This is a genomic window from Bradyrhizobium sp. USDA 336 (genome assembly GCF_044908355.1).
GTDB lineage: Bacteria > Pseudomonadota > Alphaproteobacteria > Rhizobiales > Xanthobacteraceae > Bradyrhizobium > Bradyrhizobium yuanmingense.
Genome location: NZ_JBIYDC010000002.1, coordinates 3,890,203 through 3,947,873, shown reverse-complemented (window position 1 = coordinate 3,947,873; position 57,671 = coordinate 3,890,203). Strand labels below are relative to the sequence as shown.

Below are 57,671 nucleotides of genomic sequence, written 5' to 3'. Positions count from 1 at the left end.
TAATCGCCCCCGAAAGGCCAGCTCTGAAAAATATGGAGAGCTGCGCCATGAGTGATCCCGAGCTGAATGTGAAGTTCTGGCCGCCGAGCGTGACGGCCAAGGGGAATAAAGCCATCGACGCCATCCGCCGACCCCTGGCATTTGCGGTCTATGCCCGGCCTGTGGTGGCCGTCATTCTCGGCCTGGCCGTTGTTTTCGGCGGGCACGAATTGCTCCCGCTGGCGCTTCGTCTGTTGAAGTTTTGGTAGGTCGAGAGCGTCTGAATCGCGGACTGCTCCCACGAAAAATGGGAGGCCGCGGGTTCGGCGGAGGTTCGTCCAGAGAAATCGAATTCAGCTAAGCCTATTGGTAATACGAGCGAGCAGCGTGGTAGGTGCGTATGGTACGATTCCCGACCCGCCCCCTTGCGCTCCCAAAAATAACCGGCGACAAATCTGAACCCCAACACCGCTGGAGAGCGATCCAATGAGGAGAGCTTTGCCATGTGCGGTTTCATCCACGTTTTTCATGAAGAGTGCATAGAGCGGGCGCGCTGCGTTGCGCCGTTCCCGAATCCATGCCTCCATACCTTTGCTGATTCGAGAGTTCTCCGTGGTTTGGAGGGGAGGACTCTGTAATGAGCGCACCCTCCGAACTCACCGGTAAGCTCTGGCCGTTTACGATAACCGCCAAGGGCACCAAAGCCGTCGAGACGATCGGACCTGCCGTAAAGTTCGCGGTCTACGCACGGGCGGTTGCGGGGATTATTCTCGCCCTGGCTTTTCTCGTGGGCGGGCACGATTGCTCCCTTGGGCGTTGAAGCTAGGTAGGTTTTTGTAGCGTTTGTGAGTTTGGTGATTTGAGTAGGCGTCCGACATCCCGCATGCGTGCCGCGAAAGCGGAGATGCCGGGATTCATCAAGCCCCATTTGGCGACGCTGAAGATGAAGGCCCCATCGGGGCACTGGATTCACGAGATTAAGTACGACGGCTACCGCGTCCAATTTCACATCGACTGTGATTCCCAGAAGGCCTTCACGCGGAACGGGCACAACTGGATCGGCAAGTTCTCGACCATTGCCGGCGCCCTGGATATTCCTCCGGCCATCATCGACGGCGAGGTCGTGGTCGTCCATGGAGGCCGGACCAACTTCTCGGAGCTGCAGGCAGAGCTCGCAGGACGGCGCCAGGATCGCTTGCTCTACTACGCCTTCGACAATCTCTGGCTGGACGGCAAAGATCTCCGTAAAGCGCCGCAGGTTGGGCGCAAGGCCATCCTGAAGGATCTGTTCGACACCCACGGCATCGAGGCGCCGGCTCTCTACAGCGAACATCACGACGGGAATGGGCAGGAGCTATTCGAAGCCGCCGCCCGACTGAACTACGAAGGCATCGTGTCTGAGCGTGCTGATGCTCCTTACCGATCGGAGCGCATGGAAGCCTGGCAGAAAATCAAAACCGTCTAGAAGGGCAAGTTTCCCGTCGTCGGGTCGTCAAGGACCCGTCAGGTGTGGCCGCGCTCTACCTCGGGCAAAAGGAAGGGAAGGACCTCGTCTACAAGGGCAAGGTGGGGATCGGCTGGAGCAGAACGACCTCGGCGAAGATCCGCAAAGCTTTGGATACTGTGGTGAGCCCGAAACAGAAGCTCACCAAGCAAATCAGGAAACCCAAGGCGACGTGGGTTGAGCCGACGTTCTATGCGGATGTGGAGTATCGGGACATCACGTCTGAAGGTCGTCCCGAGAGCCAGCTCGTTCAAGGGCCTGACCAAGCGTTAACGGCGGGCTTTTGGCTTTTTGGGCTGTCTTGTTAGCACGTCGATAGCCTTGGAAAACATCTCCGGCCCCTGCCAAAAGGCCAAAGTCAGGCCGTAGATGGTGAGCGCCGAATATCCTGCGCCCCCCAGCACAAGCGAGATAATTCCCGCAACGATGATACGTGAGCCCCTGACGGTCGCGAGTTGGTCGGCTACGCGCGAGATGATCTTGAGAAGCTTTTCGCCAGCTTCCTTCATTGCTGAAGGAGTTTGCTTGTCGTCTACCCGGTCAAGGTCCTTGGCGATCTGTTCGAGAGAGGCGACGACGTCACTGGTAGAGTTAATGCGTAAGGCCTGGATGGCTTCAGCAGCTTCTTGCACGCGTGCAGATAATTCGTCCAGCATCTCGCGAGATGATTTCGACGGAAGATCTGGAGTGGGCTCACCATTTAAAGCGCCTCTGACAGCTTCTATAAGTGCCTCTCGCGTTCGTTGCTCCAATTCGTCGTCAGTTGCCCGATACGAATAGGTGACGAACCGAAAGTCTTTCTGATCGAAAGGGATCGCATGACCGGTCTGGGCAAGCAGAACAGTCGGGAGGGCTGTCGCATGTCGAACTCCCAACTCGTAAAAGCCGTTAGGGGAAAGTTCTGTCAGGTCTGCGACAACCAAATCTGCGGTCAGAACGTCTTGCAAAATGTGCTCGTTGATCGAGCCATGTATCACGTCGGAATTGTAGCGGATTATCTCGAATTCCGGGAAGTCGATACGGAAAACCGGGGCGACAAGCACATTGAAAACGGCCTCGGCGGCGTTGTTGTGCGGAGCGCTCTTTGGACCAAAGGTCGAAATGTAGAGGCAGCGCTTCGTGGCCATAAATCACCTAAAAAATCGTCTACTCGCGGTAATCAGCATAATTTAGACGGATTGCTTCTATTCGCGAAACCAACCCCTGCAAATCATATCCGCTCGTTCTTCGATTGCCTTTAGAGTACCTGAGTTGCCTGGAAAGGTAGCCCTTTGCCTCAAGCTGCGCAAAAGCTCGCTGAACCGTTCGATTATTCTTCCTCATTCGGGACGCGATTAGAGTCTTTGACGGATAGGGCAGTCGTTCTTTTTCCCACCAAAATGACATCAGATGAAGCAGGACGTTGAATTCGTTTGGCGTCAGCTTTAGGCGGTCCTGATTGTAAAGGAAGGAATTCGGCACGATCGTAAACCCGCTGCGCATGACGTGCTCACCCCAACGAGCGATGGCTTTGGAATCGGCGGGATGACGCTTGGCAGCCCGACGGCGGATGGTTCGTTTCTTTTTCGCCATTGCAATACTGAAAAATGAATTCGAGGAAGCACCCGAGGGTGTGGGCGGGTTGGTAAGGGAGGGAGGGAGGCGGGCTTCCCTAATCCCTCTCTTGCATTCGTGGTCTATTTAGCACTGTTCGTATAATTTAGAAGACGCGGGTGTCGCGAAAATGTCCTGGATAGCCCCCTGGATAGCCCCACTTTTGGGTGACAATCCTGTCACCCAAGGGCGCATGGTTCTACCTTATGGAGAGTGCGATTCCGGCGTATAAAATCTCCAAGTTCGCGAACGACACCCTGCCTGAAATCAAGCATAGGAGACAGGTCATGAGCCTGTATGCCGCGGTCGCAGCCCTTCACTTGGGCTTGGTCGTAGTGTACGCGGCCTTGGCAATTAGCCATACCGCATAGCACTCAGCCCTAAGAAGTCGAGAAACCCTCGGACGACGAGTTCGGGGGGTTTTGTTGCCCGAGTGTTTGCCCTTGGCGAGGTTGCTTTGCTTTATAGATCCCCGCAAGAGAAGATGCCGTTCGGTGACCGATTGTAGAAACTCAGCCCACCATGCCTTGACCCTGGTGGGGAGGCGCATCTCGAACGTCTCGGTATCGCCCCAGCGGCCCCAGCCTTTCTTCCGGCCAGCGCCTGGCCTTGCTCCACTCCGCCTCACCGCGCTCCATTTTAGTCAGCGCTTTGCGATATCGCTCTTTCGCGACATCAACCTTGGCCTTTAGTCGCAGGTAGTCGGCGTAAGCTTCCATTGCGGTCTGTTCCGCTTTAATTCAGGCGTCCAGCTCGTCCACTAAAAGTCCTCACGATCGGGGCGCTGGTCGTGTTCGTCCTTTTTCGACTTATTGTCGAAGATGCTGACGTTGATGCGATCTTTCCCTTGCTGCATGTAGGGGCGAGATTCACGCCAGGGTCTAAGAAGGTACGGGCCGTTCTCGCCGTCAATCATCACGCCGAAATTGATGTAGCGGGTTTTTCCTGGCCCTGGGCATTTTTGTACTTGCCAGCGGCGATCTTGAGTTCCTTCACGTCTCCTATGCTTTCGTTGGGTTGATAACCGGCGCGAGGATCTCCACCGCGCCTGGGTAGGTGAGGGCACGCTTCGGCGTCGTCGCATTGTCTTGTGCCCAAATGGTTGCTCTGGCCTCGGGGGGCTTCGCGAAAAATTGAGCCGGTTTGTCATTCGATAAGAAAATGGCGTGCGCGGGAGCCACTTCGGTAACTGATAAGGTTTGGTCGCAAAGCTTGAGAAGAGCGGAATGGCTGGTTCGAGGTGCAGCAAATCACTGGAGCGCGATTGGTTCGGCCGCCGTGGGCGCCGCCCCTCATCAAGAAATTTGAACGGGAGATCTCGCCTCTCGACTTAGGAGCGAAGAAAGTCAATACTGCACGCTTTGAGACGGGGGTATTTATGAAGAAGGCTGAGGCAGAGCAAATTCTCGATAAGCGGAATAGCGATGAACTTTACGATGTGTATGGTCCAAGCAAGCTCGGCGAACGGGTTATCTGGGAAGGAATTGTGAAAGATGCAGATGATGAATGGCAAGGGCGGTACATCCTCACCGAGCCGGACAAGAAATCATATGAGATATACGAAGACTTTCAAGCTTTGATGCTTGAAGTAGGCGCGCTCTACAACGCCGCTACGCAAAACAGATTACGTGAGAGAATGATGACTGTGATGCCGGCGGTAACGCTCGGCGTCGCCATCCTTGTGTGTGCGTACTTGGTCATGTTCAAGGACAGCTACAGCGCATGGGCGGCAGCGTTCATGTTCTTTTGCATTATCGCCTCGGCCTGCGTGCTGTACTTCGGCGCCTTCAGGGCTCCGAGGATTCCCGGCACTCCGATCTGACGTAAAGTAGCTCCCTGAGAGGCCTTGGCGCGAAAGCACATCCGGACGGCTCCGATGATCAGAACGCTTTCGAAAATAGGGGTAACTTCCAATCCTGCCAAGAAAGACTATTCTTGGGATAGACAGAGAAGACGATAAAATGAAGGACGCTCCCGAACAGAGATACGTCTTCGCGGTTGGTACTTCAGGAAATCTAGATTCCTATCTTCAAGACTACGTGGACCTTCTCGAAGAGATCAACAAGGAGTCAGCTCGTGGTGGTGTTCTCACCGCAGCCTCGTTCATCGACGATCTCTTGCAAAAGTCCATCTCGGCCTTCCTGGTGGATGAGGCCTCCGCGAAGAAGCTTTGCCAAGGGTTTAATGCGCCGATCGGAACTCTTTCAGCAAAAATCGCCGTCGCTTATGGCTTGGGTCTGATCTCTTCAGACGAACGAGCAGAGTGCGATACAATTCGCGCAATTCGAAACAAGTTCGCACATACTGTGAGGGTTAGTTTTATGGATCATGGTGTCGCGAACCTTTGCTCAAAGCTCAAGTTTGCCTCCGACGAGCCTGGCATAAACTCTCACATGAAATTCACGTCGGCGGCAGTCACGCTAGTTGCGAGACTCGTCAACAGGCCCAAGTTCGTAGCGAAGGAAAAGCGCGAAACAAAGGAATGGCCGACCGCGACAGAGAAGCGGACTGTTATCCGTTGAGTAGATGCTAACCGTTTCCTTCGGTGAGCGCCATTCGGGTTTGCCTATTGAGGCAGGGCTTATAGCCAGTCTTCGTACAGGTTGCCCGGTGATTGCCGTAGCTGACGCTTGCAATCAGGAATGTCTCGGAATAGAGCCGAAATCGATCAAAAAAGGAGTAGCTTCAGGCGAACAAGAGCGCGCTACCAAGAAGCCGGGCAAGCCGATTAGCTTGGCCGCACTGGAGTCAGTCGGCATCCTGATAAGGAAATGGCAAAATGCTTATCATTTACGCGGCTCAGCAGGCGAGCATCGTTGAAATGAGCGTTATGGGAAAGCAGGATGTCTGGTCTCAAGAGCGGGCAAACCATGAGGATGTAACGTAATGTTTCGTTTGGCGCGTGTTAGTAGATTGCGTAGCCGTCCACGCACCCAGCCGTGGCATTGTCAAACTCCAGTGCAACTAACCGACATCCTCATGTTCGCGGCGCACAACAATCGGTGCTTCCGCGACGCTAAGATTGTCCTGGTGCGACAGTCCGACGATGTTGCAACTCGAGTCGGTGGCATTGCTTGTGCCATAAGCGTCTAATTGGAACGCTGCACTAGCAGAAATCTATGCCACCTGAGCCGCCGGCTACAACCACGAGTGGCGGTTGTAAAAAAATACACCTACCCCCTTTATTCGTGACGTTCGTTGTGTAAGCATGAGTTATTATTTCCTGGGGGCAGGAAAAATGACTAGAGAGAATTTTAATCCGCACGCCCAACGGTGTGTGGAGTGTCCATTTGTGCGTCGCTCGCTGACTAGGTTGAATTCTCAGCGGATACTGGGACTTCTTAAGGAGTCTTTGGTTCTCCTTTGCGCTGTGCTCATCGGTTTGGAGCCGGCTGGGGCGTTTGCCACGAAGCAGGCGCCGGCACAGCCAACATCAACATCGGAATCTGCCATCGGACTGGGCATTCGCTCCCAGTTTGCCAAGATACATCCAGGCGAGAAGGCGATCGCTCTCTTCGGGCTTTCGGTCGCCCGCTCAAGCGGTGCTCACGTGGCGTCCGTCGATGCTGCGATCGATGTGCTCGTGGCCTGTGAGCAGAAATCAAGCATTGATGCGCGCATACTGAACCTGACAGTAGGGTGCGCTGCATTCAGGCTATTGTCCAATGCGCCAGTGAGGATCGGCGTACCCTACGATACATCATTGCTGCCAGATGGCTTCGGCGAAAGTGATGTGCGCCTGTTCAAGGAGGCTGGTGCCAAGCTGGCCGACGCCATGACGCCGATCGATGCGTATCTGGACCGGGACAATAAGACGACCGTTACGACCTTGTCGGAACAATCGGGTCGTTTCATCGCCGGCGTGCTCAGGCCGGGCGAGCGCCCGGAGAAGGCGCCGAGCGCGGTTTCCACAGACAGATTGAAGGCCTTTCGCCGTGCAGATCCCCTGCGGGGTGTTCCGAGGCTGGCCCAGCCGCAGGTCAATAGCAGCGGTGATCTGCGATTGAACTACCCACTCGATCTGCCTGGCGTGCGCGAGACGCTGCAGCCGCGAATTTCGATCGACTACAGTGCTCAATCGGGATCTGGCAATATCGCCAATGGCTGGAGTCTGACCGTTCCGACGATCACCGTTGAGACCCGCTGGGGCGTTCCGATCTACGATGTCCGGCACGAAACTGAAACCTACCTGTTTAATGGCGAGCAGATGGTCCCGGAGGCGGGCGATGCGTTCGTTGACGCGCAGGCTGGTTCGGCTGTCGTCGGCGAAGGCATTCCGTCGCGCGAGCACGATGCGCTGGATCGCCGTGCGGCCGGCCTCAATCTCGTTCCGCAGCCGCATCGCACAACGCATCTCAGGCCGCGCAAGACAGGAAAATCCCATTTTGTGTTGAGGCGTGACGAGGGTCTCTGGCGGTTCGTTCGTCACGGCGATGGACCGTCCCACTATTGGTGGGAGGCGTGGCAGGAGAACCCGGCGGGCGACGTGGCGAGGGTAATGTATTTTGGTCGCGCGCCGGGACGGATTGCCGGCGCGATCGACGACGTCGACCTCAGGCAGGATTTGATGCAGGGAGTCGTGCGAGCCCATCTGGACCTCGGCCCCAAGGTCGGCCTCGCAGCCGCGGGCAGGGCGATCTCGAAGTGGGGGTTGACGCGCGAGAAGGACGCTTTTGGCAACATCGTTGACTACGATTGGGTAGCGACGTGCCTTATCGTGAACAATCAAAATTGTCTGCCAAACACGCCCGGCGCTTCAATCGACATGCTGGCGGATCGCGACCTGTATCTGAAGCGCGTGATCTATACGGGGCATCAGGATCTCGAGGAAACGACGCTGCGTTGCCGTGAGCGCCCATCGGCTGAGGGATGTCTGCGCAAGCAGGGCCTCTACGAGTTGAATGTCTATTGGTCGTCTGACGCGGAAATTGATCAGTTGCCGCTGCGATCCGATGCCAGGTCCGGCGGACTTATCGTGCCGAGGCGTCTGGTTAAAAGGGTCGAGATCAGATTCAGGCACAGGGTGCCGTCCCGGGCTTTGTATCCTGCGGGGACGAAGGACAGTCGCCAACCCGTTCCACTACATCGGACGGAATGGCAGTGCTCGACACCGTTCCTGTCATATGCCTTCAGCAGAAAGGGTGATCCGCTCTATAACGGGGCCGCGCAGGCACGGCAGTGGCTGATGTCGATCACCAAGCGCGCCGTGATCGACGTGACAGACCGGCTTGCCGCCGAGGATGCGATATTCCCGGCGGGCCTCGGTACGCAGGAATGTAAGGACGCAAATCCGTTGGACGAGTCTCAGGTTCGCGCGTCGAGCCATGAGATGCGTTTCGACTACCGCGATCTGAGGGGCAAAGCATTCCACAAGAATGTGGAAGCCAAATTCCCGACCGCCTCAACCGATCACGGAACGCTCATTGATTCGATCCGAGATATCGTAAAACCGATTGCCGGCCTTGGTGACAACGAGGGGCCATTCGTCGCTTCGAAGATGGGGGCCGTCGAGACCGAGAGTTTCAACTCCGGCATCTATGTCGGAGCAGGCCCCATTGCGCTGAAGGGTCTGAGCGGTGGAGCGAAGTTTACCTGGTCGCGGCGAACCTCGCATCGGGAGTCGACACTGCTCCTCGACGTCAACGGCGACGGTATCCTCGATAGCCTCATCCTCGAAGACGGCGCGTGGTACGCCTATGCGGGGCAAATCAATCCGAGCGGCCACCTCTCGTTTGGTGACCGCACATCTATGGCTTTGGCGCCTGGTTTCCGCTTCCAGCACGAACCGGTCATGGAGACGACCAATTTCGGCGGCGAAGGCCACATTTTTGGTGCGATTGCCGGCGGCCTCGATGGGCGCTCGCACGCCGTACAGACGGTTCAACTTGCGGACATGGACGGGGATGGCAGGGCCGACGTCGTCACCCCGGGCGGCGTGTTCTACAACACCACGAATTCGGTGGCCAAATACCAGTTTGGTGGCAACACGCCTTTCATCCTCAATGGTACGGGCGATCAGGCTGCGGCAACGCCGATCCTAAGGCCGATTGAAATGCCCGGTCCGGGGTCATTCCCGACCTCAGAGAAACATCCACGCTACGACCTGGTACGTACCTGGAAGGCCCCGTTCTCCGGTCTGGTGCGCGTAACCGGAGAAGCCGCGAGCGTTGCAACGCACGATGATGCCGATGAGGTATGGGGCGTCGCCGGATCAACAATGAATCCAGAAAGGGCTCCGCTTGCCGACAGATTGGTGCCTGCGCCTCATCGCGACGGCGTCATCGTAGCCGTCGAGCGTTCTCGCGGGCAGGAGGTAAAGAGTTGTGCTGCCGGGCATCTCGGTCCGAAGGTTCTCGACCGCTTGTCGCCACCAGAGCCCGCCGGCCCCGGGAGTTGGTCAATACTCGGCACAAGGCTTGTACCAAGCAACTTTGCAGGCACTACTCTTGACTATCGCATTTCTGTATCGGGACGCGAGGCGCTTGGCGCCGAGATACCGACCGAATGGGCTAGCTCAATTCGAATCCGGTCGTTCGGGCCGAATGCGATTTCACGAGATGCGCTCTCGGCTGCGATCAAAGCAGCGATTTCTTCTTGGAATGCGGCGCACGGCAAGGACGCAAACGGCCTTGTCGTCGGTAACTTGAGTTCCGCACCTATGGGCGACGGTGACGGAGTGAGGCTCTCGTTTTCGGGACAAATGCGGTCAGTTCCTCCTCTCCGGCTTCCGATTACTGTCGTGGCCGGCACGGGGACCGAGCGAGCAGGGCTTGAACTCGACACGATCGTTCCGGTGAATGTTACCAAAGCCAAGGATCAGGACGGTAGTCCCGACGACGGCCACGCACGTGTCGAAACTAGAATCGTGCCGCCTCGTTTCGATCCGGAAAATACCGAATGTGCGGCCGGTGCAGCCGATCTCGACGGTGTAATTGGGTTTCTTGCGGCCAGCGGACTTGATCAAAAGTTGCTCGTCCAGGTCGACAAGGGCGACGTGCTGTATTTCCGGGTTCATGCGATCGACAACGGCGACGACGATGCCGTCAATTGGGCGCCGCGGATCCAGTACCTTTCCGCGGAAGAGCAGGTTCTGCAGGTTGGCGCGGGACCGGTTGCAACAAGAAAGATTATGGGCCCTGGTCAATCCGATTCGCCCGATGCATTGATCCTCGCTCACTTGCGTGCGGTCGATCCGCTTTGCCTGGAGGGCGAACGGCAAGCGTTTTGCGACCCACATGGTCGAAGCGTACTACGCTACGTACTTACGGACTCATCCGGCGGAGCTGCAGGCGATCTTGCGCCGATGGCGCAACTCAACCAGGGAACGCTGGCGCCGATGACGGGCGCGATGGAATTTTCCGGGACGATTGAAAAGCCGGCGACGATAGGCGCAGCATACCTTGAGTACGTGGTTGTTCCGATTGAAATCCTCGCAACGCGCAAGGCGACACATCTTGACGGTGTAGCCTTCACGGGCAGCACCGACGAAGAACGGAACGCGGGTGCCAACCGCATCAGAGCCTGCGACGCCGATGCAACGCGGATTGGTCGGAGTGTGACCGTTGCCGGTGCGGCTGCTCCGTTTCCGCTTCGCGGCGGTGTGCTGAATCTCGAACACCTCGCCCAAGCGGGACCAGGAACGAGACTCACCGAAATGTCGTCCGAAGCCGGCAGTTACAGGATCCTGAAGAGCGGTTGGATCAACCGCGATGCGCTGAAACCTGCGTGCAGTACGCGCGAGAGCCGGCGTGCCAACGCCGGTACTTGTGCGTCGTATGGCAACGAGTTCGATGTCAGGGCCGGCGAAAAGGTTTGCCTGTTCGTCCGCAGCAGGCCTCTGGCGGACACTGGCGAAGCTGATGGTGCGACGCTCGGTTATTGGCCGATCGACGCGGCAGGGTTTCGTATCCTCCCTGATGCTCCAATCGCGCTGAGCTATAACACAGAGCTCGCCCCGTTGCCGAAGAACGCAGAGAATCCGGCCCCGGCATTGGCAAATGCCGAATGCCTCGGTCCCTTGGGCGACCGGCCAGCGCTGGGGGATAACGAGAAGTCGGAGCCCACGACCGATCCGAACGAAACAGACAAACAGTGTCAACGGGGATTTCGCCGGCTGTTTGCTGTGCCTCATATCCAGCACGGCCCGTCCAGTGTCCTCAGGCTAGGTCACACAAGCGGGAGCTCGCCCGTACGTCTGGCGGCGACAAGGATAGACAATCCGCGCCGTGCAGCGTTTCGTCCACGACTTGTCGTTCCGGCCGGGGTGCCGGTGCCCGACCAGGCATGTACGTGGGGCCAAAGCCAGAACGAGGCTGGCCAGAGACTATATGAGCGCCGGTTTGCGCTCGAGATCAGGGGCATCGGGCCGATTCCGCTGGGGGCAATCGATCAAGCATTGCTTGACGATGGGCAGATCGATCCGTCGAGACTCCCGTCAATGCTCGGGGACCGGGTGGCGAAGCTTCGAACGCGGGTGCTTGCCTGGAAAGATGGAAAATCTCGCGAGCTGCCGATCAAGAGGTTTGCCGTGTTCGAACCTCTGCCTGCCAACGCTCCGGGTGGCGGCAACGGATTGTTTAAGACACGGACCCGCGCACTTTCTCCCGGAGCGCTGATAAAGACCCCGGATCCCGTCCCCGCTACTAGCGTCGAATTGCTGTTTGACCATCGCCAACCGCAACCGGTGGTTACGCAGGATATACGATTTACACGTGGTGTGACCGGCACGAAGACGTTTTCCAGCTTTAGGGAGGAGCGCGCGGACGGGGCGGGCAACAAGCAGCAGCGGGCCCATCTGCTGCCGTCGAGCCACGCTGGGTTTGCCATTTGCGCTGCGGAAGACGAGCAGATTGTCGTTGAGTCAGCGATCGATGACGGCGCTGCCAACGGTCTGTCGCCTTCTTACTTGAACGAACCGCTCGACAAGCTGTTCGGAACGAACCCTTGTGCCCCATTGCCTCTGGACAGCAATGATCAGCCGTTTCCGTCCGAAAATCCCAACTCCAATGAGCCGTTCACCAGAACCGACCGGCACATCTGTCCGCTCGGCTTAGCGAGAGTCCTGCTTGGTGAACTGAATCCACAGGGATCTACGATGTTTACGCCGGAAGCGCTTGCGGTCGATCATCGGCTCGGCGTTTCCCTAGCGGACGCGTTGCGCTGGCGCTTGCCGTTCGAAGCCGTGACCAGTCGCTTGGTCGCAGTGCCGGCAATACGCCATCGGGCGGACGCAACGACCGGAGCCACACCATGGGATATCAAAGACCCGGTGCTTCCAGATTCGTTCCCCAATTTTCCAAAGAACCCGGCCGAGCCGCCGATCGACAACGCCGATAAGCTCGCGTTGCTCGAGGCCTATTCGCAGTTGCTCGGTTTGGTGAGAAATCTCCCATACGAGCGAGACTACTCCAACACAGATAAGGCAAGGGCCAACGGTGAACAACATGCCCGAGCGCCGGCCTTTGCGCTTGTGCCCGAATTCCGGGCGCCACGCGAAAGCTCAAGTGAGCGTGCGGAAAACGTCAAGCCGCTCGCCAAATCGGGCGCGGACGGTCCGCCTGCGGTCGCAGCGCCGGACGCGGCGCGCTTCTGTCACTGGCCGCCGGCGCAGACGGTCGCGCAAACGACCAATGACGCGCAGAGCGCGGCGGATGAGGTCGTGAGGACCGCTAATACCAACGGTCCTGCTCTGGAGGCAAAGAGCACGTGGGCCCGCAACGATGCGAAACTGGTCGCAGCTGCCGGAACATTCCGCGGCAATCCCGTTCTTTGTATGATGGGGCGCGATCAGGCGATCTGGTCGGCTGGCGATCTTCTTTCGGCGAGTAGGTTGGGCGAGAAGGACCTGCACTTTGGATCGAAGCTTGTTGCCTACAACGCGTCGCGCAATCGATCGAACCTTCGTATCCTGTCGACGCCGAACCGGGGTGTTGGGCTCGTTGCACCTGTGCGGCGGTCCGACACGGACATGAAACACGCCTTTGGCGGAGCCTTTGGCTTCACGGGATCAGAATCCAAAAGCGACACCCGCAGCGATCAGGAGGTCATCGATCTCAATGGTGATGGGTTCGCCGATGTCATCGTCGGCGGCGGTGTAGTTGCCTCCGATGCTCGGGGCGGTAACCGGTGTGCGCCGGAAAGCCCGTGGTCCATCACGCATGCGTGTCTTAACCTGATCGAGATGTTGAGATATCCGGCGTCGCCGGTGAAGACATCGCTCAACACGACTCATGGAACATCGTTCGGCTTTCCAGCGGCAAAGAAGTCGGCTGAGATCGCGGTGGCTTCGGCACGTGCGGCTTTCAATCCGTCCAGCGGCGGTACCGGCTCCGGCGACAAGGGGCAACGCACACAGGAATCGTATTTCACGCTCAATCTGAACATCGATAAGAGCAAGGCTGACGGCGAACGAACAACTGACGTGATCGACGTTAACGGCGACGGCCTACCGGATGTCGTCAAATGCACGAACGTTACAAGCGGAAGAAAGTGCGACTCATTTCAGGTTACGCTGAACCTCGGTAACGGCTTTGACAGCAAATCGCTGACCGTCGCGAACCTGAACCTGTTCGGCGAACAGTCGCGCAATCTCGGTCTCGGCTTGGCGTTGGGCTGGGCTTATCCACTGAATGACAATTCGTTCGAAGGCGGTCTAGCGGCCAACGCTGCGACGGGTGATCAAACCCGAACCTTGGCCGACGTCAATGGCGACGGGCTTGTCGATATCCTGGACATTGAGGAAAACTCGGAAGTAAGGGCGCGGTTGAATACTGGCTGGGGTTTCGCGCACCCGGTAAGCCTTGGCGAAGTGGATGGCATGAAGCTTGGCACATTCGGCCGATCGGAGTCTGACGGTGCGGCTGCAGGTGGCTCCTATACTTACTCCGGCTGTATATTTATCATTGCGATCTGTTTTCACGTCAATCCAAATGTCGGCCTGAGCGGTACGCTGACGCGACAAAGCGTCGTCTTTCGTGATGCCGACGGCGACGGTCTTGCGGACTTCATCATCGGCGAAAGTCTGCTGCGCGACTTGGCCGACGTAAAGCTCAAGTTCTCGCGGGAGAAGGCGACCGTTGTTGCCAACGGACTGGGCCAGCATGGTCTGCTCGAGCGCGTCCAATGCGTCCACTTCGCCGGCAGAGGCGAACCTCGAATTCAGCTATTCGCGAACGCCGAGGACGGTCAAGGACCCATACAATCGCTGGGTGATGGCGAGGGTAACGGTACGCGACGGTGTGCGAGAAGATGATGCGCCGAGCGCCGTCGGTGCGAACGGTGTGACAGACAACAGCCGTCACACCTGCTTCTCTTATGACGGTGGCCGCTACGACCGTTTCGAGCGGCAGTTCGTCGGCTATGCGCGTGTCGATATGGTGGAGGGATGCGAGCTGGGAGCACGTACACCGATCGAGACGGCTGGGCCGTCCTGGGGCACTGCGACAAAAGGCTTGCGGAGGACGGAACGCCACTATGCGAACGGCAGCATCTACGAGGCCGGCCTGTTAGTCCAGGAACTTGTTTTCGACATTACGGATGGTGCGCAAGCGACAGCGCCGCAGCGGGCGCTGCGCCAAAATTACGTTCTGATTGATACGGCCGTCTCCAACGATATGCGGATGGTTTGTCATCATTTGCGCCACGAACAGCCGCTCGATCTCGACAGAGAACTTTTCGGTCTTGGATTTGTCAGGAATGTGTATCTGAGTTCAAGTGACGGAGCCGGCGACAGCGTACAGATCGGTTGTAGAAAAACGTTTGCTTCGGACGAGGTTAGCCTGGTCGATCCGGTATTCGACAGCCGGCCGCGCCGGCTAACGCCTGCGCTGGTTCAGATAATCCGCGAAACGAGCGAAGCGAGGTCTTCAGCCGCCGCGAGCCGCTTGAGAACAGCAATCCAGTTCAACCATGACCGCTTTGCACGGCCGACCCGCGTCTGCGACCTCGGGGAAGTCCTCAAGTCCGGCGCTGCCCAGACCCGCGGTGCAATCTGCTCAGACATGATCTACGACGACAGCGTGCGCCCGCAATTTACCCACGGTGCGACCGGCGGCGGGACGATCCTTCTCGAGCAGCGCAACCGCGTAAAGGAAATCCGTGTCAGCGATAGCGCCGGAAAGGAGACCAGCGAAAATGTGACGGCGGCGTTCGACACAGCGCCGGACGAAGTCGGCAACAAGAGCCGGTTGCTCCGGCGTCGAACCGCCACGCACGATCCACAAACTGGCATGGTCTTGACTTTGTGCCATTTCGTAGATCTCACCTCGACCAATCCATGTGCCAGTGATGGCCGTTTCCCAGACCAGGCGTTTCGCCTCGAACAGGCGGCCCGGATGGGCATTGTCATGCGCGCCTACCGATATGACCAGTTCGGCAATCTCGAGAGATTTCTTGGCCCAGTCGGTTCAGGCAGAACCTATGTTGCCAAGGCCTACAGTTTCGATCCCCTGATCTCGCTGGTTGAGACCGCTGAGCGAACCGAACATTGCGCGCCATCGGCGGTTCACAACGGCACGACCATTTGCGTGTCGGGCAGCACTCACACACTTGGAAGCCTGCGTTCGTTCGCGTCGGCGGTGGATTACCGTCATGGGGTGGCTACGGTGGCGATCGACGTCAACCGCAACGCCACCTATGTGCCACTGGATGAACTCGGACGCCCGGTGCGCGCTCTGGTGAGTTGGCCTACGACCGGACAGGCCTGCACCGACTGTTCGGGCCTCAATACTAGTCATACCACCGGCTTGATATTCACAAAAATCGCGAGGTACACATACGAAGAGAAAAACGCGACGCTCAAGGCACCGTCTGCGACGGTGCAACGCTTCGTCGACGACCAGGCGTATGGCGATCTCCCCAACAAGTCGCTGTTGTCAAAGTCGTTCGTCGACCAACTTGGCGAGCAGGTGCAGACCATTGAGGAGGCGTTAGTATGTCGGCGCAGCCTCGCCGGATTCTCCGATGCACGTTGCGATGAAACCCACAACTATGTTGCGAGCGGCCTGATCGCAAAAGATCGACTGAACCGTGCGGTCAGTGATGACTACCCGGCTTCGCTGAAGATCGCACCTGACTCAGGGGCGGGCGCGACTGACGTGAAGACCGAACAAAATCTCGCGAAACAGCCGATCGTTGTTGCCGCGGGCGCTCGAAATAAGGTCACGTTCGATGGACTCGATCGGCCTATCAAGGTCGAACTTCGAGACGGCAACCACTATGACTTCCAGTATCGGATCGAGACATCGCTCAACACGGAAATCCCGCTGCTGCGACATCGAACTGACATGCGAAACGCCTTCTGCGTACCGTCAGCAATCGAACGCGACGTACGTGGTGCGATCCGATCGGTGATCGAAAGCTATGAAACGACCACTATCCGGGGCATAACGACCGCCGCCGAAGGAGCGAACCCTCAAGGGAAGTTGCCCGCCGATCGTAAACTGGTGAAAACAGTCGCCGCGGCGACTCCCACGCAGCAGACGTACACCTGCAATCCGGATCGTGGGCAGAAGTTCGAGCTGGCGGATAGCCGTTCGGTCGCTAGCTATGATCAGGATACCCTCGGGCAGCTCGTGCAGGTGAATTTGCCGCGACGGACTGCGGGCGAAAAGGTTGATGCGATCCGGGTCGGCTACGACCCTTTGGGGCGGCGGGTGCTGGTCGATGACCCCGATCGTGGGTTCGAGCGGATCGTGATGGACGGCATCGGTAATGCCGTCTGCACCTATAGCGGGGTCCGTCGAAACGGGCTTTTGCGAACGGATTTTCCCAAGCCTGACTTCGAGAACATCGGCGAGAACGTTTGCGCCGATCCCAAACCGAAGGAAGTATCTGATGCGGGGCTGAGCCGTTTGGTTCGCACAGATTACTTGGCCAACCTGCCGCGAAGAACGACGTTCAAACTGTTCGGCAATGTCGAAAGGGACGAAGTGCAACTCGCTGCAGAACGTGAAATCACGATCGAGTACGGCAAAGCTCCCGGCAGCGAACCTGCCAGCCACGATGACCGCGTTAAGAACCGTGTGGGGCGTCCGTTCCGGATGACAGACATGGTCGGTGTTGAAACGAAGGAGTTCGATGCGCTCGGACGACCGATCAAAACGGAGCGTGTGTTCAGCAAACTCGATGCTTTCAAGGCGGTTGCCGTAAAGCCGACGCTGACGATCACCGACGCCTACGATATTTGGGGACCGCACAAGTCCAGAACACTGAAAATTGACGTTCCTGCCAAGGCGGCGAAGGGCCGCCCTGAACCGGCAGCCGCAAGGATTCGCGAAGAGATAGCGTATCGCTATTCGCCCGCCGGTCAATTGCGTCAAGTGCTCGCGCGTTCGCTGCCGCCTGAAGTTCCAGCGCCTCAGCAGGCTCCACCGCCACCGCCGTTCGTAGCGATAGCATCCGACCTGATATATGACGAACGAGGCAACCTGCTCAGCATGAACTACGCAACGGGCGTCGAAGTGCTTCAGACCTTTGATCAGGCGTCGAACCGGCTGCTGACGTCGATGGCGCGTATGGGCTCACCGCTCGGTGAGGTGCCGCCGATATACTTCCAGAACCTGAATTACCGGTACGATCCGGCTGGTAATGTTCTGGCCTACGCAAACCGGCCACTCGTTGCTGATCAGTGCACGTTGCCGATGCCGGAGATCGGCTGCGACGAGACGATAGCCCCAGAGGTAGCAAAACGACATGGACTTCTTATCGACAGCTCGGTCAATTCGTTCGCCTACGACCAATTGAATCGAATTCGCCTCGCGAAGAAGTCACTGACCAGCGTTCACGTGAAAAGAACTGATAAGGAAGGTGAGCCAAATCTGCTCGACGAGACGGAAATCGCGAAAGCGACGAAGCTGAGCCTCGACTTTGAGGAAACCATCGTCTTCCGTCCGACGCACGAGATGGCACTGCTGCGGCAGGCTGAAACGCGCACTGTCGAGGTGATCAAGGGGGCAACCAAGACAGCGCTTGAATCTAGAACGGTGGACAAGAAGACTGCGACTGTCACCTCGACCTATACCTCGGACGGTGACCCGCGGCACGCACCCGGCAAGGTCAGGACCGTCCATGACGAACGCAAGCTCACCGTATTAACCAGTTTCGACTTCGACGACTTCGGCCGCATGAACGCAAGCCTGTGCAAACAGTCGGACAAGAAGGGTTGCCGGCCGGACCGCTATTTCCACTGGAATGTGGACGACACGCTCCGTGTCCAGAACGTCCAGATTCCATCGGAGCGGCTACCCTCCGCCAAGAAGGGCAATGGCCTGATCTATTATGATCGGATCGTGTCCGACTATGACAGCACCGCTCAGCGCGCCTTCAAAGCCGTGACCGAGCAGGGTATCCGCAAGGTCAACGGCAAGAGCAAAATCGAAGCCGAACGCTTCGTATCAGACATGATGTACGCTGATGCGCAGCTAACGATTGCGCGGCGTGAAGGTCAGACGCCGCAGGCGGTCATCCACTATTTTGGCGGGCCGCAACGCCTCGCGTCGAAGTGGGTCGGTGACGAGCGGATGTTCACCTATCACGCCCAGCTCCAGACGCGGAACGTGACCGACATCGTGGTGGGCAAGCCGGGCGCACCGGAGACGGCGCGGCTGAACGGACAGCAGGAGTATGCTGCTTTCGGCGAGATGCTGCACGAGCGTGAGACGCTGTTGGCCGGGAATAAGGATGGTGTCAACAGCCGCGCGAATCCGGGACTCCCGCAGTATCGCTTCAACGCAAAGGAACAGGATGAGAGCGGCTTACAGAACTTCGGTGCACGCTTCTACGACAACAACCTGGCGATCTGGCTGCGGCCGGATCCGGTGTTGCACGACTATCTGGATGGAAAGATTAACGGCGGTGTATACACCAAGAAGAATTTGGCAAGTTACAGCTTCGCGTGGGGAAATCCGACCGGGTACATAGACCGCGATGGGCGAGCTCCTTCGACGCCCATAGAGCCACCTTCGCCCGGTTGGCAAGCCCTTGAAATTGCAGCTGGTGGCGTAACGATTGTTCAGAAGTCCATATGGGGAGCAGCAAAGTGTGTCTGCGGGACGGCGGCTATCTTTGTTCCGATTTTGGGCCCGCCGGTGACGTATGGCTTATACGCATCAGGAGGTGCGGACTTTACTAACGCATACTATGAAGGAAGGGGAATTGTTAGTCGCCTGCGAGGCGACCATGCTGCGGCTGATAAGGCGTTCCAAACATCGACCTACATAGATACAATGAATGACATAGTGGGTGGCCCGGTCTACCTCGGTATGAAAGCTGCTGGCCAAAGCGATGAGGATGCGTTCAGGGCGGCGTTTTATTCGGCGACCGCGACGGACATTTTCAGTTTTAGACTCAAATCTGCGAAGGACGTTCTGAAAGTCGGGAAGGAATTTGAAGAAGGGTCGAGAGTGATGAAAACCATGGATAGGATGGAACAGGTTGACAAGGCGCAGAAAGTCAAGGCTGGCTTTGATCAACTTAGAAAGGACACTAACAAAGAACGCAAGGACTAGCTCAATGCGAGTATTCCGTCAGAATTTGTCAGTGAAAGACTTATTGGATTATTACCGCCGAGACGTTTCTGCCAACGCTCGAAAGACCTGTCGTTCTGCCACATGTTCGGACGATCGCGCGAGCTTCGCGGTATAGTACGAGGCGTATGAGCCAGCGCTCACGTGGCAAGCCGTAGTTTGCTCTGCTAAGAAATCCCCAAAGTGGCGAACAGGCCAATGTCGTTTGATCAGCAATTTTGGAGAGGCTAATGTCGCGAGCTGCAATGGTCTTGGTTTTTGTTTTTGGCGTCGTGACCAATTGCGAGGCTGCGGCGTCGAAGTTCGTCTGGACCTTGGATAGAGTAGGAGGCGAGCTAATCCTGCGTGGAATAGATGTCATCCCTGGTGACGATGGCGTCGATACCGCCGTGAGGATCACGTGTATCGGTAAGAAGTTACAATTAGGGATCGGTGCTGACACATCGATCGGCAAGGGTGAGCATGAATTCGTTTCGGTGGACGCCATCGCCGGAACGGTCGTCCTGAAGGTCAACGGGACGTCCGAAAGAAGCAAGAATGCGGAAATGACAGGAGCTAACGAGCTGGTGAAGTCGATCGATGCGGTCGATCCGCTAATAAAGCTGATGCTTGTTGAAAGGAAGATCACGTTTCGCGAAGCTTCGGGCAAGAAATTTTCTGTTCCCACCAGCGGATTTGCGCCCAGATTTGCCAAACTGAAAAGTGCATGCGCGTAGTTGTGGTTATCTCGGAATTGTGCCGCTGAGGCGTTCTCCCATCAAGCACGGGTTGTCGTTGGGCGGAGCTCACGGCGACCGCAAGCGATGCGACGCCGTAGCAGCGTCGGAACAGATTTCATATCACGGTCCATCGGAAATCGTTTGGTATGAGGAGAGCCGCGATGGGATTGGCCGTTCGCGTTGCAGAAGTCGCATTGACATGGTCCATAGTGGCATCGTGAATGGGTCTCAAGCGCGGCCATTGTTCGTTTGGCCCAGCGTCGAGAGGGCACCCGAACTTCTTCAAAGTGTCGAACATGTCGATGCTTCCGAAGCGCATATTCGACTGCGCTGTGTTGAGGGTAAGGTTCAGGCCTTGAGATCGGGCTAATGTCGGAAAGTCTGGCCTTGGAACCGGAGAGGGCGAGAAGCTCACGGTTCGGCTAACAAGCGGTTCGGTTTCCGTTAGACTGGCCGGCGAGTCCAAGAAGGCGTCCAATCCTTCCAGAAGCGCGTTCTATCTCAGGCTTCCATTCTCCGACCGTCAGCACCAGCGGCTGTTCAAGGTATTCGAAGCCGACAGGCCAATTGGTTTTTGGCGGCGCCCCCGCAACATGGCCGACGCCTGCTCATTTCGGAGGAATGGTCTGGTTCGGGGAGGGGTGCGCAAGCAGATGACACATTTGTCATCAGCCCATCGCAGCGACCGGTCGGGAACAATGTAATCGCGGATTGCAACCTCACAATTGTTTCTTCAGGAGATGTCGATGAAGTGCATTTCGTTCGCTCTGTTGGGACTTTTGCTTGGTCTGTGCATTTCGCCTGGTTCAGGTCAGACCCAGCCGCTGTCGCCCGCCCACAACGTTCAGAAGCTTTACGAAAACGATAGACAGGGGGAAGGCGCGAATTACTCAGCTCCGACCCGCAAGCTGCTTGCCGACTGCGAAAGATGCGCGCCGAAGAACGCGTTTGAAATTGCTTGTCCCGGAATCAACATTTTCATCATGGGGCAAGACACCTTCGGATCTCTGCAAGACTTCAAGGTCGTATCCCAGAAGGTCGGCCCGAGTTCCGCAGTCGCCGTTGCGTCGTTCGTGAACCAGCGACCCACCGTGATCAGGTTCAAGCTTTTGAAGTCCGGGTCCGGTTGGGTGATTGATGACATGACCGGCAGACAGGACCTGGGCGGCGGTAAATCGAACTGTGCAAATCTGGTGGCGAGTCTGAAACGGCGCGATATCTGCAGCTGAACGTATGAAGTAGAGCCAAACTGTTGGCGACGGAGTCAGCTGGCGAACCAACAGTAAATAAGAAAGGGAGCCAGTCGGCTGCCTGATGAGCAGAGGAGAGGCAATGAAGTGCGTTGGGGCCAAAGCATTGTGCTGTTTGCTCGGCTTTGTCGCTGTTGCCGATGCGGGCAGAGCTCGATCAGCCGACGATAAAGTTGAAGTTGTCGGCGTGGTCTTCACGGGTGGAGGCAAGTACGGGGACTTTAGCTGGATGATTGAGCGGACTGCGTACCGGGATGCGTTGTTTGTTTTCGATGATAATGAAGCGCAATATCGTGCGCCTAGGCGGTGGGAATGCAATCGTTCGTCCATACCAATGTCGCACTCCTGCAAGAGCGGCAGGTATTCCAACAGGTCCCGGTTATGAAAAGCTAACGCCAGCGACTGCTCAGATCGTCGACGAGGCCGTTGAGAACATCGTGCGGATTGTAAATAGAGAGAACTACCGTCGAATATTTTATAGCGCCGCAGATGAAAGCGGCAATCTGGGCACCGGAATTTTTCACCCGGGGGAAGATGTGAAGCGGCATATAGTTAAGCAACTAAAAATCTCGACTTGAGCGTCCTTCGCACTAGGCGCGTACGAAGGCCCTTCGAGGGAAGACGGGTTGCCGCGAATGGATTTACAATTCGAGTGCAAGCTATTGACATCTATGGGTGGCCGCGAGATGGGCGCAAACTTCTGTAAAGCGTCGCCTGCAAGTCGCTGTGAATTCTGCAAGACCAGCTGACTGCGCAATCGAGTGTTGTTCACCCGTACAGGTGGCAAGCAGCAGGTGGCCACAGAAGGGGGCGAGGCCGATGAGCCTTGGTTGCGAATAGCGATCAGTCGTCCGCGACGAGAGACACACGAAGCGGAATCAGTCTGTCCCGATAGGCTTGCGAGCAGAATGGAGTCAGTTCGCCGACTGATAAGGTTTCATACGAAAGCTTATCAGTCAGGAGTGAACATAGATCAGAAAGTTTGCGCTGCCCTAGACGGCAATCGGTAATCGGTGCCCATGCACTCGGCTCGGACCTGACCTGGTCACCAACAGATTAGGGGCAGATATCAAAAACGGCGGCAAGCAAAAAAGCCGATGTCCAAGCGCGCCGTTCAGCCGACTTCGTCCAGAATGGACTGCTGACCGAACGAGAGAAATCCGCTAAAAACAAATGCGCTTCTGTTCTGATACCAGAACGCGCCTTGCGGTTGGTAGATGGGGGCGCCTGCCCGAGTCTCTGCGGGTGTACTTCCGGCCCCAGCAGCGACTGATGTCACCCAAAACTCCGAGATTGCTCAAACGAGTGGCTTCGGCCTCTTCCTGGGCTTTCGTCAGTTCTTCGTTGTCTGTCGAAATCGGTACGCTCTTGCGCGGCGGCTTGCATGTCCGGAGTATAGCGCCGAAAGAACCGGGAGAGCTCCGTACTGTTGGCAACTTGGAGATGAAGCCGTCCGCCCTGGCGACCAAGGCGCGAATCGGATAGCTTGCTGGCATTTAGCAAGGTGGTTTGAAATGTCAGTTTCAGCTCCGACGGTCACTGCAGCGCCGGCCAAAAAGCGCCTGCTCGTCTTCCTTGACGGCACCTGGAACGCTGTTGGCAGCAATACGAATGTCTGGCGTATGAAATCTCTTTGCGCCCGCGCGGGAACGCAAGGCGAAGAACAGCGCGTCTATTACGATATAGGCGTCAACGGATTCTGGGGCGGTACCGTCGGCAAAGGGCTAAGTGACAACGTCCGGGAGGCCTACGAGTGGCTGATGGACAACTATGACGAGGGCGATGACATCTTCGTCTTCGGCTTCAGCCGCGGAGCGTATACAGCTCGAAGCGTAGCGGGTCTCGTTGCTAAGCACGGATTGCTGAGGCCAGGGTCGCCCTTGGGCACAGGCCAGCTGTTCGCGCGTTACAAGCGCTCGGATGACCGGACGCTTTGGAAGCTTCTGGAGCTTCGGGACGCCGGTACCCTCAATGACGCCACGCTGGAGGAGCGGTGGCTCATGAAGTATTCGCAGCCCGTTCACATCAAAATGGTCGGCGTTTGGGATACCGTCGGGACCGTGGGAGTTCCGCTTTTCAGCTTCGAGGGCATCAGCAGGTCAACCTTTGGCTTTCTGCACACAGGGCTCCGCATATCGATCGACAATGGCTATCACGCCCTCGCCATCGATGAGCACCGGAAGGACTTCGCGCCCACGCTTTGGACGGTGCGAAAGCCCCTCGAACCAGGTGCGGTCGTGGCCAAGCCGCGCGCTATTGAGAGCGTGGAGCAGAGATGGTTCGCCGGGGCCCACGCCAATATTGGCGGCGGGTGCGAAAGCGATATCCTTGCGCAAGCTCCCCTGCGTTGGATGATGAAGAAGGCGTCGGGCCATGGTCTGGCATTCCGTCAGGATGTCGAGATTGACGGCGATCTGCTCACTGCTCCCATATCGGACTCCTACAGGGAGTTTGCCAAAGGCATGTACTCGAAAGTGTATTCACGGTCTTACCGCGAGCTGGGCGGAGAGCCGAAAACGCTTGAGGGCGGCATCCACACGACAGTCAACGAGACCATCGATGCCTCCGTGTTTAATCGCTGGCGTCAATCGAGTGAGTACCGGCCACCTACCGTCGTTGAATGGGCCGCGCGAAAGAAAGTCGATCCGGCTGCATTCATGCACTCAATCCGGGCGGACACGCCGAGCGTCGTAGCTCCGGACTGAAGCGGGCGCGCGATCAATACACATCGAAGTCCTACGACTGCTGCCCTTGGCTTGCCGATGTGTGGACAGACATGCGCGCGAGTGAGACGTTATCACAAAAGAAAAATTGATACCAAGCTGACGTGAAGCCGCATTGAGTGGCTCGCCGGAGGCACTCGCCCTCGGGCCCGCAGTCATTGCATGGCGTCGCTATCGCTGCCCTCGGGTCGGGTGCCTTCTTAACCGGTCTCGCGACGGCACTCGATCCCGGGTCCCGCCGCTGCGCGTCGGCGCTATGCTGATCCTCCTGCGGGTGCCTCTTTCGCCGCGTCCGCCAGTGGGTCTTCGCTTTCGCTCCGCCCGCAGACCTCTCTTCGACAATGGTAAGACCTCTGTGAAAATGCCCGGCGGTTCTCGGATCATTGCCTGCATCCTGTTCGCTCAGGTTTTGGCGCGTGCGGCAAGAGCCGCACCGGGCTCTCGTGAACCGAGGCGCGCAGCGTCTCGGCCTTGCGGCTTCGATCCCTCGCGCTAGGGCTTTGGTGCTCCTCGCCGGGGGCACTCGGGAAAGGGGCTCGCCTGCGGCGATCGCTATCACTGCCCCGTTCCCGGGTGCCGCTATTGAACCGGTCTCGTCGCTGCACTCGGACCCGCGTGCCTCTTCGGGTCGCTATGCTCACGCTCTCCGGGGCCCATTTTCCGTTGAGGCGATGCGTCCTTGGGCGCACGCCTGATCGGGCCTGCGGCCCTCGGTAGATGGCGCAAGGGCTGAGAGTAAGAGTGCAGGCTGGTTTTTCCGTGACGGGTTACAAGCTGCGAGAGAGGCTCGCGGTGCCCGTCGCGGAGACCCGCGATGTCAAACCCTATTGCTTGCGCGCGCGCCGGCCAGGACCGGGCGAACCTCTATAGCGAAATCACCGACAGGATCATTGCCGAGCTCGAGGCCGGCCGTGTCCCCTGGGTTCAGCCCTGGGGTACAGCCGCGGCGAAAGCGCCACTGGCCCTGCCGAAAAACGCGTCGACCAACCGGCAATACAGTGGCGTTAACATCCTCATCCTCTGGGGAGCCGTGATCGAACGCGGATTTGCCGGTCAAAGTTGGCTCACCTTTCGTCAGGCCCTCTCGCTCGGCGGCCACGTTCGCAAAGGAGAGCGCGGCACCACAGTCGTGTACGCTAATCGTTTCGTGCCGAATGACGAAAAGCGACACGCCGCCGAAACCGGCGAAGACGCGCAGGCAATTCCATTCCTCAAACGATTTACCGTTTTCAACACGGATCAGTGCGAAGATCTGCCTGATGGTATTGCCACCGCTGCGCCGCCACCGCCGGCTGGCCTCATCAAACCCACGGTCGACGCCCTGATCAAGGCCAGCGGAATTCCATTTCGGATTGGTGGAGATCGCGCGTTCTACGCAACGGCCGAAGACTACGTTCAGGTCCCGCCGCCGCAGGCCTATTTCGAACCCATCAACTGGCACCGTACCGCCTTGCATGAACTCGGTCATGCGACCGGGCACCTCTCGCGTCTTAATCGGGACCAGAGCGGATCCTACGGTACCAAGAAATATGCCTTCGAAGAGCTGGTCGCCGAGTTGAGTTCCGCGTTCAGCTGCGCGTCGCTCGGGATCGTCCCGACCGTGCGTCATGCCGATTATATCGGCTTCTGGCTTGAAGTCCTGCGCGAAGACATCAGGGCCATCGTGCGTGCCGCCTCACAGGCAAGCAAGGCCGCCGATTATTTGCTCGGCTTCGTTCCCGGGTCCATTGAGCCCGCGGTGCTGGACTCGGTTGTCGCCGATCACGATGCGGCGTGATGCTTCGCCTCGTGTGGCCGCGCGAGAGTGAGAGGAGGGGAGGCTGTTCGCGACGGGTTGGAAGCCGAGAGAGAGTCTCACGGCCGCCCGTCGTGGAGAGCCAAAATGACGAAAGCCGTACAAAAGATCACGCTGTCGCCTTCCCGGGACATCCCCTTCAACAAGCTCGTGCTCAGCCAGTCGAACGTTCGCCGCGTCAAGGCCGGTGTCTCGATCGAGCAGCTAGCCGAGAGCATCGCGCAGCGTACGCTTCTGCAAAGTCTGAGTGTCCGGGCCGTTGTTGATGCAGATGGCAACGAGACCCACATGTTCGAGGTGCCAGCGGGCGGCAGGCGCTATCGCGCTCTCGAGGTCCTGGTGAAACAAAAACGCATGTCAAAAACGCAGGCGGTGCCGTGCGTCGTGCGTGAAGGGGGCATTGCCGCGGACGATTCGGTGGCGGAGAACGATGAGCGGGTGGTCTGCATCCGCTCGATCAGTTTCGGGCTTTCCAGACCCTCCGCGATCTCGGCATGAGCGAGGAAGACATTGCCGCCCGGCACTTCGTGAACCCTGCGATCGTGAAGCAGCGGCTGCGGCTGGCGTCGGTGTCGCCGAAGCTGCATGACGTCTATGCCGAAGACGGCATGACGCTCGAGCAGCTCATGGCGTTTTCGGTCACGGCCGACCACGCCCGCCAGGAGCAAGTCTGGGAGAACGTCAGCCGTTCCGGTTATGACGAGCCATACCAGATCCGCCGCAAGCTCACCGAGAATACCGTACGCGGGTCCGATCGCCGGGCCCAGTTTGTGGGCCTCGATGCCTATCAGCACGCGGGTGGCGGCGTTCTGCGGGACCTGTTCGAGCCCGACGGCGGCGGCTGGCTCCAGGACGCCGTGTTGCTCGACCGCCTCGTAACCGAAAAGCTCAAGGCCGAAGCTGAGACCATAGCCGCCGAAGGCTGGAAGTGGATCTCAATAGCCGTAGAGTTCCCGTACGGTCACACTCAAGGCCTACGAGAAATCGAAGGAAAACCTGTGGATCTCGCGCCTGAGGAGCAGGCCACTATCGATGCCCTGAATATCGAGCAAGCCAAGCTTGAAGCCGATTATCAGGATGCGGACGAGTTGCCCGACGAGGTCGATCAGCGTCTCGGCGAAATCGAGGTGGCACTGGCGGCATTCGAAGACCGGCCGATGCTTTACGAACCGACGGAGATCGCCCGAGCGGGTGTCTTCATCAGCATCGATTCCGAAGGACGCCTCTCGGTGGACCGGGGTTACGTCCGGCCAGAGGATGAGGTGCCGGCAACCGATTGTGACGTCGTGCGGGGCGTCGATGCGTCGTCGACCGAAGGCCAAGAAGAGGGCTCTTCCGTCCAGCGCACGTCATCGCGGTCTCGGGCAGTGCCCCTGATGCTGAAGAAGACGACGAGGACGCGGCCAGACCTCTGCCGGATCGGCTGATCATCGAGCTGACGGCGCATCGTACGTTGGCATTGCGGGATGCGCTCGCCGAAAATCCTGCGGTCGCGTTCCAGGCAGTGCTGCATAACTTCGTCCTGACGGCCTTTTACCGGTTTGCATCGTCCGGGAGCTGTCTTGAGATCGGCCTTCGCACGCCGAATTTTCCCGCTCAAGCTCCGGGGCTGCGAGAAAGCGTCTCAGCCAAGGCTGTCGAGGCGCGGCATGAGGCCTGGAAGGCACGGTTGCCGAAGAGCGAGAACGACCTCTGGGATGCACTGACGGCTCTCGATGGTGGTGCACAGGCATCGCTGTTCGCCCACTGCGCGTCATTCGCGGTCAACGCCGTCTATGAACCGGCCAACCGCTACAATCAGGGCCGTGTCTCCGCTCACGGTGTCAGCAAGCGTCTTGACCAGGCTGATGTGCTGGCGCGCGCGGTCGGGCTTGACATGGTGCAGGCTGGCTGGCGACCGACCATCGCCAACTATTTCGGCCGGGTCACCAAGCCCCATATTCTGGAGGCGGTGCGGGAAGCCAAGGGCGAGTCGTCGGCGCAACTGATCGATCATCTGAAGAAGGGCGATAGGGCCAAGGAGGCCGAGCGCCTTCTGGATGGCTCGGGCTGGTTACCGGAGCCGCTGCGTCTCGTCGATCCCGGCCCGTCTTCGGTGGATCCGGAAGGTGAGGCGGGCCCACTGCCCGAATTCCTTGCCGACGACGAGGATCCGGAGAACGGCGGCGAGGAAGATCCGCAGCAGCTCGACGCGGCTGAGTGAAATCACAGAGCGGGACGGCTCCGGCCGTCGCGCGGTTGCTTGGGGACCGGTGCGCAGCGCTGGTCCCCATTTTTATGGGGAACGGCTGAGAGTGAGAGTCGGGCCGGGAAGGGTTTGAGCCGTCGGGGTCAAAGGAGAGCGCCTGATGGTTCGACCCGTTCCTGCTCTCCGAAAGAAATCCTGCCATGACCGAATCTCTTGCTGGCGCTGTCGCCGCGCCGCTCTCGATGCGTGCTGCTGCAAGTCTTACCTCCGCCGCCGTCAGGGCCACGCGACAGCTGCTGACCGAACTCGAACGCGGCCGGCGCATCGATGCAGCTGTTCTGCGTAGCGCCATGGAGGCTGCCTTCGGCGCCTCCGACGCGGCCGGCGCCTGGAACTGGAAGACCGCCTATGACGTCTGCGAGGCGGTAACTGTTCTGTTCCTTCGCAAGTTCGGCCCGGCGATGCGTGCCAAGGCTGGCTCGACGGCCGCCATGCTGCCGATGATCGTGCGAGTGGCTGGCCTTCTGCCGACACATACGCGGCGGTCGGAGGACAGCCAGGCATTTCAGCAATTCTCGACGCCGATCCCGCTCGGACTGGTCGCATGCACGGCAGCCGGCATTACTCCTGCCGATCGCGTTCTGGAGCCTTCCGCGGGGACGGGCTTGCTCGCGGTCTTTGCAGAGCTCGCCGGGGGTGCCTTGGTGTTGAACGAGTTGGCCCATACCCGGGCGGGGTTGCTCGAGCAGCTCTTCGCCAACGTTAAAGTCACGCGGTTTGACGCAGCTCAGATCGATGATCACCTCGATGCGGGTGTCGTACCAAGCGTCGTCCTAATGAACCCGCCGTTCTCCGCGGTCGCGAATGTCGATCGACGGATGACGGATGCGGCTCTCCGTCACATCACTTCAGCGCTCGCGCGTCTCTGCGACGGTGGGCGCCTCGTCGCCATCGCTGGTGCAAGCTTCGCGCCGGATAACCCGACATGGCGAGATGCCTTTGTTCGCCTCCAGGAACGCGGGCGCGTGGTGTTTTCCGCCGCCGTCGATGGCGCCGTTTACGCCAAGCACGGTACTCAGACGGACACAAGGCTGCTTGTGATCGACAAGCTGCCCGCTGCCGATCCGACGGCTTTTCCTGCCTCGCCAGGCATGGCGGCCGATGTCGCTACCTTGCTTGGCTGGGTGAATCTGCATGTGCCTCCAAGGCGGCCCGTCGCCACGCCATCGGAGATCGTTGTTATCGGGCGGCCTACGATGTCGCGATCGGTCAGCGCCGTTGCACCACGCATATCGTCCACTTCGAGAGACGCCGCGCCAGTAAGCACAGAACTGATCTATGAGACGGTCGAATGGTCCGCGCCGGAAGGCGCCCGGCTGACCGATGCGCTTTATGAGGAATACGGACTACAGTCGATCCGCATTCCCGGATCGTGCGCACATCCGACCAAGCTCGTGCAGTCTGCGGCGATGGCGTCCGTTGCGCCACCGAAGCCATCCTATTGTCCGCACCTGCCGGCCAATGTCATGAACGACGGTGTTCTGTCGGATGCTCAGCTGGAGAGCGTGATCTATGCCGGTGAGGCGCATTCCGAGTTTCTAGCGGGCTTCTGGACGGTCGACGCGACGTTTGATGTTGTGGCCGCCGCGCGCGACGACGCAGAGGATGCCGTCCGCTTTCGTCGCGGCTGGTTCTTGGGTGATGGCACTGGCGCGGGCAAGGGGCGGCAGGTCGCGGGGATCCTGCTCGACAACTGGCTCAAGGGCCGTCGTCGTGCGGTCTGGATCAGCAAGTCCGACAAGCTGATCGAGGACGCGCAGCGCGATTGGTCCGCGCTCGGCATGGAGCGGCTGCTTGTTACGCCTCTGTCGCGGTTTCGTCAGGGTACCCCGATCCGGCTTTCGGAAGGCGTCCTATTTACCACCTACGCCACGCTACGGACCGACGAGCGTGGCGGAAAGCTTTCGCGCGTCAGGCAGATCGTCGAATGGTTGGGCTCGGACTTCGACGGAGTGATCATCTTCGACGAGAGCCACGCCATGCAGAATGCGGTCGGGGGCAAGGGCGAGCGCGGCGATCAGGCGGCCTCTCAGCAGGGGCGCGCGGGCTTGAGGCTTCAGCATGCCTTGCCGAATGCACGCGTGGTTTATGTGTCGGCGACGGGCGCCACCACGGTTCATAACCTCGCTTATGCCCAACGCCTCGGCCTTTGGGGCGGCGCCGACTTTCCGTTCGCCACCCGCGCCGAGTTCGTCGAAGCAATCGAGGAGGGCGGCGTCGCGGCCATGGAGGTGCTGGCGCGCGACCTCAAGGCGCTCGGACTCTACGCGGCCCGCTCGCTGTCTTACGAGGGCGTCGAGTACGACTTGGTGGAGCACCAGCTTACGCCGGAGCAGGTTCGCATTTACGACGCCTATGCCGGTGCGTTCAGCATCATTCACAACAATCTCGACGCCGCGATGCGGGCGGCCAACATTACCGGCGAAACCGGAACGCTGAACGGGCAGGCAAAATCCGCGGCGCGATCCGCCTTCGAGAGCACCAAACAGCGCTTCTTCAGCCATCTGCTGACCTCGATGAAGACGCCGTCGCTCATCCGATCGATCGACCGCGATCTCGACGCCGGCCATGCCGCTGTCATCCAGATTGTCTCAACGGGCGAAGCGCTGATGGAGCGCCGGCTCGCCGAGATCCCGACCGAAGACTGGGGCGACGTCCAGGTCGATATCACCCCGCGCGAGTATGTGCTCGACTATCTCGCCCATTCCTTCCCGGTCCAGCTCTATGAGCCCTTCACCGACTCCGAAGGCAATCTCTGCTCCCGGCCTGTCTATCGCGACGGCCAGCCGGTCGAGAGCCGGGAAGCCGTCGCGCGGCGCGACCGCCTCATCGACAAACTAGCCTCGCTGCCTCCGGTACCTGGCCCGCTGGATCAAATCGTCCAGCGCTTCGGCACCGACATGGTCGCCGAAGTGACCGGCCGCTCGCGCCGCGTCGTCCGCAGGGGCGACCGCCTGGTGGTCGAAAACCGCGCCGGTTCGGTCAATCTCGCTGAGACCTCGGTCTTCATGGACGACGTCAAGCGCATCCTCGTGTTCTCCGACGCAGGCGGCACGGGCAGGAGCTACCACGCCGAACTCTCGGCCCGGAATCGCCGCTTGCGGGTTCATTACCTGTTCGAGCCCGGATGGAAGGCGGATGCTGCGATCCAGGGGCTCGGCCGGACCAACCGTACCCACCAGGCACAGCCGCCCCTGTTCCGGCCCATCGCGACCGACGTAAAGGCCGAAAAGCGCTTTCTCAGCACCATTGCCCGGCGGCTCGACACATTGGGGGCCATCACGCGCGGCCAGCGCCAGACCGGAGGGCAGGGGCTGTTCCGGCCCGAGGACAATCTCGAAAGTCAGTACGGGCGCGATGCTTTGCGTCAACTCTACATGCTGCTGGTGCGAGGCAAGGTCGGCAGCTGCTCGCTCGAGAAGTTCGAGGATGCAACCGGCCTGAAGCTGACAGATGCCAATGGGCTCAGGGACGACCTGCCGCCAATCACGACTTTCCTGAACAGGTTGTTGGCGCTCACCATCGACCTGCAGAATGTCCTGTTCACTGCCTTCGAGCAGCTCTTGACCGCTCGGATCGAGGGCGCTGTTGCGTCGGGCACCTATGACCTCGGGCTGGAAACGCTCCGCGCCGAAAGCTTTGTCGTCAGCGAACGGCGAACGATCTATGTCCATCCGCGCACAGGCGCCGAGACGCGGCTACTCACCATCGTCCAGCGCCAGCGTAACCATCCTGTTGGTTTGGACGACGCCCTTGCTCGTCTTTCCGATCATGCGGTCCTGCTGATCAACGAGCGCTCGGGTCGGGCCGCCGTGCAGGTTCCGGCCTCGAGCATCATGCTCGACGACGGCGAGATCGAGCGCCGCGTCCGCCTGATCCGGCCTATGGAGCAGCACCACGTCCCCTTGAACATGATGCTGGAGAGCCATTGGGTCGAAGCGGATCGCGAAGGTTTTGCCGCGGCCTGGATGGCTGAGCTTGCCGAGGTGCCTGAGTTCACGGAAAGCGCGATCCACGTCGTTGCGGGATTGCTGCTACCGATCTGGAAACGGTTGCCGAACGAATCGACTCGTGTTTATCGGCTCCAGACCGACGCGGGCGAACGCGTCATTGGCCGCAAGGTTTCTGTCGCGTGGGTCGCGAACGCCATCTCGGCGGACGCGCCCACGCTGTCGCCGGACGCTGCCTTTGCCGCGGTGATGGAGGGACGTACCGTCCTCGACCTCGCGGAGGGGCTCCAGCTTCGCCGCGCCCGGGTGATGGGCGCATGCCGCATCGAGCTGTCGGGATTCAACGACACGATGCGTGATCGCCTCCGCGCTTACGGTCTTTTTGGAGAGATCATCTCCTGGAAGCTGCGGATGTTCGTGCCCACGGACGCAAGCGGCATCGGGATTCTGACAAAGGTACTCGACACCTATCCGGTCGCGCGCGTCAGTGAGCGGGAAGTCGCGTGATGTTCCCCGACACCGCCGAACTGGCACGCCGCCTCGCGCGCGAGGCCGAGGCCGTGTGCCGATACTATCTCTCCAATGGTAAGCGGGCGGGGCGATACTGGGTGGTCGGAGACGTCCGCAACACGCCGGGCCGCTCGATGTTCGTGCGGCTTCAGGAATCATCGAAGGGCCCCGCCGGCAAGTGGACTGACGCTGCGACCGGCGAACATGGTGACCTCCTCGACATCATCCGCGAATGCCGGGGTTTGCGCGATTTCAGCGAGGTCACCGGGGAAGCGAGGCGGTTTCTGAAGCTGCCTCGTCCTGAGCCGCAGCTGGTCTCGAAACCTGTTCGTTCGGTGGTGCCCGCCGGATCGCAGCAAGCCGCGCGTCGGCTCTTTGCGATATCCAGCCCGATCGAGGGGACGGTAGCCGAGACGTATTTGCAGCGCCGCGGCATAGCCCGCATCTACCATGGTGGCAGCCTGCGCTTCCACCCTCGTTGCTACTATCGACCGAATGAACATTCGCCGACCGAAACCTGGCCGGCGATGATTGCCGGCGTCACGGACCTCGAGGGGCGGATCACCGGCGTGCACCGAACTTGGCTCGACCCAGACGGCTTTGATCGAATTCGTCTCGGCAAGGCTCCCATCGACACGCCACGACGGGCCATGGGCGACCTGCTCGGCAACGCCGTTCGCTTCGGCGTAGCGGACGACGTGCTCGCCGCGGGCGAGGGGATCGAGACCATGCTGTCATTGCGCTGCGTGCTGCCGACTATGCCTATGGCGGCTGCTCTTTCCGCAAATCACCTTTCGGCCATGGTGCTGCCGGCTGGCCTGCGTCGGCTCTATATCGCCCGGGACGACGATGCAGCCGGAGATGCCGTACTGGCGACCCTCAGCCAGCGCGCGGCAGACGCCGGCATTGAAGCGATCGCGCTGTCGCCCCGGCTAGGTGATTTCAACGAAGACCTGCACATCTTTGGTCTTGAGACGCTCCGAGCAGAGTTGCGGCTTCAACTCGTACCAGAGGACGTCGTCCGTTTCCTGCACTTGTCGACGGTGGCCGCAGAATAGGCCGGTGCTTCGATCGACGTTGATAGGTCGGTCACCACGAGGCCATTGCCGGATGAGGACGCGACCTCGGCCTTCTAGAGGGCGATCGAACGGCAACCGGACCGGGCCGGCAATGGCTACGTCCGGCTATTTTCCGCCGCGCGCCGACGATGAGCAGACACAACAGCCATCAAACCGGCGCGCTTTGCATCGCGAAGCAAAATAGCCGGCCTCCGCCATCCTCCGCTGCCGCTTCGGCCCTTGCGGGTTCTGGCCCGCTCCGCCCGCCGTCTGAGTGATCGCCACGAAGGCCGCGATGGGCGCGGCCGAACCGGCAAAGGGTCCTCCAATGACCGACCACGACGACATCGAAGCGGCGCACACCTCCTCTCCAACTGACCATGTCCTCACTGAACTACAGCTCTTCGGCTACCGTCCCTTCGACGAGCAGCCTGACCCACGACCGCTTCCCGAGGGCAAGATGATCGCTGGCGCCGTTGCTGATGTCTTCGACGCCCTGGTCGCGACGTTGAGCGACACGCCGCTCGAGCCGGACCTTAATGATCTGCTCTGGTCGACCGTCAACCTGTTCCATCGCGCCGTTGACCGCATCCAACGCCATCTCGACGAGAACGAACAAGCGCAGCAAAAGAGCCAGCGCGAGCAGAATGGGTCTGAGGTTCGATCGGTCGAACTCGAGCGCTTGACGTCCGAAGGTATCACTTTGATCGAGCGCCGCAACTGCCTGGAGCTCTTCCGCGACCAGGCCATCGAACGCTTCGAGACGCACACCGGCTCGCCCTGGCGCCCTCGATCGGGATCGCTCGTGAACCACCGCACGCTGACCGCAGCAATGATCGACTCTCGCGACTTCATCGCAGCCAAGCGTCGCGCTGAAACTGAGGTCTTGTTGCCGCCAGGACCGAAGATTGCACTCACCGGCGGGCTCGACTTCAATGATCACCATCTCATCTGGGACCGCCTCGACAAGGTCCACGCCAAGCATTCCGACATGGTGCTAATCCATGGCGGCTCGCCCAAAGGTGCGGAGCTTATCGCCTCCAAATGGGCGACCAATCGCAGAGTGCCTCAGATCGCATTCAAGCCTGACTGGACAAAGCACGCCAAGGCAGCACCGTTCAAGCGCAACGACGCCATGCTCGAACTCCTGCCGATCGGCGTCATGCACTTCCCGGGCACGGGAATCCAGGACAACCTGGTGGACAAAGCGAAGCGCCTCGGCATTCCCGTCTGGAGGTTCGGCGGCGCGTGAGCGCCGTCTTCTCGCCTCCAGACGCTAAAGCGGAGTTGCATGCGCCGCAACTCCGCCTCGTTTCGGCTCCAGATTGAAAAACTGCGCCGTGGTGGTGGTGGAAGGCGCGACCGTCAGATCTATGCATATGGAGCCACCACCATGCTTGCCCTTGGGCTTGTTCTCAACACATTCGGCATCGGCTTGTTCTGCTGGGCGATCTTTGTGCTCGCTGTGTACGCCTTGCCGTTTTTCGTCGCACTCAGTATCGGGATGACAGCGTTTCAGAATGGTGCCGGCGTGGTCGGTGCGCTGCTTGCCGGAACGGCCGGTGGCGCGTTGACGCTTGCCTTCGGTCAGGCCGCCGTCGCCATTACTCGGTCCTTGACCTTGCGCATAGCCATCGCGACGGCATTTGCTATTCCCGCCGCCGTTGCCGGCTATCATGTGGTGTTCGCCGGGTCCCAGATCGGGGTGCCTTCGTTGGCTTGGCGTGAGCTCTTCGCTTGCCTGGGCGCGGTTTGCATTGCCGTCACGTCATGGACGCGCTTGATCGTTCTGGTGGAGGCCCGCCCGTTCGAGCCGGATGGGGTGGTGGAAAGTCCGTCCTAACCAGTTCTTACGGCCGGAAGGCCCGATGTCCGTTTACCGCCTTAAGTCGAACAGGTTGGCGTGGATCGGCGCGATGAACGGGGGATGATCGAGATCTGACGCGGGAGAGGCAGCCCTTCTCGGAGCTCCTCGATCAAGCCGTCGGCATTTCGGTCTGCCCACGCAGCCGCGGCGGAGCGGGGTTGCCTCGATTCGTTCTTGGGAGACGATACCGCCCTTTGCAGCAGATTGTTTCTCTTTCTGCGCTGAACCGTTTCGACCTCTTGTTCATCAAGCCCGAGATCGCCAACGCTTCTCCAGAGATTGTGGTTCAGCACGCGACGCACGTGGCCTCGTTGATGGCTTGATCTGGCCGAAGACCGGCTTCGCCTCGATCGTCTGAGCCGCAACGCCGTTGATGCGACTTTCTTCCCCTGGGCTTCGCCCATTCCTCGCGAGACAAGAAAGTCGCCACAACGACGTCCTCCGCTGCGCTCCGGCCCGCGGGCGGGTGCGTCGCCGATCGTCTTCGGCCTGCAGATCGCCATCGAGGCCGCGGTGGTCGCGGGCTCGAAACACAACAGGAGAAGTGACATGGCTAACATCGGTTCCTTCAAGAAGGTCGGCAACGATTTCCAGGGCGAGATCGTCACCCTGAGCCTGCAGGCCAAGGGCGTCCGCATCGTCGCAGAGACCAACCGCTCCAACGACAACGCTCCCAGCCACCGCATCTACGTGGGCCGAGCCGAGATCGGGGCCGCCTGGTCGAAGCGCTCCGAGGAGGGGCGAGACTACCTCTCGCTCAAGCTCGACGATCCTTCCTTCAACGCTCCGATCTATGCGAACCTGTTCGATGACGAGGGCGGTGAAGGCTACACCCTCCTCTGGTCGCGGCCGCGAAAGAACGGCGACTAGGAGCGCCCCACCAAGCCCCGTCCGGTCCGCCGGGCGGGGCCTTCGCGGCTGGCCTGAGGCAGCTTGCGATTTACCTCTCGGTCAAGCTCGACGATCCGAACTTACCGGCCCCGATCTAACGCCTCGCTCGTGAAGATCGAAGGCGGCGAGGGCTTCACCCTGATTTGGTCCCGCCGCAACGGCGACTTGTCCCTCCGCGATCACCAGCCGGCTCCCCGGAGGCGAGCCCGAATCCAGCGGGTATGAGTTTGTTTACTGTCGATTTTAGACGGGAATCTCAAGGTACTCAAATGTCGCCCCGGCGGCTGCCCCATATACTTCTTGAACATTGCCGAGAAGGCAGCGAGGGATTCATATCCGAATTGTTCGGCCAACGCATTGATAGGGACGCAGGATCGCACTTCCTTCAACGCCACACCAACTGGAACTATTGGACCCGTCTGCCGAACGTCATTCCTCTCTCACGTTCAACCTGGCGACGCAAACTTTGTTTGCTCATCACGACGACCTCTGCTCAATCGGCGTGTGTTCATCGGTTTCCGGGTTCTTCGAGCATGATGTAGGCGATCCGCTTCAGCGACGGATCCGCCGGCATTGCCACATAGAGGCAATCCATTGTCGCTTCGCTCAATTCTCAATCGGCAAGTCGGCAACGCGGGAATGTCGAGTCCCCGCCGCGTAGTTACCTCCAAGATCGTGAAGATGAACCAAAAGAGAAGCCTGGCGATCAGTCCCGCCGTTTACTCTCGATGAAATGGGCTTCAGGATAGGCTCAAGTTCGGCGAACGTCGTGTTACCAATTGCAAATCCGCGCAAATTTTCCTGCACGATTTCCTTGCCGAGTAGTTCTCGAACTCGCTTCTCCAATCCTCGAGGCAAAAACAGAAGCAGCTGCTGCTCCTGCGGTCCCGGCGCAGGGAGTAGCGCAGGCCCCGAGGGTGCCGAAAATCGTACCCCCAACATTCGGCATCCCCTCCGAGGTCTTGCTCCTCCATGATGACCGCACACACGCCGGCCTAGCCAAGCGTAGTGCGCTGTCCTCTTGGAGTTCTCAAATGCCCGATCCGATGGCCGGTCTTCCCCCGCGATTCCTGCGTACACCTGAGGCCGCGCGCTATCTTGGCCTGTCCGGTCGCACGCTCGAGAAGCACCGCACGTACGGTACTGGACCGACGTATCGGAAGATCGGCGGACGTGTTGTCTACGCCGTCGATGACCTGAAAGCGTGGGCCGATCTTGGCTCCAAAAAGTCAACGTCAGACCCTGGGAAGGGCACTGTGCTGCCGGCCAAGAAGCATCCGGCCCTGCGTCCCTACGCGGGTCAGGAACGTCGCTGATATCAGCGTGAGAGCAGTGACTATGCGGCGCAAACACCATTCAGAGCGCGAGCAGCTTGAGCTCTTTCGGGCGCTACCCGGTGATCTCGCGCCGCGCGATGCGCAGGATCTGATGGCCTATCCGTTCTTCTCGCTCGCAAAGACCAAGCGGATTGTGCCGATCGATTTTCGTACCGGTGCGATCTCAATTCGTGTCGAAGCTGTTCCGGAACACGGCATGGCGACCATTTGGGATGCAGACGTTCTGATTTGGGCAGCATCTCAGATCATCGAAGCCCGTGACGCAAGCTTGCAGACCTCGCGCCTGATGGCTGCAACGCCTTACGAGATTTTGACGTTAGTGGGCCGCGGCACCAGCGCACGTGACTATGACCGCCTGAAGGGTGGTCTTGGCAGACTTCAGTCAACGACCGTGCTGACGTCGATCCGTCAGCCGGCAGAACGACGGCGACACCGCTTCTCCTGGATCAACGAATGGAAGGAGAGGGCCGATGCAAACGGTCGTCCATTTGGGATCGAGCTGATCCTGCCGGATTGGTTCTATGCTGGCGTCATCGATGAAGCGCTCGTGCTGACGATCGATCGCGCCTATTTCGATCTGACGGGCGAACTTGAGCGGTGGCTTTACCGCCTCGTGCGCAAGCACGGCGGCCACCAGGATGGCGGCTGGAGCTTTGACCTTGTGCAACTCCATGCCAAGTCCGGCATCCTCTCGCAGCTCAAGCATTTTGCTTACGACGTTCGTCAGATCGTCCAGCGCCAGACACAGCCCGGCTATCAGCTCGTGCTCACGCGCGATCCTGATGGCACCGAGCGGCTGAACTTCGCGCCTAAGCCTGTCGATCCCTTGACGGCACGCACTGCGCCGGCGCGGTCTCATTCGAAATTCGGAGGACAACCTGTGAATCAGCTCATGCTATCGGGGACCGCAACTCTCGTGCTATCGGGGACCCGATCCTCGTGCTATCAGGGACCGGAATCGAGCTTAAGAGGCTGTTTCTTCGCGCTTTCCGGCCGCTCTAACTCTACTAACCAGAAATCCTTCGGGTTTCTTCTAACGCACCAGGCCGAAAACCTCGTTCGAGGCGATTGGCAGCCGCAGGCCGCCAGTCCTGTTTGGCTCTGCAAGTCGCATACGCTTTTCGCCGAACCCAATGCTCACGGCTGCCAACTCCAGCGTCAGGGAGCCGCGGCATGAGCGATCTCACGGAAGTGGAAGTTCTGTGGCTCGAGAAGCGCATTGAAAACCGCGTTCGGTTCGGTCGCATTGTCAAAGAAAGGAAGCTCGATCGCCATCGGCGGGTCCTGTCATTTGCTCCCGGCAGCATCTTTGCCTTCGTTCGATGGACCTCCAACGACTTTGGCACAATCATTTCGCGGATCGACATCTTGCGCGCGGTCGCTCCGGGACAGCGCTGCTCGACCGTCCCTTATGTGACACCCGGCGGAGAGATTTTGCTGCGTCTGTCCGGCTGGCCGAAGGTCGAGCGCGTGCTGCAAATGACCGATGCCGTTGAGGCACTCGGCCTCGATCCAGCTGACGTCGCTCCTGATCACTGGCATCACGTTCATAACCGCCTGTCCGTCAACGAAAACCCGCGCCCGTATACGAAAGCGCGCCATCTGGCTTGGCTCCATCGTCAAAGGGTAGTGCGATGACGGGCCGCCTGATGATGCTGGCCGTGACGATTGGGATCCCTGCTGCGCTCACCGCGACGATCGTCCTGGAGCCGCTTCCGCTTTACGTCTGGAACGCATCCGCGAGCGTGCCGATCGGTCTCTACCGCCTCCGGCCGGCGGACCAGTTCCAAGTCACTGAATTGGTCGCCGTGCAGCCGCCGGAACCGCTCGCGACCTTCTTCGACCTGAATGGCTATTTGCCCATTGGCGTCCCCATGCTGAAGCGCGTGCTCGCCCTTCCGGGGCAGAGTGTTTGCAGAACCGGCCTCACGATTTCGGTCGACGACATTGCAATGGGCGAGGCAAAGGATCGGGACAGACGAGGCCGGCCGCTGCCGAAATGGCAGGGCTGCCGCGTCGTCGGCGACGGTGAGCTGTTTCTGATGAACTGGCAGTCGGACGACTCTTTTGATGGCCGGTATTTTGGATGTCTTCCGGCATCTAGCGTGATCGGCCGTGCGATACCGGAGTGGACGTGGGAGGAGTGATGGTGCGTATTCAACGTGTTCTCCTCGCCATTCCCGTGTTCGATCGATTGCGGGATCATTCGTCCGTCTCGATCGATGCCGGCAACGACGGTGCGAGCCCGACCGCGTGCTTGAGTCGGTTAAGCAAGCGCGTTTGTGCTGTCGTGCCTCTGGTGCTTCTTCTGACCGCGTGCGACAGTGCTGCTTGGGCCCAGAGCGGATCAGCCGCCCAGCCGGCGATCAATCAGACCGCTCACTCATTTGCCGGCTTCATCAATGAAGCCTCGCAACGCTTTGCGATTGCGCCGAACTGGATCCGGTCAGTTCAAAGCATCGAGAGTGCTGGTGACGTGCACGCCAGATCGCCAAAAGGCGCAATGGGCCTGATGCAAATCATGCCGGCGACTTGGGCGGAACTTCGAGAGCGCTACAATCTCGGGAACGACCCCTACGACCCGCACGACAACATTCTGGCCGGCACGGCGTACTTGCGCGAACTGCTCGATCGGTATGGCTCGCCTGGCGTGTTTGCCGCGTACAACGCGGGACCATCTCGCTATGAAGAGCATCTCGCAGGCGGCTCTCTGCCGGAGGAGACGCGAGCATACGTCGCGAAGCTTGCAAATCTGCTCGCCATCGAACTGCCGCCGAAGTGGACATCCAGCGGACAGTCATCAGCAGCTACGACGCTGTTCGTCACGCGATCCGATCTCATGAAAACGCGCGATCGGCTGCTGTCGCTCATGCCGTCCGGCAGAGTCGCGACCGCAATCTCGGCGCCCGATGTTTCGCCCTTGGTCCCTCGGCCTATTGGCGTGTTCGTCCATCGATCAGCTTCGGGAGCATCGCAATGACCAAGTGTGCTGGTTCGCAAGGTGATGGCGTATGGGCGATGCCTTCGGCCCGCGCTCTACTCGTCGCTTCGCTCCTCACCGAGCCACCCTACGGGTGTCTCGGCCCTTCGGGTAACGATCGCTATCGCACGCGCGCGGAAGGACTGGGGGCTTCGCGAGTTGGCTGCCGAGTCGCGGCGGCTCTTTGGGGAATCGGCGACCGGGAGACCACGACGGCAGGACGGCGAGATAAAAGGGGCTCGCCTGTCGAACCGCAAGCCACTGACATGGCTTGCGTTCTGGCGTGCCGGTCGGTCGGGGCGCGTGCCGCGCCTTGCATTTCTACGAATGCAATCAAACGCGTCTTCGGCACCATGTGCGATTTTGATCGTTGGGAGGCGCTGCCGTGAGCGTGGGCGACAGCGATCTGCGTATCCGGCCTGGGCGCATCCGCAGTACCCGCGCTCCGAAGCCCAAGAGCTTCATCAACCAGGTGCTGCGGGAGGCGAAGAAAGCAGGACACACCTCGGGTCAGACAGGGTCGGGCAGGCGTTCGGCGGCCTATGGGCGCTCCACGTTTGGCCGCGGGCGCCTCGCCTTTAGCCGCGCCAGATTGTTCAGCCCGACGCGGCGTGTGGTGGTGAAAGCGCGCGTGGTCCGGCACAACGGGCGAGCCTTCCGTTCAGCGCCACTGACCGCCCACCTCTCATATCTGAAGCGCGATGGCGTGACCCGGAGCGGCGAGCGTGCCGAGATGTTCGATGCCGGCAGCGACCGAGCCGATAGCGCGGCTTTCGCAGAACGGTGCAAGGACGACCGGCATCATTTCCGGTTCATCATCTCGCCCGAGGATGCCGGCGACATGACCGATCTGAAGGCCTTCACCCGCGATCTCGCCAGGCAGATGGAGACCGATCTCGGCACGCGGCTCGATTGGGTGGCTGTCGATCATTGGAACACCGACAACCCTCACGTCCACCTTCTCGTTCGGGGAGTAGATCAGGAAGGAGCGGACCTCGTGATCTCCCGCGACTATATCAGCCAAGGTCTGCGTTCACGCGCCGAGGAACTGGTCGCCATCGAACTGGGTCCGAGACCGGAGCACGAGATCCGCAATTCGCTGGAACGGGAAGTCACGGCAGACCGCTGGACGCGGCTCGACCGGGAGATCCGGTTGGCGGCAGATGAGACTGGCTACATCGATCTTCGGCCGGAGAATCGCGGCAAGTCCGATCCCGAGATCAGGCGGCTGATGGTCGGCCGCCTTCAGCACTTGGAGAAAATGGGCCTTGCCGCACCCGCCGCATCAGGGGAATGGATGGTCGGACTTGAGGCGGAGCGTAGCTTGCGCGACCTCGGCATGCGCGGCGACATCATCAAGACCATGCACCGCGCCTTTACCGAGCGTGGGGAATCGCGCGGCGTTGCTGATTTCGTCATCCAGGGCGGCCAGCCGACATCCCAGCTTGTCGGACGACTGGTCGACCGGGGACTGCATGACGAGCTGACAGGCGAGGCCTATGCCCTGATCGACGGAACCGACGGACGGGCGCACCACGTGCGCTTCCGAGGGCTCGAGGCTTTTGAACATGCACCGCCAGTGGGCGGCATCGTCGAGGTCCGACGCTTGGGTCAAGCCGGCGATCCGCCACCGACCGTGGTGCTAGCGACCCGTTCCGATCTCGACCTCGGTGGGCAGATCACTGCAAAAGGAGCCACCTGGCTCGACCACAGGCTGGTCGAACGGGACCCCATGCCGCTCGCCATGGGCGGCTTCGGCCGCGAGACTCGCGACGCCATGGAAGCCCGTACCGAGCATCTGATCCAGCAGGGCCTGGCGCGGCGGCAGGGCCAACGCGTCATCCTGCAGCGCGATCTCCTGAATACGTTGCGACGACGTGAACTGGACGATGTGGCAGCAAAGGTCTCGGCCAGCACCGGGTTGGCTCACGTGAATGCCGCATCCGGGGAGCATGTGGCGGGCACGTATCGCCAGCGGCTGACGCTGACCTCGGGTCGGTTCGCCATGATCGACAACGGGCTCGGCTTCCAGCTCGTGCCCTGGTCGCGCGAGCTCGAAAAGAGGCTCGGCCAACACGTCACCGGAGTTGCGAAGGACGGCGGTGGCATCGAATGGGGTTTGGGTCGCAAGCGAGACCTCGGCCTCTAGGTATCTCGCTAATTCAGTTGCGGAAGGGCGTTCGGGATGTCCGGAACCAAAATCCTCTGGGGGCAGGTGATCGTTGTCGGCCTGATCGTTCTGCTGGCCATCTGGGGAGCAACCGAGTGGACGGCCTGGCGGCTCGCCTATCAACCGGAGCTTGGGCGGCCTTGGTTCGAGCTGTTCGGCTTCAAGATCTACTATCCGCCGATCTTCTTCTGGTGGTGGTTCGTCTACGATGCCTACGCGCCACAGGTCTTTGTCGAGGGCGCCTTCATCGCAGCATCAGGGACCGTCGTTTCGATCGCGGTAGCGATCGGCATGTCGGTGTGGCGCGCGCGTGAAGCCAAGAATGTCGAGACCTATGGTTCAGCGCGTTGGGCTGGTGCGGAAGAGGTCCGAGCGGCCGGACTTCTTGGTCCGGATGGCGTGGTGCTGGGCAAGCTCGATTGCGACTACCTCCGCCATGACGGGCCGGAGCACGTGTTGTGTTTTGCACCAACCCGGTCCGGCAAAGGCGTCGGTCTTGTCGTCCCGTCCCTGCTGGCTTGGCCAGGCTCCGCCATCGTGCATGACATCAAGGGCGAAAACTGGCAGCTGACCGCGGGTTTCCGCTCGCGGCACGGCCGCGTCCTGTTGTTCGATCCAACCAACCCAAAGTCTTCAGCTTACAACCCGCTGCTGGAGGTCCGGCGCGGGGAGTGGGAGGTCCGCGACGTCCAGAATGTCGCCGACGTCCTGGTCGACCCCGAAGGCTCGCTCGACAAGCGGAACCATTGGGAGAAGACCAGTCATTCGCTTCTGGTCGGCGCCATACTCCATGTTCTCTATGCCGAGGCGGACAAGACCTTGGCCGGCGTCGCGGCGTTCCTGTCCGATCCGAAGCGGCCCATCGAGGCGACGCTGAAGGCAATGATGACCACTGCGCACCTTGGCGAGCAGGGTGCCCATCCTGTGGTTGCCTCAACCGCGCGCGAACTCCTCAACAAATCCGAGAATGAACGCTCCGGCGTCCTGTCTACCGCAATGTCGTTCCTGGGGCTGTACCGCGACCCCGTCGTGGCCCAGGTGACCTGCTGCTGTGACTGGCGGATAGCCGATCTGATCGCAGACAGCCACCCTACGACGCTTTATCTCGTGGTGCCGCCCTCCGATATCTCACGGACCAAGCCGCTGATCCGGCTTGTGCTGAATCAGATCGGCCGGCGCTTGACCGAGGATCTGCACGCCAGTGACCGCCGGCATCGAGTCCTGATGATGCTTGACGAGTTCCCGACGCTGGGGCGGCTTGATTTCTTTGAGTCCGCGCTCGCCTTCATGGCCGGCTACGGCATCAAGAGCTTCTTGATCGCGCAGTCGCTCAATCAGATCGAAAAGGCCTACGGGCCTAACAACGCGATCCTCGATAACTGCCATGTCCGAGTCAGCTTCGCGACAAATGACGAGCGGACCGCCAAGCGGGTGTCCGACGCGTTGGGCACGGCGACCGAGATGCGCGCGATGAAGAACTATGCCGGTCATAGATTGAACCCGTGGCTGGGGCACCTGATGGTCTCCCGCCAGGAGACGGCAAGGCCGCTGCTGACCCCGGGCGAAGTCATGCAGCTTCCGCCGATGAACGAGATCGTCATGGTGGCGGGCACGCCGCCGATCCGGGCGAAGAAGGTCCGCTACTACGAAGATCGCCGGTTCACCGAGCGGGTTTTGTCACCGCCCGATCCGGCGAACGCCGGCCGGTCATCGCGAACGGACGGATGGTCAGCGCTCGGACCGTTGAAGCCGAGGGCAGTTCCAACTGACAGAGCCGCGGAGGCCGAGGAAGACACCGCGAATAGCGGGCTCCGTCGTGAGCCGGAACTCCCCGATCACGTCGCGATCGCCAAGGAGACGACCGAACCAACGCCGACAGAGGAATTTGCCGCCGTGCTTGACGACGACGAAGATGCGGTCCGCCAGTCCCGGCTCATACGCCAACAGATGCGCGGTGTTGCCCGTCAAGTCGCCTTGGACCCGAACGACGGTATGGAGCTCTGAGGTAATATGCGCGACCGGATGAATGTCTATTTCCCGCCAGAGCTGCTGAAACAGATCTCGGAGCTCGCCGATCGCAAGAAGCTTTCCCGGTCTGCGATCGTGGAAGCTGCGGTCGCCTCCTTTCTTTCACCCGACGGAGCGGATAGGCGGGAGGCGGCGTTCACCCGGCGCCTCGATCGGCTGTCGCGTCAGATGCAGAGGTTGGAGCGCGACGTAGGTTTGACGGCCGAAAGCTTGGCGCTCTTCATACGGTTCTGGCTGACGATCACGCCGCCACTGCCCAATGACGCGCAGGCGGCCGCGCAAGCAAAAGGCCGGGAGCGCTTCGAAGGATTTGTCCAGGCGCTCGGGCGCCGCTTGCAAAGGGGGCAAAGCTTTCTCCGCGAGATTCCGGAAGATATCCGCCGTCAGGAACCGGTCGAAGAAACCTGATTGAATCATGTAGGCAGACCATTTCGCCGGTCTTCTTTTTTCTACGCTAGCCTACGTTCGCAGCAATTTGGCCAAGCCCACAAAAAGCTGGACGCGCTATCGGCTCCAATGAGCTGAGGAGCAAGAAGGGCCATCATGCAAGTTTCAGGGGCATGGCGTCTCACCGCGCGCGTAATTCTCCCGTTTGCGGTTGGATACTATTTTTCGTATCTGTTTCGAACGATCAACGCTTTGATCGCCAGTCATCTCAGCTCGGATGCTGGGCTTGGGACTGCCGATCTCGGGTTGCTTACGTCGGTCTATTTCCTTGTTTTTGGGGCGGCTCAGATACCCGTCGGCATCTTGTTGGACCGCTTTGGTCCGCGTCGCGTCCAGAGTGTTCTGCTCTTCCTCGCGGCCACGGGCGCCGGATTGTTCGCAGTATCAACCGGCTTCCTGTCTCTTTTGATCGCGCGTGCAATGATCGGGCTTGGCGTGGCCGCGGCGCTGACGGCAGGGCTGAAGTCCATCGTCCTTTGGTTTCCTAGGGAACGAGTTGCCTTGCTAAACGGCTGCATGATCATGCTGGGATCACTTGGAGCGGTGACTGCTACGGCTCCCGTCGAACACCTACTCGCTTGGATGGGGTGGCGGCAGCTCTTTGATATTCTGGCGGCCGCCACCGGTGCGACGGCCATTCTCATCTATGTCGTGGTGCCCGAACGAGGCATTGTGCCATCAACAACGCGCGCCACCCTTGGCTCCGTTTTTGCCGATCGTCGCTTCTGGCGAGTGGCCCCATTTTCGGCGACTTGCATTGGATCAGCTTGGTCTCTGCAAGGACTGTGGGCATTACCATGGCTGACCGACGTGGAGGGGCTTGATCGCGCAAGTCTCGTAAGACAGCTGTTCATAATGTCGATCGTTTTGAGCTGCGGCGCCTTGTTGTTCGGGATGACCGTCCATTACGTCAAACGAAGGGGCATCGGGGCGGAGACGGTATTAGCGACGGTTGCGGTGCTGTTTGTCTCAGCCGAGCTAGCTTTGATCCTGCGAGTGCCTCTGCCGTCCATCTTGCCCTGGTCCGTTGTCGCAATTGCCGGAACGGCAACGGTGGTCAGCTTCGCGGTAATAGCAGATTACTTTCCGCCGGAGCTTGCCGGTCGTGCCAACGGCGCCCTAAACGTCTTGCACTTTGCTTGGGCGTTCCTGGCGCAATACGTGACAGGCCTGATCCTTGAGCAATGGATCGCGATCGATGGTCATCGGCCGGTCCAGGCCTATCAAGTCGCGTTCGGCCTCAACGTCGCACTGCAGATCGCGGCCTTGACCTGGTTCGTGCTGCCTTGGCGCCGATCCGTCGCCTCATGGATGAGTTCAATTTCTTTCTTCATGCCTGCTAATATCTCCGACGCTGTTGAGTCAGTTGGCCTGTATGAGGATTCGGTCGTCCTCCTGCCTGCTGATGACGATGCGGAGTGGTGAACAGCAGCTCGCGCTGAGCCAATGCGACTGAGTAGCCGTCAAATACCAGTTTTCAGTCTTTCTTTTTCTACGCCAGTCTACGATCACCGAACTCGCCTGTTGCGCCAAGTCCGTCGGTGCCTTTTCTAATCATCCCCACATGAGGACGCTCGTTGGACGTCCTCATTCGGTGGGAGCGAATAGTGGTAATCCATTCCATTCAATCGGAAGCGAGTTCGCGCGGTGCGCGAATGCTGCGTAGCGCGCTCGGCTCCGCGATTGCCGGCTACCTCGAAGACGAAGCGATCATCGAGGTGATGCTCAATCCCGATGGGCGGCTGTGGATCGACCGGTTGTCGACCGGCCTGATCGACACTGGCGAAATCCTGTCGGCCGCGGATGGCGAACGGATCGTTCGTCTGGTTGCGCATCATGTGGGCGCCGAAGTGCACGCCGGCGCGCCACGGGTTTCGGCCGAACTGCCTGGAACAGGCGAGCGCTTCGAAGGTCTCTTGCCTCCGGTCGTTGCAGCACCGGCCTTTGCTATCCGCAAGCCCGCTGTCGCCGTGTTTACGCTAGACGAGTACGCCGCCAAGAAGATCATGACCTCAGAGCAGGCCAGGATCCTGAAGAACGCGGTCGGAGCACGGAAGAACATCCTCGTCGCCGGTGGGACATCGACCGGCAAGACAACATTGACAAATGCACTCCTGGACGAGGTGGCGAAGACCTCCGATCGGGTCGTGCTGATCGAGGACACCCGCGAGCTGCAGTGCAGGGCGCCCAATCTCGTTGCGCTCCGGACCAAGGACGGTGTGGCGACGCTGTCGGATCTTGTCCGCTCGTCCCTCCGACTGCGGCCTGACCGCATCCCGATCGGCGAAGTCCGAGGTGCCGAAGCACTCGACCTCCTCAAGGCCTGGGGCACCGGTCATCCCGGCGGCATCGGTACCATCCATGCTGGGACTGCGCTCGGCGCGCTGCGCCGGCTCGAGCAGCTCATCCAGGAAGCTGTCATCACGGTTCCGCGCGCCCTGATCGCCGAGACCATCGACCTCGTCGCCGTGCTGGTGGGACGCGGCGCTGACCGCCGCCTCGCTGAGCTCGCGGCCGTCTCAGGGCTGGGTGCTACCGGCGACTACAGCCTTTCAACAGCAGGAGACTGACATGCGTCAGCAATTTCGCTTTCTTCGAGGTGCATCGCCGGGACTGTTCGGCATCGTTGTTTTGGGAGCGGGGCCGGCATGGGCGGCTGGCTCGAACATGCCGTGGGAGCAGCCGCTCAATCAGATCTTGCAGTCTGTGGAGGGGCCGGTCGCAAAGATCATCGCGGTCATCATCATCGTCGTGACCGGCCTAACGCTCGCATTCGGGGATTCCTCGGGCGGTTTCCGCAGACTGATCCAGATCGTGTTCGGTCTGTCGATCGCGTTTGCGGCCTCAAGCTTCTTCCTGTCGTTCTTCTCCTTCGGCGGTGGCGTGGTGATCTGATGGATGAACCTGTCACAGGCTTTGTTGTGCCTGTTCATCGCGCACTCACCGAGCCCATCCTGATGGGCGGTGCGCCACGCTCGGTCGCAATCGTCAACGGCACGCTTGCGGCAGCCTTAGGGCTCGGACTTCGGCTCTGGATCGCGGGTCTTGTTCTCTGGTTCATCGGCCACATGGCCGCTGTCTGGGCCGCCAAGCGCGACCCCGCTTTTGTCGATGTGGTGCGCCGACATCTGCGCATCCCCGGTCATCTCAACACCTGAGCTCTCGGTCATGATGAACCTTGCCGAATATCGCCATTCCAATGCGCGGCTCGCCGACTTCCTGCCCTGGGCAGCCCTGGTCGACGAGGGAATCATCCTGAACAAGGACGGCTCGTTCCAGCGGACGGCGAAGTTCCGGGGGCCTGACCTCGATAGCGCAGTGCCGGCTGAACTTGTCGCGGTCGCCGGCCGTCTGAACAATGCCCTCCGCCGGCTGGGATCCGGCCGGGCCGTGTTCGTTGAGGCGCAGCGCCATTTTGCAGGAGCCTATCCTCCGAGCACCTTTCCGGATGTCGCATCCGCGTTGGTCGACGCGGAGCGCAGAGCTCAGTTTGAAGAGGCTGGCACCCACTATGAGTCGAGTTATTTCCTGACCTTCCTCTATTTGCCACCGGAGGAGGGGGCTGCCAAGGCAGAACGACTTCTCTATGAGGGCCGGGATCGCACCGTTGGAGCAGACGCGCGCGAGGTTCTTCGCGGATTTATCGACCAAACCAACCGCGTGCTTCAACTCGTCAAAGGGTTCATGCCGGAATGCGCCTGGCTCGATGATCAGGACACGCTGACCTATCTGCACTCGACGATCTCGACCAAGCGTCATCGCGTTCGGGTTCCTGAAATCCCCATGTACATCGATGCGCTGTTGGCCGACCAACCGCTGACTGGCGGGCTCGAGCCGATGTTGGGCTCAGCCAACTTGAGGGTTCTGACGATCGTGGGCTTTCCTGGAGCGACGACCCCGGGAATTCTGGACGACCTGAATCGCCTGCCGTTTTCATATCGGTGGTCGACCCGCGCGATCATGCTCGACAAGACCGACGCCACCAAGCTGTTGACCAGGATCCGCCGCCAGTGGTTCGCCAAGCGAAAATCGATTGGTGCCGTTCTCAAGGAAGTCATGACAAACGAGGCTTCGACGCTGCTCGATACCGACGCCCACAACAAGGCGCTTGATGCCGACGCGGCGTTACAGGAACTGGGGTCCGATCAGATCGGACAAGCCTTTGTCACGGCGACCATTACGGTCTGGGACCAGGATCCCAATGCTGCCGATGAAAAGCTCCGCCTGGTCGAGAAGGTCATTCAAGGCCGCGATTTCACCTGCATGATTGAGACGGTGAACGCCGTCGAAGCCTGGCTCGGCAGTCTGCCAGGGCATGTCTATGCGAATGTGCGGCAACCACCGGTGTCCACCCTCAATCTCGCCCATATGATTCCGATGTCGGCCGTGTGGGCGGGCGAAGCGGGGGATCTGCATTTCAAAGGTCCGCCGCTTCTGTTCGGCAAGACTGAGGGATCAACCCCGTTCCGGTTTTCGCTCCATGTCGGCGACGTCGGGCATACCCTCGTGGTAGGACCGACAGGCGCTGGCAAGTCGGTGCTGCTCGCTCTGATGGCGTTGCAGTTCAGGCGTTATCCGAACTCTCAGGTCTTTGCGTTCGACTTCGGTGGTTCGATCCGGGCGGCCGCGCTCGCGATGGGTGGTGATTGGCACGATCTCGGCGGCGCACTGTCCGACGAGAGCGAAAAGCCAGTCGCCCTCCAGCCGTTGGCGTGGATTGACGATCCCGCCGAGCGCGGATGGGCGACCGAATGGATCGGCGCGATCCTCGCCCGGGAAAAGGTCGAGATCACCCCGGAGGTCAAGGCTCATCTGTGGTCGGCGCTAACATCTCTCGCTTCGGCGCCGAGGGTGGAGCGTACCCTGACGGGCCTGTCAGTCCTGCTCCAATCGAACTCTCTGAAACGCGCCTTGCAACCATATTGCCTCGGCGGTCCTTCCGGGCGCCTGCTCGATGCCGAATTTGAGCGCCTTGGCGAGGCCTCCGTCCAGGCATTTGAGACCGAAGGGTTGATTGGAACGAGCGCGGCACCTGCCGTGCTGGCCTATCTCTTTCATCGGATTGGAGACCATCTGGACGGCCGGCCGACTCTTCTTATTGTCGATGAGGGGTGGCTTGCCCTCGACGACGATGATTTTTCCGGACAGCTCCGGGAGTGGCTGAAGACCCTTCGGAAGAAAAACGCCTCCGTCATCTTCGCGACCCAGTCGCTCTCGGACATCGATGGCTCTGCAATCGCGCCTGCTATCATCGAAAGCTGTCCAACGCGGCTGTTGCTGCCGAACGAGAGGGCGATCGAACCCCAGATCGCAGCCATCTACAGACGCTTCGGCCTCAACGACCGGCAGATTGAGCTACTGAGCCGGGCAACGCCCAAGCGCGACTACTACTGCCAGTCCCGTCGCGGCAACCGGATGTTCGAACTTGACCTTGGTGAGATTGCGCTCGCATTCACTGCGGCCTCTGCCAAGACCGACCAGGCTGCCATCACGCAGGTCCTGGCCGAACATGGACCTGACGGCTTCGTACCGGCCTGGCTCCAGCACCGCGGTTTGGCCTGGACCCTCGACCTGCTCCCCAATCTCGTCAATCTGGAGAAATCACTATGAGGCGTCTTGGCCTGTTGGCGGCCGCTGGCACGGTCACGCTGATCCTGGGCATCACAGCGCCCGCGCGAGCCCAGTGGATCGTCTTTGATCCCAACAACTACGTCCAGAATGTCTTGACGGCTGCGCGGGAACTCCAGCAGATCAACAATCAGATCACCTCGTTGCAGAACGAGGCGCAGATGCTCAACAACCAGGCGAAGAACCTGGCAAACCTGCCGTACTCATCTCTGCAGCAACTGCAATCCTCGATCCAGCGTACTCAACAATTGCTGGCCCAGGCCCAGCGTATCGCCTACGACGTCCAACAGATCGATCGCGCGTTTTCGACGAGCTACGCGCCGGCCACTGGCAACCAATCCAGCCAGTTGCTGGTCACCAACGCTCAATCGCGGTGGCAAAACACTTATGCGGCAACGCAAGATGCGCTTCGTGTCCAGGCTGGCATCGTTGGCAACCTCGACACCAACCGTATCCAGACGTCCGCGCTCGTAACCTCAAGCCAAGGCGCGAGCGGTGCGCTGCAGGCAACGCAGGCGGGCAATCAGATTCTCGCGCTGAACGCGCAGCAGCTCGCCGACCTCACAGCCGTCATGACGGCGCAGGGGCGAGCGCAAAGCCTTGAAGCGGCTCAGCGCGCCTCGGCCCAGGATCAGGGACGAGAACGGCTTCGGCGCTTCCTGACGGCGGGGCAGGGCTATCAATCATTCAACGTGCAGATGTTCCACTGATGACCGACATCCGGGCATTCAAGGCGTTGTCGCTGCTTACGACAATCGGCGTAGTGGCCGTCGCTGCTTGCACGATTCAACTTCGTGGCGGAGATCGTTCTCCTCCGCCGCCGAAGGCGGAGCAGACGGCAGACGCAACCAGCTCAGACCTCGCGCGCTGCCGCAACGTCACTGCGGACCACGCAGCGGGTTATGAGCGTTGCAAGCAGGTTTGGGCCGAAAACCGCCGTCGCTTCTTTGGCAAGAAAGACGGTGGCGCAGTTCCAGGCCGCGACGATTCCGCCGCCGGCGTGGCGCTCGCTCCAAAGGATCAAAGCCGGATCCCGCACGGATATCCGAACCTGGCGGCCCCTGAGGCGAGCAAGCCATGACTGGTACGGGGATCATTGACCAATTCCTGGAAACGTTCACGCGTTATATCGACAACGGCTTCGGGCTGCTGGGTGGCGACGTGGGATATCTCGCAACTACGCTTGCCGCGATCGACATCACGCTTGCCGCGTTGTTCTGGAGCTGGGGGCCGGACGAGGACATCATCGCACGCCTCGTCAAGAAGACGCTCTTTGTCGGCGTCTTTGCCTACCTGATCAGCAATTGGAACAGCCTGGCGCGCATCGTCTTCGAAAGCTTTGCGGGCCTTGGGTTGAAAGCGTCCGGCACAAGCCTGGCGGCGGGGGATTTCCTGCGACCGGGCAAGATCGCTCAAGTCGGTCTCGATGCCGGTCGGCCGCTCCTCGAGTCGATCTCCAACCTGATGGGCTACATCAGCTTTTTCGAGAATTTCGTCCAGATCGTCGTTCTCCTGTTCGCATGGGTCGTGGTGCTGCTCGCCTTCTTCATTCTGGCGATCCAGCTCTTCGTCACCCTGATCGAGTTCAAGCTCACGACACTGGCCGGCTTCGTGCTCATTCCCTTTGGCTTGTTTGGCAAGACCGCTTTCGCGGCGGAGCGCGTTCTGGGCAACGTCATATCTTCCGGCATCAAGATCCTGGTCCTGGCCGTCATTGTCGGCATCGGCTCCACCCTGTTCTCGCAGTTCACCGCAGGTTTCGGCGGTGCACAGCCGACCATCGAAGACGCAATGACGCTGGTGCTCGCGGCGCTTTCCTTGCTGGGCCTCGGCATCTTCGGTCCGGGTATCGCAAACGGCCTAGTGTCGGGCGGACCTCAACTCGGCGCCGGCGCCGCGATTGGAACAGGCCTTGCTGCTGGCGGCATTGTTGCGGCAGGTGCGGGACTTGCTGCTGGCGGTGCCGGTCTCGCTGGCGGTGCGGTTGCAGGCGCCGCGCGCGGTGGCGGCGCTGTCATAACCGGAGCAACAGCCGCCTATCGAAGCGGCGGCCTTGCCGGCGTCGCGGAGGCTGGCGCTTCGGCTGCGACGAGTCCATTGCGTCGAGCAGCGGCTGCCTTCGGAGGTGGCCAAGCGGGCGACCAGAGCGCGAGCGCTCCGGCCGAAGGGCAGCCTGATTGGGCTCGCCGCATGAAACGTGTTCAGATGATTCGGCATGGTGCCTCCGCCGCTGGCCACGCCGTCCGCTCCGGCGATCATGGTGGCAGCGGCTCCTCCGTCGATTTGTCCGAAGGAGAACGCTGAGACGCACCACTGCACCTCCGCCGCACAGCAGCGCCTCAAACCTTCTATCGCAAGACTTGAAACCAATCACTCGATATCAGGGGGCAACCAGCGATGTTCAAACGACCATCAGTTCACTACGGGCGCATGCCCGAGCCGATTACGCCGTACCAAAAGGCAGCGCAGGTTTGGGACGAACGCATTGGATCTGCCCGCGTGCAGGCCAAGAACTGGCGCCTAATGGCGTTCGGCTGCCTGATGCTTTCAGCCGGTCTCGCTGGCAGCCTTGTCTGGCAATCGAGCCAGGGATCGATCACGCCTTGGGTAGTAGAAGTCGATCATCTCGGCCAAGCCCAAAGGGTTGCGCCGGCCAACATCGACTATCAACCTACTGACGCTCAGATCGCCTACCATCTGGCGCGGTTCATCGAGGACGTCAGAGGCTTGCCGGCCGACGGTATCGTTCTGCGCCAGAATTGGCTCCGGGCCTATGATTTTACGACGGATCGTGGCGCGGCTGCGCTCAACGATTATGCACGCAACAATGACCCCTTTGCCAAACTGGGCAAGGCTCAAATCTCCGTAGACGTCTCGAGCGTCATTCGCGCGTCTTCGGAGAGCTTTCGGGTCGCATGGACTGAACGCAGTTACGACAACGGTTCGCTGAGTTCGACCGAACGCTGGTCAGCAATTCTCACGATCGCAATCGAGTCGCCGCGCGATGCCGAACGCCTGCGCAAGAATCCCCTTGGCGTCTACGTCCGCGCCATCAACTGGTCAAAGGAGTTGAGTCAGTGACCAAGACGCCGTCTGACGTTCATTCGAAGCATCCAGGTGCGCAAAGCGGGCTCAATTCGACTCGGCCCAAGTTCGTGTTCGCGAAGCGAGCAAGTTTCCACGCTCTCCTGCTTTGTTCGTCGATGCTTGGTGGATGCGCGACCTACATTCCGCCGGAGATCAACTATGACGCTGAAGTTCCTCCGCTGCCGGCACCACCGGTGGCTCTCGACGACAAACCGAGACCGCTTCACGTTCCACCCCTCTGGAAGCCAGCTTTCGGCGGTAAGTCAGGAGGGAAGGAAAACATAGAGCCGGTGAGCCGGGTTGAGATGGCAAACAGTGCGGCCCGTGTTGAACCGCGCAAGCGGGGGTATTTCAACGCGGCGCAAATCTACGCCTACAGTCCCGGGGCGCTTTATCAAATTTACGCCGCACCGGGGCAGATCACGGATATCGCGCTAGAGGAGGGAGAACAGTTGACGGGATCAGGGCCGATCGCGGCCGGAGATACCGTACGCTGGGTCGTGGGCGATACTGAGAGCGGGAGCGGCGACACACGGCGCGTCCATATCCTCGTCAAGCCAACCCGAGCTTCGATCGAGACTAACCTGGTCGTCAATACCGATCGGCGGACCTACCTGATCGAACTGCGCTCCCGCGAGCGGCCATATATGCCATCCGTTGCCTGGTACTATCCGGAAGCAGTGCGCGAGCAGTCGCGTTCAGTTGCTCTGAAACCCGTTCTTCCGGAGCCGGCGCGGCGCATCTCCCGCTATGTCATCGAAGGGGACAGTCCACCCTGGCGGCCGATCGCCGCATATGACGATGGCCGCAAGGTCTATGTCGAATTCCCGCAAGGCATCGTGCAGGGCGAGATGCCACCGCTCTTTGTCATCGGCCCGGAGGGCAAGACCGAGCTCGTCAATTATCGCGCCTACGGTAACGTATTGATCGTCGATCGGCTGTTTGCAGCCGCCGAACTCCGGCTCGGCGGTGAGCACCAGCAGAAGGTCCGTATTGTCCGGACCGACGGGAGGCCGTCGTCATGAACACCCGCAATGGAAATGATCACGAGAAAACAGTTCCAACGGAGACACAAGTGGAGCGGTCGGAAAGCTTCCGCTTGAGAGCAGAGCATCCGCGCGTGACGCGGTTGTCGCGGAAGCTCTTGGCCGGCGGGAGCGCGGTCGTCCTGCTTGTCATCGGTGGGGCTGTGCTGTGGTCGCTGCAGCATAATCGCTCCCGAAATCAGGCGGCGGAGGAGCTTTATAGCACAGACCATCACAATGTTGCCGACGGTATTACGACCCTGCCGAAGGATTATGCTGGCGTTCCGCGCCAGCCAATCCCGCAGCTTGGTCCGCCGCTCCCCGGGGACCTCGGTCGACCGATCCTTGCCGCTCAAGGCCAGTCGCCGGCGATTGGCGCTCATCCGGACCAGCAGCGCCGGGATCAAGAGACCGAGGCAGCCCGCATCAGTCATCTATTCGCTTCGACGAACGGACGTGAAGTACGTCCGCCCACCGCGGCGCTTGTTGGAAGCGATCGCGTCGTGCCATCGAATCCAACGGGGACCGGGGATGACGCATCTGCACAAAGCGGTCAGGACCGAAAGCTTGCCTTCGTGAACGCCTCCGTGGATCGCCGTACGGTCAGCGCTGACCGCGTCACCAGGCCCGCCTCACTATACATCGTGCAGGCCGGGACGGTCATTCCGGGAGCGCTGATCACAGGGATTAGATCAGATCTTCCAGGCCAAATCACCGCGCAGGTGACGGAAAACGTATACGATACGCCCACCGGTCGGTTCTTGTTGGTACCGCAGGGCGCGCGCCTGATCGGGGTATACGATAGCCAGGTCACTTTCGGCCAGTCCCGCGTCCTGCTCGTCTGGACACGGCTGATCATGCCGAATGGACGGTCGATCGTTCTCGAGCGGCAGTCTGGCGCTGACACTGCCGGATACGCAGGTCTCGAAGATCAGGTCGACAATCACTGGGGCGAGTTGTTCAATGCTGCGGCACTATCGACGCTTCTGGCGATTGGGACCGAATTGGGCGCCGGCTCGGACTCCAATAGCAACGACAGTGCAATCATCCAGGCATTGCGACACGGCGCGTCGGACTCACTAAACCAGACGGGGCAGCAGGTGGTTCGCCGCAGCCTCAGCCTTCAGCCCACTCTAACCGTGCGACCTGGCTTCCCAATACGTGTTCTTGTCAATCATGACCTGATACTTACACCGTATAGAGGGTGACAACATGCCAAAACTAAAAATAGGAGAGCTTCCAGACGACAAGCCGGTCAAAGTAAGTGTGGAGCTGCCTGCGGCGGTGCATCGTGATCTCATTGCATATGCAGAAGCCCTTACTCGCCAGGGTGGTCAAGTGGTCGATCCGACTAAACTCATCGCCCCTATGTTGGCGCGCTTTATGGCCACTGATCGAGGATTTTCTAAGCTGAAACGGGAAACCGCTGGCGAAGGACAGTGATGCTCAAGTTTCCTCGAAGCCGTCGGTCGACGCTAAATAGTTTGCGTGCATCAAGCTAGCCGCTGCCGCGTTGGCGCTAAGAGCTGAGATATCGCGTTGGAGAGTGTGTTTTCGCGTTTGCCTTAAAGAAGTCAGATTGCCAGGTTTTCTCGATTTCAGCCCGAGAGCGCTGCGCGTCGTCGTGCAGTCATTCGGTCACCTTCAGGCGCGTTACACTGCTCCTGCCATCGACGCTGACAGGCACCTCACCCTCGATCGTGGCCCGACGTACGACGCGATGCTGGTCCCCGTAATCGTTGACGGCGTAATGCTGCGTTGCGCGGTTATCCCATATCGCAATATCCCCCTCTAACCAGTTCCAGCGCACAGTGTTTTCGGGCGCGGTGATGTGAGATTGAAATAGGTCGAACAGCTTTTGTCCGTCGTATTTGGGGACATCAACAAACTGCTTCACCAAGGCGCCGAGCACTAGCGTCCGCTCGCCTGTTTCGGGGTGGACGCGCACGACGGGATGCTCCGTCTCAAAAACCGCTTTGGTGAACACCTCCTCAAAGTGCTTCTTGTCGACCTCGCGGAGACGCGCGATCCCGGCGTAATCGAAAACGTTGCTGTGAACGGCCCATAGGCCCTCGGCGAGCCGTTGTAGTGGCGACGGCAAACCAAGATAAGCGGCAGCTGTGTTAGACCACACGGTGTCGCCTCCGAACGTTGGCATTACCACGGCCCGCAGGACCAAGATCTTTGGATAGGCGTCGGCAAAGGTCCCATCCGCATGCCAAACGTCGGCGCGACCGCCACCGCGAGTGGAGTCCAGTTCGAGGAGCGACGCCCCCTTGGTAGCGCCGAGTATCGGATGTGGCACTACCTTTCCCAGACGAGCGGAAAAGCGCTCCTGCTCAGCGTCATTGAGATGTCC

Annotated in this window: 43 protein-coding genes and 2 pseudogenes (1 of these 45 running past the window's edge); 42 read left to right on the top strand and 3 right to left on the bottom strand. The window is 60.0% G+C overall.

Annotated features, from left to right (window positions below; all coding sequences use genetic code 11):
- The first annotated feature begins 47 nt into the window (after positions 1 to 47).
- The 4 genes from ABIA45_RS19420 to ABIA45_RS19405 all read left to right on the top strand — a co-directional run bounded on the left by ABIA45_RS19420 (position 48) and on the right by ABIA45_RS19405 (position 1,791).
- Positions 48 to 248, top strand: a complete 201-nt coding sequence (locus ABIA45_RS19420) for a hypothetical protein (protein WP_404653248.1) — start codon at positions 48 to 50, stop codon at positions 246 to 248.
- Positions 249 to 616: 368 nt separating this feature from the next.
- Complete coding sequence (locus ABIA45_RS19415; protein ID WP_404653246.1) at positions 617 to 799, top strand: hypothetical protein; 183 nt, start codon at positions 617 to 619, stop codon at positions 797 to 799.
- 63 nt (positions 800 to 862) lie between these two features.
- On the top strand, positions 863 to 1,444 hold the full coding sequence (locus ABIA45_RS19410) for a hypothetical protein (protein WP_404653244.1): 582 nt from the start codon (positions 863 to 865) through the stop codon (positions 1,442 to 1,444).
- A gap of 44 nt (positions 1,445 to 1,488) precedes the next feature.
- Positions 1,489 to 1,791 carry a hypothetical protein gene (locus ABIA45_RS19405; protein ID WP_404653243.1) on the top strand — a complete coding sequence of 101 codons (303 nt, stop codon included), beginning with the start codon at positions 1,489 to 1,491 and terminating at the stop codon, positions 1,789 to 1,791.
- Here the strand turns inward: ABIA45_RS19405 and ABIA45_RS19400 are convergent.
- Both ABIA45_RS19400 and ABIA45_RS19395 read right to left on the bottom strand, forming a co-directional pair.
- A complete protein-coding gene (locus ABIA45_RS19400) occupies positions 1,753 to 2,610 on the bottom strand; it encodes a hypothetical protein (protein ID WP_404653241.1) in 858 nt (285 codons plus the stop codon). The two genes, ABIA45_RS19405 and ABIA45_RS19400, sit on opposite strands and share 39 nt — an antisense overlap.
- 19 nt (positions 2,611 to 2,629) lie before the next feature.
- Positions 2,630 to 3,055 (bottom strand): helix-turn-helix domain-containing protein, encoded by a 426-nt coding sequence (locus ABIA45_RS19395; protein ID WP_404653239.1) that lies wholly within the window; start codon positions 3,053 to 3,055, stop codon positions 2,630 to 2,632.
- A gap of 1,261 nt (positions 3,056 to 4,316) precedes the next feature.
- On the opposite strand from ABIA45_RS19395, the gene ABIA45_RS19390 reads away from it, so the two are divergent.
- From ABIA45_RS19390 to ABIA45_RS19205, 38 genes and pseudogenes are all read left to right on the top strand, one after another.
- Positions 4,317 to 4,898 (top strand): hypothetical protein, encoded by a 582-nt coding sequence (locus tag ABIA45_RS19390; protein ID WP_404653238.1) that lies wholly within the window; start codon positions 4,317 to 4,319, stop codon positions 4,896 to 4,898.
- 139 nt (positions 4,899 to 5,037) lie between these two features.
- A complete protein-coding gene (locus ABIA45_RS19385; protein WP_404653236.1) occupies positions 5,038 to 5,598 on the top strand; it encodes a transcriptional regulator in 561 nt (186 codons plus the stop codon).
- A 4-nt stretch (positions 5,599 to 5,602) separates the two neighbouring features.
- On the top strand, positions 5,603 to 5,896 hold the full coding sequence (locus ABIA45_RS19380; RefSeq protein WP_404653235.1) for a hypothetical protein: 294 nt from the start codon (positions 5,603 to 5,605) through the stop codon (positions 5,894 to 5,896).
- A gap of 550 nt (positions 5,897 to 6,446) precedes the next feature.
- A complete protein-coding gene (locus tag ABIA45_RS19375; protein WP_404653233.1) occupies positions 6,447 to 14,327 on the top strand; it encodes a SpvB/TcaC N-terminal domain-containing protein in 7,881 nt (2,626 codons plus the stop codon).
- Positions 14,287 to 19,581, top strand: coding sequence for an RHS repeat-associated core domain-containing protein (locus tag ABIA45_RS19370; RefSeq protein WP_404653232.1), 5,295 nt, complete (start codon positions 14,287 to 14,289; stop codon positions 19,579 to 19,581). The genes ABIA45_RS19375 and ABIA45_RS19370 overlap by 41 nt, the downstream gene beginning before the upstream one ends.
- Positions 19,582 to 19,829: 248 nt before the next feature.
- The gene (locus ABIA45_RS19365; protein ID WP_404653231.1) at positions 19,830 to 20,315 is read left to right on the top strand and encodes a hypothetical protein; all 486 of its coding nucleotides are present in this window, start codon (positions 19,830 to 19,832) and stop codon (positions 20,313 to 20,315) included.
- Positions 20,316 to 21,064: 749 nt separating this feature from the next.
- Entirely contained in the window at positions 21,065 to 21,547 is a 483-nt protein-coding gene (locus tag ABIA45_RS19360) for a hypothetical protein (RefSeq protein ID WP_404653230.1), read from the top strand.
- A 299-nt stretch (positions 21,548 to 21,846) separates the two neighbouring features.
- The gene (locus ABIA45_RS19355) at positions 21,847 to 22,146 is read left to right on the top strand and encodes a hypothetical protein (protein ID WP_404653229.1); all 300 of its coding nucleotides are present in this window, start codon (positions 21,847 to 21,849) and stop codon (positions 22,144 to 22,146) included.
- A 936-nt stretch (positions 22,147 to 23,082) separates the two neighbouring features.
- A complete protein-coding gene (locus tag ABIA45_RS19350) occupies positions 23,083 to 24,273 on the top strand; it encodes a DUF2235 domain-containing protein (RefSeq protein WP_225123853.1) in 1,191 nt (396 codons plus the stop codon).
- Between the two features lie 832 nt (positions 24,274 to 25,105).
- Positions 25,106 to 26,068, top strand: coding sequence for an ArdC family protein (locus ABIA45_RS19345; protein ID WP_404653228.1), 963 nt, complete (start codon positions 25,106 to 25,108; stop codon positions 26,066 to 26,068).
- Positions 26,069 to 26,173: 105 nt separating this feature from the next.
- A pseudogene (locus tag ABIA45_RS19340) lies at positions 26,174 to 28,289 on the top strand (ParB/RepB/Spo0J family partition protein).
- Positions 28,290 to 28,474: 185 nt separating this feature from the next.
- Positions 28,475 to 32,791 carry a strawberry notch-like NTP hydrolase domain-containing protein gene (locus ABIA45_RS19335; RefSeq protein ID WP_404653227.1) on the top strand — a complete coding sequence of 1,439 codons (4,317 nt, stop codon included), beginning with the start codon at positions 28,475 to 28,477 and terminating at the stop codon, positions 32,789 to 32,791.
- Positions 32,791 to 33,852, top strand: coding sequence for a toprim domain-containing protein (locus ABIA45_RS19330; protein ID WP_225123856.1), 1,062 nt, complete (start codon positions 32,791 to 32,793; stop codon positions 33,850 to 33,852). Before ABIA45_RS19335 ends, ABIA45_RS19330 begins: the two co-directional genes overlap by 1 nt.
- A 328-nt stretch (positions 33,853 to 34,180) precedes the next feature.
- A complete protein-coding gene (locus tag ABIA45_RS19325; protein WP_404653226.1) occupies positions 34,181 to 35,104 on the top strand; it encodes a DUF2493 domain-containing protein in 924 nt (307 codons plus the stop codon).
- Between the two features lie 39 nt (positions 35,105 to 35,143).
- Positions 35,144 to 35,695: a hypothetical protein gene (locus ABIA45_RS19320; protein WP_404653225.1), complete on the top strand. Its 552-nt coding sequence runs from the start codon at positions 35,144 to 35,146 to the stop codon at positions 35,693 to 35,695.
- Positions 35,696 to 35,913: 218 nt separating this feature from the next.
- Positions 35,914 to 36,042, top strand: coding sequence for a hypothetical protein (locus ABIA45_RS19315; RefSeq protein WP_276573232.1), 129 nt, complete (start codon positions 35,914 to 35,916; stop codon positions 36,040 to 36,042).
- A 226-nt stretch (positions 36,043 to 36,268) separates the two neighbouring features.
- The gene (locus ABIA45_RS19310) at positions 36,269 to 36,589 is read left to right on the top strand and encodes a DUF736 domain-containing protein (RefSeq protein WP_225123859.1); all 321 of its coding nucleotides are present in this window, start codon (positions 36,269 to 36,271) and stop codon (positions 36,587 to 36,589) included.
- A gap of 71 nt (positions 36,590 to 36,660) precedes the next feature.
- Positions 36,661 to 36,775 (top strand): annotated as a pseudogene (locus ABIA45_RS19305) (DUF736 family protein); the annotation flags it as partial.
- Positions 36,776 to 37,644: 869 nt separating this feature from the next.
- The gene (locus tag ABIA45_RS19300; RefSeq protein WP_225123860.1) at positions 37,645 to 37,926 is read left to right on the top strand and encodes an AlpA family transcriptional regulator; all 282 of its coding nucleotides are present in this window, start codon (positions 37,645 to 37,647) and stop codon (positions 37,924 to 37,926) included.
- 16 nt (positions 37,927 to 37,942) lie between these two features.
- Positions 37,943 to 39,124, top strand: coding sequence for a replication initiator protein A (locus tag ABIA45_RS19295; protein ID WP_404653224.1), 1,182 nt, complete (start codon positions 37,943 to 37,945; stop codon positions 39,122 to 39,124).
- Complete coding sequence (locus ABIA45_RS19290; protein WP_404653222.1) at positions 39,121 to 39,585, top strand: DUF2840 domain-containing protein; 465 nt, start codon at positions 39,121 to 39,123, stop codon at positions 39,583 to 39,585. The genes ABIA45_RS19295 and ABIA45_RS19290 overlap by 4 nt, the downstream gene beginning before the upstream one ends.
- Positions 39,582 to 40,094, top strand: a complete 513-nt coding sequence (locus tag ABIA45_RS19285; RefSeq protein ID WP_225123863.1) for a S26 family signal peptidase — start codon at positions 39,582 to 39,584, stop codon at positions 40,092 to 40,094. Before ABIA45_RS19290 ends, ABIA45_RS19285 begins: the two co-directional genes overlap by 4 nt.
- Positions 40,094 to 40,927 (top strand): lytic transglycosylase domain-containing protein, encoded by an 834-nt coding sequence (locus ABIA45_RS19280; protein ID WP_404653220.1) that lies wholly within the window; start codon positions 40,094 to 40,096, stop codon positions 40,925 to 40,927. Before ABIA45_RS19285 ends, ABIA45_RS19280 begins: the two co-directional genes overlap by 1 nt.
- Before the next feature lie 385 nt (positions 40,928 to 41,312).
- Positions 41,313 to 43,076, top strand: coding sequence for a relaxase/mobilization nuclease domain-containing protein (locus ABIA45_RS19275; protein WP_404653218.1), 1,764 nt, complete (start codon positions 41,313 to 41,315; stop codon positions 43,074 to 43,076).
- A 36-nt stretch (positions 43,077 to 43,112) separates the two neighbouring features.
- Positions 43,113 to 45,101, top strand: coding sequence for a conjugal transfer protein TraG (locus ABIA45_RS19270; RefSeq protein WP_225173585.1), 1,989 nt, complete (start codon positions 43,113 to 43,115; stop codon positions 45,099 to 45,101).
- A 6-nt stretch (positions 45,102 to 45,107) separates the two neighbouring features.
- Positions 45,108 to 45,533: a CopG family transcriptional regulator gene (locus ABIA45_RS19265; protein WP_404653217.1), complete on the top strand. Its 426-nt coding sequence runs from the start codon at positions 45,108 to 45,110 to the stop codon at positions 45,531 to 45,533.
- A gap of 135 nt (positions 45,534 to 45,668) precedes the next feature.
- Complete coding sequence (locus tag ABIA45_RS19260; RefSeq protein WP_404653216.1) at positions 45,669 to 46,997, top strand: MFS transporter; 1,329 nt, start codon at positions 45,669 to 45,671, stop codon at positions 46,995 to 46,997.
- Between the two features lie 230 nt (positions 46,998 to 47,227).
- A complete protein-coding gene (gene trbB, locus ABIA45_RS19255) occupies positions 47,228 to 48,142 on the top strand; it encodes a P-type conjugative transfer ATPase TrbB (protein ID WP_225123868.1) in 915 nt (304 codons plus the stop codon).
- Between the two features lies 1 nt (position 48,143).
- The gene (locus ABIA45_RS19250) at positions 48,144 to 48,467 is read left to right on the top strand and encodes a TrbC/VirB2 family protein (protein WP_225173587.1); all 324 of its coding nucleotides are present in this window, start codon (positions 48,144 to 48,146) and stop codon (positions 48,465 to 48,467) included.
- On the top strand, positions 48,467 to 48,730 hold the full coding sequence (locus tag ABIA45_RS19245) for a VirB3 family type IV secretion system protein (RefSeq protein WP_092295110.1): 264 nt from the start codon (positions 48,467 to 48,469) through the stop codon (positions 48,728 to 48,730). Before ABIA45_RS19250 ends, ABIA45_RS19245 begins: the two co-directional genes overlap by 1 nt.
- 10 nt (positions 48,731 to 48,740) lie before the next feature.
- Positions 48,741 to 51,182: a conjugal transfer protein TrbE gene (gene trbE / locus ABIA45_RS19240; protein WP_404653213.1), complete on the top strand. Its 2,442-nt coding sequence runs from the start codon at positions 48,741 to 48,743 to the stop codon at positions 51,180 to 51,182.
- Complete coding sequence (trbJ, locus tag ABIA45_RS19235; protein ID WP_404653212.1) at positions 51,179 to 51,910, top strand: P-type conjugative transfer protein TrbJ; 732 nt, start codon at positions 51,179 to 51,181, stop codon at positions 51,908 to 51,910. The genes trbE and trbJ overlap by 4 nt, the downstream gene beginning before the upstream one ends.
- On the top strand, positions 51,910 to 52,281 hold the full coding sequence (gene trbK-alt, locus ABIA45_RS19230; protein ID WP_036006838.1) for a putative entry exclusion protein TrbK-alt: 372 nt from the start codon (positions 51,910 to 51,912) through the stop codon (positions 52,279 to 52,281). Before trbJ ends, trbK-alt begins: the two co-directional genes overlap by 1 nt.
- The gene (gene trbL / locus ABIA45_RS19225; protein ID WP_404653210.1) at positions 52,278 to 53,504 is read left to right on the top strand and encodes a P-type conjugative transfer protein TrbL; all 1,227 of its coding nucleotides are present in this window, start codon (positions 52,278 to 52,280) and stop codon (positions 53,502 to 53,504) included. Before trbK-alt ends, trbL begins: the two co-directional genes overlap by 4 nt.
- Before the next feature lie 93 nt (positions 53,505 to 53,597).
- A complete protein-coding gene (gene trbF, locus ABIA45_RS19220) occupies positions 53,598 to 54,281 on the top strand; it encodes a conjugal transfer protein TrbF (protein WP_225123873.1) in 684 nt (227 codons plus the stop codon).
- On the top strand, positions 54,278 to 55,312 hold the full coding sequence (gene trbG / locus ABIA45_RS19215; RefSeq protein ID WP_404653208.1) for a P-type conjugative transfer protein TrbG: 1,035 nt from the start codon (positions 54,278 to 54,280) through the stop codon (positions 55,310 to 55,312). The genes trbF and trbG overlap by 4 nt, the downstream gene beginning before the upstream one ends.
- The gene (locus tag ABIA45_RS19210) at positions 55,309 to 56,520 is read left to right on the top strand and encodes a TrbI/VirB10 family protein (protein WP_404653206.1); all 1,212 of its coding nucleotides are present in this window, start codon (positions 55,309 to 55,311) and stop codon (positions 56,518 to 56,520) included. The genes trbG and ABIA45_RS19210 overlap by 4 nt, the downstream gene beginning before the upstream one ends.
- A 4-nt stretch (positions 56,521 to 56,524) precedes the next feature.
- Positions 56,525 to 56,755, top strand: a complete 231-nt coding sequence (locus tag ABIA45_RS19205; RefSeq protein WP_036006848.1) for a DUF2274 domain-containing protein — start codon at positions 56,525 to 56,527, stop codon at positions 56,753 to 56,755.
- 187 nt (positions 56,756 to 56,942) lie between these two features.
- Here the strand turns inward: ABIA45_RS19205 and ABIA45_RS19200 are convergent, their stop codons facing one another.
- Positions 56,943 to 57,671, bottom strand: the 3' portion of a protein-coding gene (locus ABIA45_RS19200) for a TauD/TfdA family dioxygenase (protein WP_346656602.1). 177 nt of this gene lie beyond the right edge of the window; the window shows 729 of its 906 coding nt (coding positions 178-906); its start codon lies off the right edge, out of view; its stop codon occupies positions 56,943 to 56,945.

Excerpts from the sequence above, each read along its gene's own strand:
- ABIA45_RS19420 (WP_404653248.1), top strand. The coding sequence starts at position 48 with ATGAGTGATCCCGAGCTGAATGTGAAGTTCTGGCCGCCGAGCGTGACG.
- ABIA45_RS19415 (WP_404653246.1), top strand. The coding sequence starts at position 617 with ATGAGCGCACCCTCCGAACTCACCGGTAAGCTCTGGCCGTTTACGATA.
- ABIA45_RS19410 (WP_404653244.1), top strand. The coding sequence starts at position 863 with ATGCGTGCCGCGAAAGCGGAGATGCCGGGATTCATCAAGCCCCATTTG.
- ABIA45_RS19400 (WP_404653241.1), bottom strand. The coding sequence starts at position 2,610 with ATGGCCACGAAGCGCTGCCTCTACATTTCGACCTTTGGTCCAAAGAGC.
- ABIA45_RS19395 (WP_404653239.1), bottom strand. The coding sequence starts at position 3,055 with ATGGCGAAAAAGAAACGAACCATCCGCCGTCGGGCTGCCAAGCGTCAT.
- ABIA45_RS19385 (WP_404653236.1), top strand. The coding sequence starts at position 5,038 with ATGAAGGACGCTCCCGAACAGAGATACGTCTTCGCGGTTGGTACTTCA.
- ABIA45_RS19380 (WP_404653235.1), top strand. The coding sequence starts at position 5,603 with ATGCTAACCGTTTCCTTCGGTGAGCGCCATTCGGGTTTGCCTATTGAG.
- ABIA45_RS19370 (WP_404653232.1), top strand. The coding sequence starts at position 14,287 with ATGGCGAGGGTAACGGTACGCGACGGTGTGCGAGAAGATGATGCGCCG.
- ABIA45_RS19365 (WP_404653231.1), top strand. The coding sequence starts at position 19,830 with ATGTCGCGAGCTGCAATGGTCTTGGTTTTTGTTTTTGGCGTCGTGACC.
- ABIA45_RS19360 (WP_404653230.1), top strand. The coding sequence starts at position 21,065 with ATGAAGTGCATTTCGTTCGCTCTGTTGGGACTTTTGCTTGGTCTGTGC.
- ABIA45_RS19355 (WP_404653229.1), top strand. The coding sequence starts at position 21,847 with ATGAAGCGCAATATCGTGCGCCTAGGCGGTGGGAATGCAATCGTTCGT.
- ABIA45_RS19350 (WP_225123853.1), top strand. The coding sequence starts at position 23,083 with ATGTCAGTTTCAGCTCCGACGGTCACTGCAGCGCCGGCCAAAAAGCGC.
- ABIA45_RS19345 (WP_404653228.1), top strand. The coding sequence starts at position 25,106 with ATGTCAAACCCTATTGCTTGCGCGCGCGCCGGCCAGGACCGGGCGAAC.
- ABIA45_RS19335 (WP_404653227.1), top strand. The coding sequence starts at position 28,475 with ATGACCGAATCTCTTGCTGGCGCTGTCGCCGCGCCGCTCTCGATGCGT.
- ABIA45_RS19330 (WP_225123856.1), top strand. The coding sequence starts at position 32,791 with ATGTTCCCCGACACCGCCGAACTGGCACGCCGCCTCGCGCGCGAGGCC.
- ABIA45_RS19325 (WP_404653226.1), top strand. The coding sequence starts at position 34,181 with ATGACCGACCACGACGACATCGAAGCGGCGCACACCTCCTCTCCAACT.
- ABIA45_RS19320 (WP_404653225.1), top strand. The coding sequence starts at position 35,144 with ATGCGCCGCAACTCCGCCTCGTTTCGGCTCCAGATTGAAAAACTGCGC.
- ABIA45_RS19310 (WP_225123859.1), top strand. The coding sequence starts at position 36,269 with ATGGCTAACATCGGTTCCTTCAAGAAGGTCGGCAACGATTTCCAGGGC.
- ABIA45_RS19300 (WP_225123860.1), top strand. The coding sequence starts at position 37,645 with ATGCCCGATCCGATGGCCGGTCTTCCCCCGCGATTCCTGCGTACACCT.
- ABIA45_RS19290 (WP_404653222.1), top strand. The coding sequence starts at position 39,121 with ATGAGCGATCTCACGGAAGTGGAAGTTCTGTGGCTCGAGAAGCGCATT.
- ABIA45_RS19285 (WP_225123863.1), top strand. The coding sequence starts at position 39,582 with ATGACGGGCCGCCTGATGATGCTGGCCGTGACGATTGGGATCCCTGCT.
- ABIA45_RS19280 (WP_404653220.1), top strand. The coding sequence starts at position 40,094 with ATGGTGCGTATTCAACGTGTTCTCCTCGCCATTCCCGTGTTCGATCGA.
- ABIA45_RS19270 (WP_225173585.1), top strand. The coding sequence starts at position 43,113 with ATGTCCGGAACCAAAATCCTCTGGGGGCAGGTGATCGTTGTCGGCCTG.
- ABIA45_RS19265 (WP_404653217.1), top strand. The coding sequence starts at position 45,108 with ATGCGCGACCGGATGAATGTCTATTTCCCGCCAGAGCTGCTGAAACAG.
- ABIA45_RS19260 (WP_404653216.1), top strand. The coding sequence starts at position 45,669 with ATGCAAGTTTCAGGGGCATGGCGTCTCACCGCGCGCGTAATTCTCCCG.
- trbB (WP_225123868.1), top strand. The coding sequence starts at position 47,228 with ATGCTGCGTAGCGCGCTCGGCTCCGCGATTGCCGGCTACCTCGAAGAC.
- ABIA45_RS19250 (WP_225173587.1), top strand. The coding sequence starts at position 48,144 with ATGCGTCAGCAATTTCGCTTTCTTCGAGGTGCATCGCCGGGACTGTTC.
- ABIA45_RS19245 (WP_092295110.1), top strand. The coding sequence starts at position 48,467 with ATGGATGAACCTGTCACAGGCTTTGTTGTGCCTGTTCATCGCGCACTC.
- trbE (WP_404653213.1), top strand. The coding sequence starts at position 48,741 with ATGATGAACCTTGCCGAATATCGCCATTCCAATGCGCGGCTCGCCGAC.
- trbJ (WP_404653212.1), top strand. The coding sequence starts at position 51,179 with ATGAGGCGTCTTGGCCTGTTGGCGGCCGCTGGCACGGTCACGCTGATC.
- trbK-alt (WP_036006838.1), top strand. The coding sequence starts at position 51,910 with ATGACCGACATCCGGGCATTCAAGGCGTTGTCGCTGCTTACGACAATC.
- trbL (WP_404653210.1), top strand. The coding sequence starts at position 52,278 with ATGACTGGTACGGGGATCATTGACCAATTCCTGGAAACGTTCACGCGT.
- trbF (WP_225123873.1), top strand. The coding sequence starts at position 53,598 with ATGTTCAAACGACCATCAGTTCACTACGGGCGCATGCCCGAGCCGATT.
- ABIA45_RS19210 (WP_404653206.1), top strand. The coding sequence starts at position 55,309 with ATGAACACCCGCAATGGAAATGATCACGAGAAAACAGTTCCAACGGAG.
- ABIA45_RS19205 (WP_036006848.1), top strand. The coding sequence starts at position 56,525 with ATGCCAAAACTAAAAATAGGAGAGCTTCCAGACGACAAGCCGGTCAAA.